The organism is Roseivirga sp. UBA1976 (assembly GCF_002336325.1).
In the GTDB taxonomy this organism is placed as follows: Bacteria; Bacteroidota; Bacteroidia; order Cytophagales; family Cyclobacteriaceae; genus Roseivirga; species Roseivirga thermotolerans.
Genome location: NZ_DDDQ01000009.1, coordinates 1 through 57,671 on the forward strand (window position 1 = coordinate 1; position 57,671 = coordinate 57,671).

A 57,671-nucleotide genomic window follows, 5' to 3' on the forward strand; every position below is an offset into this window, starting at 1 on the left:
TTGGTATTTGCCTCTTTCTCCCCTTTTTATAGGTCGCAGTAAAACTATGGCCTAATAACTCAAAGTTTACAGGCCTGCGGATGCCGCTCTTTGCCCGATTGATAGGCAGATCTAACTTGTTCTTTAAGAACAGGTAGACCTCATTTCCTATCTTTCTTGCTTCCGCCTTTGAATCAGCATAAACACTGAAATCATCGGCATAGCGGACAAACTTCAACCCTTTGGCTTTGAGATACTTATCCAACTTATCCAACAATATGTTGGAGAGCAATGGGCTAAGCGGGCTACCTTGTGGCATTCCTTTCCTGCGTCTGTGCAGCCTTCCATTGATCTGGATAGGTGCACGCAGCCATTTTCTGGGTGGTAGCCTTAAACCAAAGGGATAAGAAAGACTTTGTTAGAGTAGGCGAAAGCACCTACTTTTCAGGACTGTACGTAGACCACAGCAATACACTCCAGCTCACCAACCCTGGCTTAAAAGCCAAAAATATGATACCCTTCTGTGAATGCTGTACACACACTCTGAATGGAAAAGTGTTTGGCACAGAATAAGAAGCCTTACACTATTTTTTTGAGAGGCATGCAGTCCACTCCACCCCAATAATTCATCCATAGAAATCCGAAACAGCCACCACTAAACCCACTTACACAACCCTTATAACTCACTGATAACCATTTACATAAAACCAAAAAAGGCAATATAAACCCTCCGTTAGCTGACCTATGAACTATGCTAAAACTACTTCAATTGTTCTGGCCACGCTTATGGTTCTCTCAGCTTGCCAAAACAACCGATCTTCAAAACCTACCTATGTAATCGCGTACTCTTCGGCCGAATCCGGCAACGGAGAAATCTATCTGACCGATGCTGCCGGTCTGGCGAAAATTAAGCTCACCGATCATCCGGAAAATGATGGCTACCCGGCCTGGTCGCCCAGTGGTGAGCAAATTGCCCTATACGCCTACCACGACAACCGAACAACCTGGTCCATACACACCATAAACGCTGATGGCAGCAATAGAAAGCGGCTCACCCATACCAAGGGCATGTGGGACAGCTCCCCTAGCTGGTCGGCAGACGGCAAACAAATAGCTTTTGCCAGAGAGTATCCTGATGAGGCCGGAAATTGGCAGGAGGAAATATGGATAATGAACTCCGATGGCAACAACCAGCGTCAGGTCATGTTGCTTGAGGGTGGCGGGCCTTATTTTACACCCGACAATAAGCTATTGTTTCACTCCAAAACCGGGCAAAGCGAAATTTGTATGGCCAATGCAGACGGAAGCGATTTAACTCAGCTAACCAGCAATAAAGCCGAAGACTGGCATCCGGAACTTTCGCCAGATGGCCAACAGATTGCGTTTATGTCGGACAGAGATGGAAATCACGAGATCTATATAATGAACATAGACGGCTCCGACCAAAGACGCATCACCCGAAACCCCGCCCGCGATTCCAGCCCCTCATGGTCGGCCGATGGTTCTAAACTTATATTTGCCAGAGAGGATGCCAGTGGCAATTATCACACCTACATGGTGAATAAAGATGGCACCATGGAAAGGAAGCTCATAGACAATGCAGGAACCCCGGTATGGCTCAAACGATAAAAACATTCGCTATATTAAGCTTAATCAGCCCCTCATTTTGGCCTTACTCTAACCAGAAAAGTAATCACAAGGAAGAAGACCTGTTTTATGGTTTAACCACATTTCAACAATCTCTTTTCGGTAACTTACTTGAATTATTTAGGGCAAATAATATGGATTCAAAGCATCTTGAGGAGATAAAAAATACTAACTATACTCTTGTTGCTCAACCTGAGAACAATTTCTTCTCGAGATAAAAAGACCTCATGTACACGTAAAAGATGGAGCGACACAACAAAAAACCACATCCTCAAAATCAACAATAACCCAAAAACCTTAGATGTAGAGGTATTTTTCAAACTTCTTGCAACTCTTGCCTAAGAACTTGGGTTTATGAGCATAGTAAACCCACCCCAACCATGAGCGCTGTAGAGTTATTCGAAAAACAAAGAGCGGCCGGCTACAACCGGTTTGTTGAAACCTGGATCCCTAATTACAGATACTTTTTGAACCTCTTACCCAAATTATTGCTTCCGCTGAAGGAGCAAAAACTACTGGTGGTAGGTTGTGGCACCGGCAACGAAATTGAGCCTTTGGTTTCGGTTCATAAGAACTGGGATATTACAGGCATAGACCCTTCTCCGGAAATGATTGATCAGGCTCGCCAGAAGTTGCAGCCCTACTCCAACGTAAAGCTCATTGAGGGAGTAGTGCAAAACCTCAAAGACACCGAACGGTATGGTGCCTCCACCCTGCTGCTGGTACTGCACTTTCTAAAAGATGATGGTAGCAAGCTGGAGCTGTTGCAGCAAATTGCTCAACAGTTGACCCCGGGAGCTCCTTTAATTCTTTTAGACATTACTGGTGACAGTCAACAAATAGAAGGAAACCTAAACGTTTTGCGTGCCATGATTCCTGAAGATGTGACTACGGAAGAAATTGAGCTGCGAATCAACCGAATTGCCAACGAACTCCACCATGTTTCCGAACCGCGGCTAAGTGAGTTACTTGTTCAGGCAGGGTTTACCTCTCCGCTACGATTCTTTCAGTCGGCTATTTACATGGGCTGGCTGACCACCAAAGCCGGATAAGCTTTCGATTATCCGGGCCTTGATTTCGTATGGTGCAAACCGAAGTTATTTAAGCAATGGCCGGTGATTTTCGAGCAAAAATGTTCCGTCTTCCTCTTTGCCCACATCAATACCCCACCGCTCCGTCATAGGCGCTTCGAGGGCCTTCTGACGATATTCATCCGGGGTCATTATGGGAATGCTATAAATAATGGGGTAATAACGCTTGCAAGTTGGGCATACCATTAGCCCCTCCAGTACTTCGCCCGTTTCATCTTCATTGTATATATCTATGTGCAAATCGCTTTTATCAATAGGACAGCACAGTTTTTTAAGCATTGATTTTTGCATGGTTGCTAATTCTTTTTTGTTGCTTTCAATTCATGGAGTAACGCTCTGTAGACACCAATTTGTCCGGCAGGATCTTCCGTATTCATAATACCGGAAATAATGGCCACACCATCGAAGGGCAGTTGAGCAAGTTTTTTGAGGTTATCGGGCCGAATGCCCCCGGACAGGAAAATAGGCAGGAAACTAATGGATCGCGCCTTTAGTACCGTTTCCGGCCTCACTATCTCACAGCTGTCTACAGAAGCGGAAGGGAATAAAGCGCAAAAGCTCACATAATCTGCCCCTTCACTTTGCGCCCACCGTATTCTTTCCACATTGTTGCCCACCGTAAATCCTACCAGACGCCCCTTTAAAGCCTCTTTTATAGCAGGCCAATCTTGCGGTATGGTATCAAAATGCACTCCGGCTGCATTGCACTGCAGCGCAAGTTCCCAGTCTTCATTCATTAAGACAGGCGTACCGTACGGCTCGGCCATGTCTACAACCTCTATGGCCAATTGTATTTTGTCGCTATGCGTAAACTCCGGGGGCCAATGGTTCCATAGCTGCAACACATCGACACCCGCCCTGAGCGCTTCTTGAAGCTTGCTGAACAGCAGGTTGCCTTGCATGGCCGGATCGGCCACTAGATAAACACCCTCCAACCGCTTCATTTCCACCCGGCTTTAAGGGCTTTGAAAAAAGCTCCCCAATAAGGGTCTTTACCCTCTACATTAAACTCAGACTGCCTTCCGTCAGCCTCTGTTATTCGATAAACTCCCTGTTGCGGAGTAAACTTTCCCACCACTGCACACGGAATACCTTCCTGCTCGAGAGCTTTAATAAGTTGCGCTTCGCAGCCGGATTTAACCGCCATGGCCATAGCTCCCGCTCCAATGGAAAGTCTCGGGTCAATCTCAAACAACCGAGCCACTGCATCTACTTCAGGCTTTAGTGGCAAAGCCTCCCCCAACAGGTCTACACCACACTTGGATGCTCCGGCCATTTCGGCTATTGCCCCCAACACTCCCCCTTCCGTTACATCGTGCATGGCATGTAGCCCTTTTTGTATTCCCAGGGTTTGAGCGGCCAACCGCGCCTCTTTGAGCACCGAAAGATTCCAAAAATTTGATTCGGCCTGCTGCTGCGCCTCCGTGCCGCAATGCCGGCTCACACTTTCAGGAAAGGCCATGGCCAAAATGGCCGTAGAGGAAAGTGCCATGCTTTTGGTGAGTATAATGCTATCGCCAGGCTGCGCACCATTGCTGCTAAGAATCTGGTCGCGGGGAGCTGTAAGAAACATAGTTCCTCCTCCTGCTATGGTTGAGTTTTGTCCTTCAATTTGCCCGGTATGCCCCCCTGTAATGGCCACCCCCATTTGCTCGCAAAGCTCATGGATATGTCGCCAATAGTCCTGAAAGGCTGATAACCCCATGGCTGTAGGCAGGTTAAGGACAAACTGAGCGAACTGCGGAGCATGGCCGGTTGTACTCATATCGTTAGCCAGCAAGTGTACAGAAAGCCAGGCCGAGGCTTTTGCCCCCATGGAGGGTATCCACGATAGCGGATCGCTGGAGGTGGCCATAGCCAAACCATTACCCAAGTCTATTATTGCGGTATCTACACCAAACTGTGGCCCTTGAATAACTCGTTGGCTAGCCGCACCGGTATAAGGAAACAGTTCCGACTTGAAAACCTGTTCATCTACCTTTCCACTCTCATCTACGAATGCCGCCATCACACATCATTGAGTTGAACATGAAGACCAAAAAAGTCGCCATAAGGCTGGTGCCACTGCTGTACCGGAAACCACTTGGGCAGCCCGGTAGCTTGCCACTTTATGCTATAATCTCTGTCGAACAATGCTTCATCAATAAGCTCTTTAAGACTGGAAGGCGTGTAGAAATGAGCCGTAACATAGTAGTTGTTTCTGCCAAAAACCTGCTGCACACGCCTCCTCACAAGCTTGGGCGTGTTGCGGTTCATCATACCAAATACGATTCCGTACTTCCCTACCCTAACGGCTTCGCGAATTACTTTCACGGGGTCCTTGTAATACTCAAATGTGGTAACGAAGGCCAGGGCATCGAAACTATGATCTTTGAAGGGCATATGGTGCGAGTCGGCCAACACCAGGTCGCCATCAAAGAGATGCACCCCTTGCCCCAGCATAAATGGTGAAATATCTCCCCCTGTGGCCTCTATACCTATTTCTTTCCACCACCGGGTAAAACGGGTGGTACCACAGCCAAACTCAAGAAGGGTTTTCACCCTTGAATCGCTTTTTATCAGGTTTTCCAGAGTTTTCTTTTGCCACACCTCTTGCCTTTTATAAGGGCCTTCGTAGTACATTTCGTAATGATCGGTGTCATCGCGATTGAAGAACCACTCCTTACGCCCCTGCCAGTTGCGCAACTCACCAGTGGCTACATCGAATTTTTGCTTTTTTTCAATATTGCTCATTGATCAACAGTATTGTTGATCGGATGAATGCCTGAAAAACAGAAGGATAATGATAATGGACATCATTACAATTCCCTACGCTGGCATTATCCAGATCANNATCAACAGAATTACCCACGAGTGAGGTTGGATGAAGAAAAATGTTCATATTTTCACTGATTTTTAGCTTGATAGATTCGTATCCGATATGTGAAAAAAATATAGAATCGTTTTCTTCAGCATAAAAAATAAACTTTCCATCAGAATTAGATGTAGTCCCTGAATTGCTTGTAACGATATTCACATTGGAAACAGGAAGTTTGGTTTGGTTATCAATGATTAAACCGTTTATTTCAAAGGATTGGGAAAATAGAGATGAAATGCAAAAAAAGATGATGTATAATTTTTTCATAATTATTCCTACGCTGGCATTATCCAGATCAGGTTAGCGGGTATAATCTCAGCCGTGCCGAATTTCCGACACAACACCCCGGTTGTAACATTAACTAATGCAAAGGTATACAGCGGTAGCAGTTTGCAAAACGCTGCTCCTCTTTTCCGGAAAATATTTTATAACAGCCACACCCGGAGAGCTACATTGTATATGGCCAAGCCTGATTATCTTTAGCTCATGACTTTTAGCCTGCAACCCTCTTTGGCCAATGAAAAAGTGCGCCTGGAACCATTACTTCCTTCCGACTTTGACGCTCTTTATGCAGTAGCCTCCGACCCGGAGCTTTGGAAACAACACCCTAACCAAAACCGATGGCAGAAGCCGGTGTTCGAAAACTTTTTTAAGGGAGCCATAGAAAGCAAAGGGGCTTTTAAAATTATAGATAGCCAAACGGGTGATGTTATTGGAAGCACCAGACTATACGATTACAATGCGAAGCAGAACAGCATACTTATAGGCTATACCTTTTTTGCTAAAAACAGGTGGGGAAAGGGATATAACCATGCCACTAAAACCCTGATGCTGGACTACTTATTTGAACATATCAGCCGGGTCGATTTTCACATTGGTGCACAAAACTTTAGATCGCAATCTTCTATTGAAAAACTGGGGGCAAAAAAGATCGATGAACTTGAGGTAGCCTATTATGGTGAAGCGCCCAAACTGAACTTTGTGTACCGAATATTGCGCAACGACTGGCTCAAATAGAGAGAGAATTAACTCCTTAAAAATAGACTCCTGCTCAACGACCCCAAGCAGCTTACAAAACCTTCATTTGTAACTTAGCGCGATTAGTGTCGTAAATCTATTTAATTTTCTATATTTAATAGAAACATAGGTGCAACATGATTACTCAAGACAACTTGCAAAGCAGTACCCTGCTGGGACCCGGAAAGTCTTCAGGACCAACCCGGGAGGTTCAGCTTAGCTTGTTCATGATTCTTGTAGTTTTTGCCGTAGACCTTATCATTCCTCTTGGAGTAGCCGTGGGTATATTGTATGTCTGTTCAATAGCAGTCATATTAAGCCAAAAGCCTAAAACACTGCTTTATTTCTCTATACTCATCTCAATACTTATTTGGTTAATCCCCCTTATTACCTTCAACAACCAAACCACATGGATGGCCTTTGCAAACCGTGGCATTTCTACGCTGGCCATATGGGTTATGTACATTATTGGAATACGGCACTCTCGGTTAAATGCACAAGTACAAAAGCACAACCGGGAACTGGCCCACAAAAACAAAGAGCTGGAACAGTTTACCTATGTGGCCTCTCACGACCTGCAAGAACCACTGCGCACCGTTACTAACTTCACTAAAATTCTGGTTGAAGACTACGGCACCAAGCTAGACGATACCGGCAAAAAAAGCCTGAAATTCATTAGCGAGTCGGCTACCAGAATGCGACAACTGGTAAAGGACTTACTGGACTACAGCCGAATAGGTCAGGAAAGGCAGCTTACCATGGTAGACTGCCATAGTCTTCTGGTTCATATTCAGAAAGATCTTTCTTCGGTACTGGAATCTACCCACACCACCCTGGTTTTGGGTGAGCTGCCCGAGGTAAGAGGTTACCAAACAGAACTTCGGCTTCTATTTCAAAACCTCATTAGCAATGCTATTAAGTTCAGAAAAAAGGAGGTAGCCCCACAAATTCAAATTACTGCAAAAGAAGACAACGGATGGGTCTTTGCCATACAAGACAATGGTATTGGTATATCTAAAAAACACCAGGAAAAGATCTTCACCATTTTTCAACGTATTCATTCCAGAGAAGCTTATGAAGGCACCGGCATTGGCCTGGCCCATTGCCGCAAGATAGCTGAGGTGCACAAGGGCAGAATCTGGGTTGAATCTGAGCCTGACCAGGGCAGCACTTTCTATTTTTATTTACCAAAACTATGACCCATGAAGCCCATACTCAACTCTATTTTGCTCATCGATGACAGCGAATCTGACAACTTCTTTCATCAGCGCGTCATCAATCAAATAGGATGCACCAACCATATAGTAGCTGTTGAAAGTGGGCAGGCCGCTTTAGACTACCTCACCTCCAAAGTAGGCGGAGAGCATCCTCAGCCCGATCTTATCTTTCTGGACATTAACATGCCCGGCATGAACGGCTGGGAGTTTATTGAGGAGTATGACAAGCTGGACCCCAAGTACAAAGGCAATGTAATTGTAGTAATGCTCACCACCTCTCTAAACCCGGACGACAAACACAGGGCGGAGGATATTGAGAACATAAAAACCTTTATGAGCAAACCTCTAACCAAAGAAATGGCGAACAACCTGCTGCTAAAACATTTTAAAGACCGGCTTTAGTAGACTTTCAGTTACCTTTACAAGGCCTAAAGCATTAATTTATGGCAGGAGCAACTGCCAAAGCCACTGTTGTATGCAAGACTCCTTATTCCGGCACATCAATAGATTTGTGGGTATTTCTCAAGAAGAGTTCGTCCAGATCTTGGGCTACTTCGATCCCATAACTACAGAAAAGAAAGAGAATTTAACCCATTCAGGCCACCTCTGCGATCACCTCTTTTTTGTAGCAAAAGGATGTGTGCATGCCTTTTTTACCGATCGCCAAGGAGTAGAAAAGACCATTATGTTTGCCATTGAAGATTGGTGGATTACTGATTTTCTGGCCTTTCACCACCAGAAGAATACAGATCTAAGCATTCAGGCTATTGAACCCAGCGAATTATGGCATATCTCTTACGCCAACTACCAACAGCTCCTCCGGGCCCATCCTTTACTGGAAGTATATTTTCGCAACGTATACGAAATTGCCTACGGAGCCTCTGTAGTTCGCACCAAATATGTTTTCGACTATTCGAAGAAGGAAATATTTAATCACTTTAGAAGAGACTTTCCTGAGTTTGTCAATAGGGTGCCTCAGTATATGGTTGCCACTTACCTGGGCCTTACTCCGGAGTATTTAAGCAAAATAAGGGCGGAGAAGCTTTCTTAAACCAGTTCAAGTTTTTTGGTTCGCAGGGCCTATACATTTGCTCAAAACAAAAGCAAATGAACAAGAGAATTCAGATTGAAGAAGTTGAGCCAAAGAGCTATGAAGGCATGTTTGCCCTGGAGAACTATATAAAAAACTGTGGAATTGCCGGCAAAATAGTTCACCTGATTAAAATGCGGGCATCGCAAATTAACGGCTGCGCATTTTGCATAGACATGCACAGCAAAGAGGCTCTTAAAGATGGTGAAACTGCCAGGAGGCTTTTTCTCTTAAATGCCTGGCAAGAAACCACACTTTTTACACCGGAAGAGCGCATTGTGTTGAAAATTACCGAAGAGGTAACCTTAATACATAAAGGAGGCCTAAGCACAGAAACCTATAATGAAGCTGTCGCCACTCTTGGCGAAAACTACCTGGCTCAGGTAATTATGACTGTTGTGGCCATTAATGGCTGGAACAGAATAGCCGTTAGCACTCACAAACCCATCAATTGAGCACTATGAAAAAGACCAGCCTACTCATACTAACTATCTTTTGTGGCCTAATCAGTTGCCAGGATCACAAAAACCGGCCCTCTAAATCTTTCAACAATGAGTTACCCACCATAGGGCTACTCATTTTTGAAGGAGTACTAATGACAGAGGTCACCGCTCCAATGGATGTTTTTTCCAAACCCGATCAAGATGGCACACCGCTGTTCAATGTCGTCACCATTGCCCAAACTCCCGAACCGATAACCACCGAAGAGGGACTAACCATAATACCCGACTATACTTTTGCCACTGCGCCCTCTCTCAACGTGCTCTTTGTGCCCAGTGCCTACGATATGTGGTCTATGGTGCGCGACCAAACACTTCTGGAGTTTATAAGAGCCAAAAATGAAGAAACCACCTACACGGTAAGCAATTGTGCGGGAGCTCAGCTCATAGGAGCATCTGGCATTGCCAATGGAAAGAAAATAGTAACCTGGATTGGCGGAGGAGAACAATTACAGAAAGACTACCCCAATCTGCTGGTTCAGAACGACAGTCTTGTAACCTATATTGAAGATGGAAAATTTTCATCTTCAAACGGCAATCTGGCCACTTACGTGTCGTCTTTAGAACTTCTGGAAAAAATGACAACGCAAGAACACCGCCATTTTGTAGAGTCCTATTTATACCTAAACCGACTGAAAATGTGGGAGTAAGCAGAATTTGATATATTCGAATTCCATGGCCAAATTAGCAGCCAACATTTGGGTAGTGTGGCAGGGTCATCTACCTGAAAGACAGTGTATTTATTTTAAAGATTTTTTGATTCTTAGGTTTTAATATCAGAATCACTTCCCTATATTTGCAGTCCGAATTTTGAAAGCATAGAGAAATGGCTAAGAAAGGCAATAGAGTTCAGGTGATATTAGAGTGCACAGAGCACAAAGAAAGCGGCATGCCAGGAACATCTAGATACATCACCACCAAGAACAGAAAGAACACAACTGAAAGATTGGAGTTGAAGAAATACAATCCAATTTTGAAGAAACATACCGTTCACAAAGAAATTAAGTAATCATGGCTAAGAAAGTAGTTGCAACCCTAAAGAAAGAAGGTGGTGTAAAATACGCCAAAGTGATCAAAGCAGTAAAATCTCCTAAAACTGGTGCATATACCTTTAAAGAAGAGATGGTTACTGAAGATATGGTTAAATCTGTTTTAGCCGATAAATAAGAAATTGCATTTATCAATTATATTAAAGTCCCGTTAAGGGACTTTTTTGTTTACCATTCTTTTCGTCATTCTGAACCTGCCTTTGTCGGCAAACAAGCTAGTTTCAGAATCTTTGTATACGGGGGGATATATTCCGAAATAATTTCGGGAACGTACTTTAGCTATATAGGCTTATTTAAGATAACTTCATCAAACCTTACTGTTATGGCACTATTCGGTTTATTTTCTAAAGAGAAAAAAGAGAAGCTCGATCAGGGACTCGAAAAGACTAAAGAAAGCTTATTTAGTAAGCTCGGTCGTGCCGTAGCCGGAAAATCTAAGGTAGACGATGAAGTACTCGATGAGCTGGAAGAAATACTAATAACCAGCGATGTTGGTGTAGAAACTACCGTAAAGATTATTGAGCGCATTGAAGAACGAGTGGCACGAGACAAGTACATGAACACTACCGAGCTCGATCGCATTTTGCGCGAAGAAATTGCCGAACTGCTAGCCGAAAATAATACCCAGGATCTTGCCGACTTCAAACTACCTGAAGGCCACAAACCACATGTTATTTTGGTGGTAGGTGTGAATGGTGTGGGTAAAACAACCACCATTGGCAAACTAGCCGCCCAGTTTAAAAGCAAAGGCAAGTCGGTAGTACTCGGAGCAGCAGACACTTTTAGAGCGGCTGCGGTAGATCAGCTAAAACTTTGGGGAGAAAGAGTTGGAGTACCCGTGGTAGCACACGGCATGAACACCGACCCTAGCGCAGTAGCCTTCGATGCGGTTAAACAAGGTGTCGACACAGGGGCAGACTTAGTTATTGTAGATACTGCCGGTAGACTTCATACCAAAGTGAACCTAATGAATGAACTCTCCAAGATTAAGAGAGTAATGCAAAAATTCATTCCGGAGGCACCTCATGAGATTCTATTGGTCCTCGATGGCTCTACCGGTCAAAATGCCTTTATTCAGGCCAAAGAATTTACCAAAGCCACCGAAGTTTCTGCTTTGGCCATTACCAAGCTCGATGGAACCGCCAAAGGCGGAGTAGTGATTGGTATCTCAGACCAATTCAAAATCCCTGTGAAGTACATCGGAGTTGGTGAAAAAGTTGAAGACCTACAAGTTTTCAATAAGGCCGAGTTTGTCGATTCTTTATTTAAGAAGTAAAAGCCTCTACGATTGACCCTTAAGCTCAGACAGTACAGATTTTATATCGTACCTGAAAAGAGCTTCCTGTAGATTTGAGCCGCCATAGAGAAAGCCATTTTTCTCATCTATAGATAGATTCCAAATTTTATCAGGACAGGCTAGCTCTGCCTTTAGGTTTCCATCCCAATCAAAAACACGAATAGTAGTAGGGTGAAACTCAGCCCATTTTTCCACAGAAGTGTCATAATAAAGTGTAAATAGGAAGTCTTTCGTGACAGCCGTACTAAAATAGTAATCTTTGTATTGTCTAGGGACGGATTCTGAGGGTGTCACAATGTCTGAATAGTTATAAAGAGTATACCTTTCAGGGTCTCGGTAAGACGTAATAAGTTGTCCATCAATGTCGAAAATATCCAGTCGATCATAGTAATTCATTGCAACTGCAAAACGAGATTGGTCAGGCTTCATAGCCAGGGCTACTCTATTAAAAGTAGCTCCATTGCCCCATCGCTGTTCATCTAGTATGTTTTTCACCTCGGGATATTCACCATAAGTCTCAATCACCCCATTTTTGAACATCACCAAAGGAGCTTGATTTGTGTTTGGGTGATAACCGGGCTGATGGGCAACTAAGTCTAATGAATCCAAGACATAGAGTGCATTCATAAAATCATTCTCCGGGTCATGATTAAGGTGTCTTTCAATCACAGTTTCGCCCCTTTCCAGACTCTCAGTAATGTTAATTAGGCTCATTCTATATCGTGGGGGATCGTTTATCCAAATCAAATAATCTCCATTTCTTTCTACAAACTGCCCCCAGTAACTGACTCCATAAAATGTATTTGGTCCTTCTCTTCCCCGCTCACCTAATACACCTAAGAACTCAAGATCAGATGCATTATAAACGGTAAAAACCACCTTATCGGCTCTTTTTTGATCTTGTTTAACCAGCAAATATGGCCCAACTATGTAAGGAGCCAATCCTAATTCCTCTTCAAGAAACTGCTCGCTGACCAAAGTCTCTTTGACGACAATGGCCTCCTCTGTATCAGTATTTTCAGGAGACCTAGAGCAGCTAAAAGCTACAATGGATAGGGAAATGAGAAGAGTCTTGAGTGTGGATTTCATAAATATGTGATTATTGCTGAATTTATTAAAACCCTGAACGTTTACGTACAAATTACTGCTCTTTATCGGTCAACTCTCGCACTAGGTAATTTATATTCTATTGAATACCAGTCATTTATATCAATGGCACTTATCTTGTTAGTTATTGTGTGGATAGAAAACATTTGTACACTAACGAACAACCTATGAGTGCTATAGCCATACAAATTCCGCAAATCTCTGGCGAGCAAGACATTGAAGTGGAAGTAAAAATCAACGGTCAGAAACGCTCTTACAACTACAGGGTAGAAGTATTCTACTGGGCCGACTGTGACAACCCAAGCGATGACAGAGTAGACTGCATCCGTCAGATTCTTTCAAAATACGATTCTGAATGGGAGCTTTATCAGATTGGTCTTCCAACCGATGAGTTAGTACCAATTACTTTCAGAAAGAAGAGAGGGTAGTTTTAAGTTCAAAATTTCATGCCTCAGTGACCGAACTTTGAAGGTGAGGCCCAAAGCTTAAAACTTATCAATTCTTCTTACCTTTGCCCTCCAAATTCATTGATATTCATGAAGGTTAAAGGGCTGAAGAAAGATAAAGTCAACATTGTTACGCTGGGTTGCTCCAAAAACCTGGTCGATTCTGAAGTAATGCTGACCCAGTTGAGGGGCAATGGTATTAAAACCACTCATGAGTCTAAAAAAGACGATGCCAATATCGTAATCATCAATACCTGTGGGTTTATAGACAATGCCAAGCAAGAGTCTATAGACACCATTTTGCGGTATGTAGATGCTAAAGAAGAAGGTTTGGTAGAAAAGGTGTATGTCACCGGATGCCTCTCTCATCGGTACAAAGACGACCTGGAGAAAGAAATTCCTCAGGTAGACGCTTTTTTCGGCACCATGGAATTGCCCGCTCTGCTAAAGAAGTTCAAGGCTGACTATAAGCACGAACTGCTTGGCGATAGAATTACCACCACCTCTAAGCACTATGCCTATCTGAAAATCGCTGAGGGCTGCGATAGGCCCTGCTCTTTTTGCGCTATACCTTTAATGCGTGGTGGGCACAAGTCCAGGCCGATAGAAGAACTCGTTACCGAAGCTAAAAACCTGGCCAAAAATGGCACCAAGGAGCTTTTGCTCATTGCCCAAGATTCTACTTATTACGGCCTTGATCTTTACAAAAAGAGAAATCTGGCAGAACTAATGCAGCGACTCTCTGATGTGGAGGGTATTGATTGGATAAGGCTTCATTATGCATTCCCGACAGGCTTCCCTATGGACGTGCTGGATGTGATGGCCGAACGCCCGAACATTTGCAATTACCTGGACATTCCTCTTCAGCATGGCTCTACCAAAATGCTCAAATTAATGCGCAGAGGCACTACCCGCGAAAAAACGGAAGCCTTGCTGGCCGAAATGCGATCCAGAGTACCAGACATTGCCATAAGAACCACCCTTATTGCAGGGCACCCGGGAGAAACCGAAGAAGACTTTGCCGACATGGTAGACTTTGTAGAAAAATCAAGGTTCGACCGGCTGGGCATGTTCACTTATTCGCACGAAGAAAACACCCATGCCTTCTCAATGACCGATGATGTGCCTGACGAAGTGAAACAAGAAAGAGCCAATCACGTTATGCAGGTTCAGGAGCAAATTTCCTATGAAATAAACCAGGCTAAAATCGGGAAAACATTTAAAGTATTGATCGATAGAAAAGAAAGCGGAAGCTTTATTGGGAGAACCGAACACGACTCTCCCGAAGTTGACAATGAGGTTTATATAGACGCTAAAAAGCATTACCTGAGAGTTGGAGATTTTGCCCAGATTAAAATAACGGATGCCACTGAATTTGACCTTTATGGCGAACCGTTGCTGTAGTTATTGCACATTTTTAGAACTTGAAGCGTACTAAGACAGTTACCTTCAACATAAACCAATAGTATGAGCACTTTAACCGAGACTGACTGTCTGCTATCAACGATAGAATTTTCGAAGACCAACAGTTTTTCATCGTTTTTTTTAGACTACATCTCCAACAAAGAAGAGCTCAAACCTTTTCATAACGGCCTACCTTCTTTAGCCAATCTTAGACAGCAAATTGAAAAGAGGAACTTCCCTGTAGAACACCGCTCGGTGGTGTCTGCAGTACTCTTCGACCAATACGCTGATACTAAGACCTCTGAAATGACGCTAGCCAACATAAAGGCACTGGAAGACCAAAGAACCTTTACTATAACCACGGGCCATCAGCTCAATATTTTCACCGGGCCTCTGTACTTTATATACAAAATTGTTACCGTTATCAATGCCTGTCAAAGGCTAAAGCAAACCTACCCTGAATACAACTTTGTACCGGTATACTGGATGGCCTCCGAAGACCATGACTTTGAGGAAATATCGCACTTCAGACTCAATGGTAAAAAACTGGAATGGAAGACCAATCAGCAGGGAGCCGTTGGCCGATTTCACCTCAAGGAAATGAACAGCATCTTTGAACAGGTAATTGGCATGCCTCAGTTTTTTGTTGAAGCCTATCAGAAAAAAAATCTTGCGGCAGCCGTAAGGCATTATGTCAATGCGCTGTTTGGAGACAAAGGGCTTGTGATTGTAGATGCCGATGACCGACAGCTCAAGCACCTCTTTAAACCGGTAATAACTGCCGACCTTTTTGATCACAGCCCCCAAAAAGAAGCTCAACACACCACCGAACAACTAGAGAAAATCGGTTACTCTACCCAGGTATTCCCCAGGGAAATCAACTTGTTTTACCTAAAGGAGAATATCAGGGCACGGATAGTGAAGGCTGAAGGTGCCTATGAAGTGTTGGGCACAGACATTCGGTTCAGTGCTGATCAACTAGAAGACGAAGTAGAGAATCACCCGGAGCGGTTTAGCCCAAATGTGCTCCTCAGGCCTCTTTATCAGGAGTTTCTCCTCCCCAACCTGGCCTATGTAGGTGGCCCCAGTGAGCTTGTATATTGGCTTCAGCTAAAAAGTGTTTTCGATCGGTTCAACACTACCTTTCCGCTCTTAATGCCACGCAACTTCGCAGCCGTAATAGACAAAAACAGCTTGCGTAAGATTGAACAAGCTCAACTCAGCTGGGAAGACTTGTTCAAAGATGAGCACAGCCTTGTCAATGAAAAGGTAAGGGAGCAGACTACTTTTCAGCTCGATCTTGCCGAGCAAAAGCAAAAACTCAATCAGCTGTTCGATGATGCCCACCGGCAGGCCATTGCTATTGACCCTACGTTAGATAAAATGGTAAAAGGTCAGCACAGGCGAGCCGAAAAGACCCTTGAAAAGGTTGAACAAAAAATACTCAAGGCCGAAAGAAGAAACCAGGAAGTTCTGGTAAACCGAATATATGCCATCAAAGAAACATTGTTTCCGGGCGGAAGCCCCCAGGAACGAAAAGACAACTTCCTGAACTTCTACATGACCGACCCGGGCTTTATTGAAAAGTGTTTTGATGCTTTTGATCCCTTCGATTATCGCTTCCACCTTATTAAAGCCAATGAATAAACAGGTTTTGCGCAGTATGTTTCTGGAAAAAAGGCTTACGCTAAGGCCTACAGAATACGCTCTGCGCAATACCCTGATGATAGAAAACTGCAAGCAGTTTTTAACGGCCCATAGCGAGCTTAAGCATGTACACATTTTCGGTTCAATGCCTACCAAATTAGAACCCGATACTGCTCCGCTGATCGACTGGCTGCTCTTGGAGCAGAAGCAGGTCTATAGCAGCAAAACTCATTGGAAGAAAAGAAGCCTGAGCCATCACCCCATAAATCATTCGGCTGACTTCCGGCCAGACTCAAGGGGAATTCCTGAACCTACGAGCAGCCAAGAAGCACAGGCTACTTTGTTCGATTTGGTTTTTGTGCCATTGATAAGTTTCGATGAATCGGGCAATAGGATTGGCTATGGAGCCGGCTTGTACGATCGCTTCTTGGCCGAACTGAGGCCTGAATGTAAAAAGGTGGGATTAGCCATAACCCCACCTTTGAACACTATTCCTTATGCCGATACTCACGACATTCCCTTAAGTGCCTGTATTAATCACCTGGGCATCTATACCTTTTGAGCCCTAACGACTTCTTTTCAACAGCTTGACACTGGCCTTTCTATTGGCGTTTACAGCCTCGAAAATATAAACTCCATCTGCCGAAGACCGCAAATCGAGCCTGATTTGAGCTCCTCTCTGATACTGTTTCACTTCATTCATGGTCACGCTTCTGCCCTGAGCATCTATGACCTGATAGCTTACCGCTCCCGAAAAAGTTCGCGGTAATACCAGATGAAACACTCCATTGGAAGGGTTAGCGTCTACCACAATTGTGGTGGCATTTTGTATCAACTCATTGTCGATAGAAGCAATTACATTTTCAATGGTATAGGTTTCTTTTTGAGTGAAACTACCATCAAAATCATTGCCTGCCAGGTCTTGTACATCTTGAGAGGACACAAAATTGATATCAATTACCCCATCGGCCGCAATATTAGAAACCGTCACGGTAAATACCCTGGTACCGGTAACTGCCAGCAGTTCGCTTATCTCAGCCGAAGGAGCACTGGAAGACAACTCCAAATCGCTTATATCCATATTCTGCACATTTTCAGTAAAGGTTAGGGTAAACGAAACGGTGTTCTGGTTGGTAACTTCAGTGCCGGGATCATTGCGGGTGAGTGATGCACCGGGGGCTGTCACATCGGTAATAGTATACGTTTGTTCCGATTCTATAGTACCGGCAAAGGCGTTGCCCGAAGTATCTTCAATATCGTTTGAAGCGGCCACTCCCAAGCCCAAGGTTCCGGAACCTCCTATATCTCTCACGGTAACCCTGAATACCTGACCGGCTGTAACCACCGCCACGTTGTCTACTACACCCGAAGCTGTTCCGGTGGTCTCAAAATCATCTGCGCTAATATTAATGACTTCTTCATCGAAGGTAACTTCAAACTCTACTGATGTACCATCTGTGGCCTCTGTGGCCGGATTGAAACGGTTGATGGAAACTATTTTTGGAGCCTGGCCATCCAGGTTTAAAGAAACTACATTTGAAAGCCCGGTTCCTTCCACTCCCTGAATACCCAGGCGCAACTGATAATCGCCACCTTCGGCAACAGTTAGTTCTGCGGAGTTGGCTCCATCAATTTCCTGTCCGTTTCGAAGCCATTGATAGCTCATTGGAAAACTGGCATTATACGATATGTTGCCGCGTAAAGTAACCGCTCGACCATTTTCGCTAACGGAGTAATTGATGTTTGCCACCACTCCTTCCACATCGTAGTACCCATAAAAACAACCGTTACCATGGGTGCTGACCATAATCATGCCTTCTACCGGACGAGCCACAATGTTTGCTACGACTACATTACCAATGCTTTGTGATGCTTGCTGTGTCCAAACCGTATTGTCACCGTCCAGTGCCTTTGTCATGTATAACCCTACAGAAGTTCCTACAAAGTAGTAGTTCCCCCCGGCACCATCGGGCATTATCTCTACAGCTCTCACAGATGGCCCGGCTCCCGAACCATCGGGATTTTCTTCCAGATTACCCGAAATAGAATGCCAGCTTTGTCCTCCGTTTTCGGTGTACCAAACACTCACCAAACCATAGTTGGAGTATGTAACAATTACCTTATCGGCATCTTGAGGGTCCACAGCTATGCCCGAAATATTGGCAAAAGGCAGACCGTTTGATATTAACTGCGCCTCAGTTTGATCGGCCAGATCTTTTGTATTGGCCACCTTATATACCCCGCCTTGTCGAGTACCGAAGTAAAGTACTCCCTCGGGCTGAAAAGACACATCGAGAGCAGATACCTGCTGAGTGGCCAGGTTGGTATTAATTATAGTAGACCACTGCCCTTCTCCCGGATTGTTTCGCACATCGTTGGTGAAAAACACTCGGCCTCTTGCTGCCACAAATACCTGGTCTTGATGCACAGGATTTACATGGTATGGATTGACGAACAGATAATCACTGTCATTGTCGGTCGGTGAAATATTGCCTACAAAATTATATTCATTGCCCTGCAGCTCATATCGAATAAGGTTTCCTCGCTGAGATGACGCAAAAATGGAGTTATAGTTAATGGCCGTAAAGGCACCATCTCCTCCAAAAACTTCTACCCAATTCTCCTTGGCATTAGAGGTGAATTTTGCCCAGGTTCCATTGTCTTGCATTCCTCCGGCCAACTGCGGATCGCCCAGATCAAACTGATGAATATCGGCATGATAAAACTGCGTGGTAATGTAGCCATTGTTCAGGCTCTTCCAGGTAATGGGATTGTTGGCACTTACATTGGCCTTATTGTTCTCGGTTAGATGCAAACCTCCATCGGTAGCCGAAATCATACGGTTCGGGTTAGAAGGAAAGAATGCATAGGCATGATTATCGGGGTGATGATTGGGATACCGCGGAAAACTGTTCGGGTTATTGTCGTTGTTGTAGCCTCCCACCTGTTTGGTTTGGGCAGTGGTACCAAAGCCATTGGTAGATCTGATTAGGTTTACCCCACCAAGGAATATAACGTTCGGGTCACTGGGGTGTACGGCAGCGTATAGATCATATCCTCCCTGCGAGCCATGCCCGGCCCCTACATCTCCGGTACTCACATTGATGTTGGCTGAAAGATCGGTCCAGAAGTTTGCCGATTCATTATAGGCAAACAGCCTGTTGCCGCTCACAAAGTACACTTTGTTTTCATCGTTAGGGTCGATGGCAATCTCAAAGCGGTCGAAGCTACTTGGGAAATTGGAAGGTGGCTGGATTTTGGTCCAGCTCAAACCATCATCAGACTTATAAAATCCATCTTCACGATTGTTACCATTAAAGCTACTGTTAGCAATGGCCGCATATACTTTTCCGGAAGAGCTTACGGCTACATCAGAAAAGTTATTTCCGGTATTGTTAGCTCCAAGCACCACTTCAAACGTTTCGAAGCCATCGGTACTGCGAATAATTTCGCTGAGCCCGGCCGCATAAATTTCTGTGCCCGAAGAGGCCGACTTATCGATGGCTAGCTGATGGATGATACTAAAGCGGTCGGTGCTGGTTACCACATCACTCTCAGAGGTACCGGCTTTTGCCGTTGCCTGAATGAGCGACCAGGTTTCTCCGCCATCGGTAGATTTATAAATGCCATTTCCCAGATAAAACGCCCCGCTAGCCGAGGCCGAATTGCCAGTGAATTCCCCGGTAGAGTAATACCACTCATTGGTTTTACCGGTTCGGGTGTCTTGTACTATACTGGTAATAGCTGGGTGCTGCTGCAAACCGCTCTTTCTGGCCCAGGTCTGCCCCTGATCAGTACTTTTCCATACCCCCCCGGCAATTCCACCGGCCACTATTATGTTTTCATCGGTAGCATCAATAACTACTGCGCGGGTTCGGCCTCCAATATTATATGGCCCCACATTGATAAAGTTCTGGCTATTCTGGGCTTTGGCTTGTTTGCCAAAAGAAAACGGACTCACACTGCTGGGGCTCGCATTTACAGCTTGGCTGAGTTTGGTTTTAGCATATTCCAGCTCTCGTTCATAAATATTTTCCGGCAACCGCCCTGTCCTGGGGTCTACGAGTTGGCCCATTTCAAACTCAAGGCGTTCAATGGGGTTTTCACTTTCGTCTTCCTCCAACCGATTCATCAATTCGGTGGGAATGGCTCCCATGCTCAACGACCGGACAGAGTAGCTGTATTTCTGTTCAACAGGCCGATTTGTAAACACCGCAACGGCCAGCAAAAACAGTCCTGCACTGCCAACCAGTAATTTCTTCCAATTCCTCTTCATTCTATTCTATAATCATATTTAAGACCAAACTCCCCTCCGGTCGGTTAATGGGAGAAAGGACATCCAGGATCACTTCACTATTATTTTTAAATCGGGCATTGGTAGGGGCAATTAGCGTTACCTTTTCTCCAATGCGTGGCTCTATGCCCGCAAAAGTGCCCCCCTGATCTACCACCTGCAGAATCTCTACAGTATAGCTAAGCCTATCGCCCACTTTTTCAGGAGTGCCTAACACTTTGCCTTTTATTCGTAGGGCGTCTTTTCTCATGCTTTCGGTTTGTGCCTGAATTACCCCGTTTTCGTTGGTTGGAAACTGACTTTTAGTACATGAAAAGGTAAGCAAGCCAATTATTACGTAAGGTAGAAATGATGATGCATAGCACCATTTTTTGAATATCATTGGTAGTAGTTTTATCTCGAAATATACACAATATTGAGAACGGACAAAAGAGAAAACCTACTCAATTTTAGCACTTAGATCTTTCTGGCGCGTACCATCTCCTTTTTACCGGGAGGCCCTTTTAAAGTCTCTACTTCCATGCCCAATCCGGCCAGATTTCGTTTAAACTGCCCTTGCGCACAATAAGTCACCAAAAAACCTCCATTGGCCATCTTATTATAGATACTTTCAAGTGGCTCAATACCCCAAAGTTCGGCTTGCTTGCTGGGAGCAAAAGCATCATAAAACACAAGGTTGAATTTCTCGTCTGTGGTAAAATCTTCCAACTTGCAGGGTTGTTTCAACAAACTAAAATTGGGAGCTAAAACCTGCTTTTCAGACCACTCCGCTTGATGAAGTCTAAGCAAGTCGGCTTTGGTAAGGCTTCCATTCAGTACTTCTGCATAATTTAAATCACTGTAAATCTCTTCTGGCAGAGGGTAAGGCTCCAAACTGGTTACATGAAAATCGTTCTGAGCGTGCTTTAGAGCATAGTCCCAAACCAGCATTACATTTAAACCCGTACCAAAACCAACTTCCAAAATATGGAAAACCTTGAAGCCCGTAGCCAACATATGTTGAATACCTTCCTTAATGAACACATGAAGGGATTCGCTCAAAGCACCATGGGTTGAATGATAGGTTTCTTTGAGTTCGGGGTTATACAAAGAATGAGACCCATCTGAGGTAACTATGAGCTTAACCGAACCACTCATGATTTATAAATCAATACGGTAGCGTAGGCAGCCACCCCTTCTTCCTTCCCCACAAAACCCAGTTTTTCGGTAGTGGTAGCTTTTATGGAAACATCCTCTTCCTCCACCCCCATAACTTCGGCAAGGCAAGCCTTCATGGCCGGGATATGAGGATTAACCTTGGGTCTTTGAAGGCAAATTGTTGAATCGATGTTAGAAATCTCGTAACCCGCCCCTCGAATAAGCTCCATTACGCGCCTAAGCAGAACTTTACTATCAATACCCTTAAACTGTGGGTCAGTGTCTGCAAAATGATATCCAATATCGCGCATATTGGCAGCCCCAAGCAGGGCATCGCATATCACATGAATTAGCACATCGGCATCGGAATGCCCCACAGCGCCATGAGTATGTGGCACTTGAATTCCGCCTAACCAAAACGCTTTGCCTTCTTCTAACCGATGTACATCGTAACCGAACCCTACCCTAATTTTCATTACTTAATTGATTTGATTTGTACCTTAAAACAGAGGCATTCTCTCGCACAAGCAAATGCTCAGCCTGCCTTTGTATATCTTCCGGCCTAACTTTTCGAATCATCTCCCTTTCCTGATTCACCAGATTGGCATCTCCCAACATTTCTGCATAAGCAAGGTTCATGGCTCTATTGAGTAGTTCCAGTTCTGAGAAGACTAAAGTCGACTCTGCTTTGTTTTTAACCTTTTCAACCTCTGCTTTTCCGAGCTCATTTTGTTTAAAATCTTCAATCAGATTCCAAATAGCCTCTTCACCCTCTTCAATGGAGTGCCCCCCATTGAGCTTACCTTCAATGACCAACAATCCCGGATCTACCGATCCGGAAACATGGGCCGATATACTGTTGAATATTCTCTTTTTCTGAAGTAGCTGCTGATATAACCTGGACGATTTACCCCTACCCAACACATCGCTCAAAAGGTCTGTGGCATGATACTGAGGATCGGTTCTACCGGGCATATGGAAGGTCATATAAAGCGCATCAACCGGAACATTTTCTTCTACTTCGAGCTGCCTGTACTCTGACTGAACAGGCTCGGGGGGAATATTGCGTTTCACCTCAGCTCCTGCAGGTATTGGCCCAAACCATTTTTCGGCCAAACGCTGAACCTCTACCAACGAAACATCTCCGGCCACAACTAAAACAGCATTGTTGGGTAGATAGTAAGTGTAAAAGAACTCTTTCACATCGGCCATGGTGGCCTGCTCTATGTGGGCAATCTCTTTGCCTATGGTAGCCCAACGGTAAGGATGTTCCTTATAAGCCAACGGACGCAATTTGAGCCAGGCATCTCCATAGGGCTGATTAAGATATCGCTGTTTGAATTCTTCTATAACTACCGACCTTTGCACCTCCAGCACCTTCGGATCGAATGACAAGCTGAGCATACGGTCTGACTCCAGCCAGAAGGCTGTTTCCAGATTAACAGCCGGCAGAGTGATATAATAGTTGGTAATGTCGTTGCTTGTAAAGGCATTATTGTCGCCACCTACACGCTGTAAGGGTTCATCAAACTGAGGCACATGACGAGACCCCCCGAACATTAAATGCTCAAACAAATGTGCAAAACCAGTTTTTTCAGGGTGCTCGTCTCTGGCTCCAACCTTATAAAGTAAATTGAATGCAGCCATAGGTGTGCTATGATCTTCATGAACGATCACCTTCAGCCCGTTGTCCAGAGTAAAACTTTCGAATGGAATCATGTCAGACAGCGAAATTAAAAATAATGCCCCTTAATTTTCGCAATCGGCCCTTTACTTTATTTTTGTTCGCTATATCACCCACCTATGAGATTTAACAAGAGCGGTTACAGCAACGAAGAACTCCTTCATCTATACAAGGAACTTATTACCCCAAGGCTAATAGAAGAGAAAATGCTCATCTTGCTAAGGCAGGGAAAAATCAGCAAATGGTTTTCCGGCATTGGGCAAGAAGCCGTATCAGTAGGTGCTGTTCAAGCCCTGAATCAAGACGAATACATTCTACCAATGCATAGAAACCTGGGGGTATTCACCGGTAGAAACGTTCCCTTCAGCCGACTTTTCGCTCAGTTTCAAGGCAAACTAAGTGGCTTTACCAAGGGTAGAGATCGTTCTTTTCATTTCGGCTCCCGAGAACACCATATTGTGGGAATGATCTCACACCTGGGGCCTCAAATGGCACTGGCCGATGGGATAGCCCTTGCCAATCGTCTGAAGGAAGACAAAAAAGCAACACTGGTCTTTACCGGTGACGGAGCCAGTTCGGAGGGCGACTTCCACGAAGCCCTCAATGTGGCAGCCGTCTGGGATCTGCCGGTCATTTTTGTAATCGAAAACAATGGCTATGGTCTTTCTACACCAAGCCATGAGCAATTTAAATTCGACAGCTTTCTCTCCAAAGGCCCGGCTTACGGAATTGAAGCTGTACAAGTAGATGGCAACAACATACTGGAGGTTCACAAAACGGTGAGTCATTGGGCCAAAGAAATTCGCAAAAACCCCAGACCTGTTATTGTTGAGGCACTCACTTTTCGTATGCGCGGCCACGAAGAAGCCAGCGGCACCAAATATGTGCCCAAAGCACTCATGGAACACTGGGCCAAGAAAGATCCGGTGGAAAACTACGAGCAGTACCTTCTTAAAGGAAAAATACTCACTCAAAAGCTTATTGATAATTACAAAGCAGAAATAAAGGCCGAAATTGACAAAGGCCTTGACACAGCCTATGCCGAAAGCCTGCCTGAGTTTAAGGAAGAAACAGAACTTAGCGATATGTTCTTCCCGCATGAAACTCGTGCAAAGGCTCCTGAAAGCAAGACGAAAACAGAAAAGCGTTTTGTAGACGCCATTTCAGATGGACTAAAACAAAGCCTGGAGCGGTTTGAAAACCTGGTGGTTATGGGGCAGGACATTGCCGAATACGGAGGCGTTTTCAAGATTACAGAGGGCTTTATTGATACTTTTGGTAAAGACCGAATTAGAAATACACCGCTATGTGAATCGGCTATAATTGGCACAGGACTGGGGTTGAGCATTAATGGCTACAAGTCGGTAGTAGAAATGCAGTTTGCAGATTTTGTAACCTGCGGATTTAACCAGATAGTGAATAACCTGGCCAAAATCCATTACCGCTGGGGGCAACAGGCCGATGTGGTGGTGAGAATGCCTACGGGTGCCGGAGTTGGGGCAGGCCCCTTCCACTCACAATCCAACGAAGCCTGGTTTTTTCATACCCCGGGGTTAAAAATAGTATACCCCTCTAACCCATACGATGCCAAAGGGCTATTGAACGCAGCCATCGAAGATCCCAACCCTTACATGTATTTTGAGCATAAGGCGTTATATCGTTCCTTGAGCCAGGAAATACCGGACGATTACTATACCCTGGAGGTAGGAAAAGCTCAGGTGGCATTAGAGGGTAACGATCTTTCCATCGTCACATATGGCATGGGAGTACATTGGGCAAAATCCTTAGCCGAAGAGCTTCCCCATATTTCAATAGAGGTCGTAGATTTGCGCACTTTATCTCCGTGGGACAAAGAAACCGTGAGTGAATCGGTAAAGAAAACAAATAAAGTTTTGGTATTGCACGAAGACACCCTGATAGGCGGAGTTGGTGCAGAAATAGCGGCTTGGATATCGGAACACCTATTTCAATGGCTCGATGCACCTGTTATGAGATTGGCTAGTCTGGACACTCCTGTACCTTTTACCAAAACACTGGAAGAAAACTTCTTGCCACAAAAAAGACTTAAAAGTAAAGTAACCGAGCTGTACGACTACTAAGACATGTTCTGGAAAAAAGATAAAAGGCGCGAATCCTCCGGTATGCAATGGACTCCACTCACAACAATGAGCCAACTAGAAACCATTGTTGAAGAGAGTCACAAACACCCGGTGCTAATTTATAAGCATAGCACGCGTTGCGGTATTTCTTCCATGGCTCTTGGCAGGTTAGAGAGAGAATGGAGCCATAATCATTCGTCAATAAAGAGTTATTACCTCGACTTAATTGCTCACCGGAACATATCTAACCAAGTATCTGCCTCATTTGGAGTGGCACATGAATCGCCCCAGGTGATACTGATAAAAAAAGGGAAGCCGGTATACCATGCTTCCCATTTATCAATTTCGGCTAACGATTTAATCAGCCATCAATAGCTGAACAAGTTAAAAAACCGTCCAACACCCCTCTACCCAAATTCTTATGCCATTAAACACCCGATAATGTCCGGGCACCCATCTATGGTGAGACCTTCTCACACTCCAATGGCCGTCTATCCAAATATCGCGTCTCAACCGGTGATCGTAGTGCCAGTAACCTGACACCCAAATATGACGGTTACTTGGTCGGTACCCTCTTCGCACGGCTATTCTCCGGCCATTACGGAAATCATAATCGTAGTAAACCCTGGTGTTTCTTACAGGAGTCGGTCGTCTGTCATATCTCCAACCACGATCTCTGTAAACCCTGCGGTCAATCACACGAACCGATCGACCATGACGATCTCTTATCTCGTCCCGATCGCGGTGACGATCGTTTCTGCGCACATCTTCTCTTCTGTCTTCTCTCCGGTCTCTATCCCTATCGTTCTGCCTTCCTCGTTGTGCGAACATCTCAGAGGCAGAAAAGAATAAAAACACTGCTGATATAATTAGTATTACTCTTTTCATAACCTTGATCTTTAGTTTAAAACTTACTTCAAGGTCCGGACCTGGTAATTAATGCATTGTGCTTATCTATTCCATTACCGTGCCAAAAAGAGCGAGGAGCTTTAAGAGGGCTATTGTCTTGTCCAGATTTCTTTAATAGGCTCACCGGCAGAACTCAACCCACTATGTACCCATTTGCTGCCATTTACCTCATAATTAAAAGTAAGCGATGCCCCCACCCTATCCGGGTTTCGCGAAAAAAACTCAATGTGTTCAGTATACTTACCATCCTTCAGGCTAATGGTCCCTCCCCCTGTTCCTGAAAACTGCTTATTTTCAGGGTTATAGGCCGCCCATTGAAAGCGGGTACCGGTTATTACTTTTATGGTCTTTCTCGCCCCCTGCGACATGGCACGCATTTCGCCCTCCTGCATTCTATCGGTAATGCGCCACGCTCCGGCCAGGTCGCTGTTACCCGTATCAATTCGGTTAAAAACCATGGTATTCGTAGCTTCCCCAACGGTATAGCTAAAAGTCACTTTATTCGCTTTCAGTTCGGCCGTCATCTCTACACGTTGCCCAATTTGGCTTTCGTCCCAGGTATTGAACTCATTGGTGTAAAACAGTTTATTGGCAATGATTTCTACCATTCCTCCCTGACTACCAATAAAACGCTTCCCTTCCTCATCGAACTCGGTGTAAAAAACATAAGGTTCTTCAATGAGCAACACAGCCCTATGCGCAAAGTGCTCACCATTTACAGTTTCTAGCTCCCAGGCACCTTCCAGTGCATTGGCCCTAAACTCACCGGTAGAAACTGAAGAGCCCGGGAAAACATGGGCAGCCCAAAAGGCAAGAAGAATTATTAAATATTTCATAGCCAAGCATTTAAGAGGAAAAGATACGTAATTTTGAAATCAATTAGAGTGGCAGAGTCAATTTTGAGGCCATGGAATGGCTTGCGAGAGGGTAATTGCTGTGCGCCAAAACCTTAGGCTTTAAATTTCTTTACCATGCTTTGCAAATTATTGAATTAGACCTATCTTTGCATCCCAATTCAGAAAGCAGAAATTAAATGGCAAACCATAAGTCAGCATTAAAGAGGATCAGATCAAACGAAGCAAAGCGTTTGAGAAACAGATATCAGAACAAAACGACTCGTACGTTTGTAAAGCGATTGAGAAATACTTCTGATAAGTCTGAAGCACAAGAGCTTTTGAAGAAAGTTATCAGCATGTTAGATAAACTTGCTAAGAAAAACATTATTCATAAAAACAAAGCTTCTAACCAAAAGTCTAAACTGACTAAACTGGTAAACAGCCTCTAAATCATAGGTTAAAGAAATTTTGAAAACCGAGTACTTACTACTCGGTTTTTTTTGTGCCCTCAATTTATTTTCACTCAAATTTTACCATATTATTTCTTTATTATTGAATAATGGAGAAACCACTGGGTATACAAAGTTGGGCAGAAGAGGATCGCCCCAGAGAAAAGCTACTGCTCAAGGGTCGCACTACGCTTTCGGATGCAGAATTGGTTGCCATACTCATTGGCTCAGGCTCTACCGAGCTCAGCGCAGTAGAATTATCGAAGAAAATACTGGCCAGTGTAAATCATGACCTTAACCATCTGGCTAAACTCTCCGTCAGTGACCTGATGCAATTCAAAGGAATAGGAGAAGCCAAAGCGATTAGCATTGTTAGCGCCCTGGAGTTGGGTCGAAGAAGAAAAACAGGCGAGCAACGAGCCAAAGTTAGAATTAAGTGCTCTGCCGATGCCTATGAGGCCATTTCGCCTGAACTACTCGACCAACCCGTAGAACAATTCTGGGTAATTATGCTAAGCAGGAGCAATCAGGTACTTAATAAGAGACCCATTAGCCTGGGAGGAGTGAGTGGTACAGTGGCAGACCCAAAAGTTATTTTCAAAAAGGCTCTGGAAGATCTTGCTAGCGGTATAATACTGGTGCATAACCACCCCAGCGGAAATCTAAAACCCAGCCGAGCCGACCTTCAGCTAACCGAAAAATTAGCTCATGCCGGCAAACTTCTTGAAATACCTGTGCTAGATCACATTATTTTTACTGACAACGGCTACTTTAGCTTTGCCGATGAAGCCCTGCTCTAGGGAACTGACCATCAAAACACTTGTGCTTCACTTTTTAAACTACCACCCTTAACTTCGCGTTCTGAAAAATACGCTAACACAGCATAGTCTCAAGCCTTATGAAAAAGAGCAACTTGTTCATTCTACTAATTGTAGCCATAGTAGCCATTACCATTTTCAACTTCCTGACCATTGGCGAGAGCTCTGCAGATTACAAAGCTCGGTTGGAGACCGAGCGAAAAGACAAAAACGGCTTTATGCTCTCCTCCTCTTCGCCCCTACTCGAAGAAGACAAGCTCAACTTTAAGGGGCTCAACTACTACCCGATTGATGAAAGCTATAAAGTAACCGCAAGAATAGAACTCACTGAAAAAAAGCAGCCCATATTTATAGAGTCCACCACAGGAGAGCAGCTCAAGTACATTCCTTTTGCCAAAGCAACCTTTAAACTTAAAGAAAGGGAGCACACAGTAATGCTCTATCAGGACTGGGAAGAACGCAACGCCAACAAGCTATCGCTCATGTTTGCCGATGAAACCAGTGCTATCGAAACCTACGGTGGCGGCCGCTATGTTGATGTGATGTATAGAAACACCAATTCGGTGGTTATAGATTTCAACACCGCTTACAATCCCTACTGCCACTTTAACCCAGAGTATAGTTGCCCTATCCCCCCGAGAGAAAACATGTTGAATGTAGCCATAGAAGCCGGTGAAAAAATTTACAAAAACGATTAAACACACGGACAGGATCAATTAATCACTAATTTTGCCCATTCTCTGAAAAAGCATTTAGCGCAAAATGAAAATATCACTCAACTGGCTCAAACAATACATAGACCTTCATCATGAAAGCCCGGAAGAAATTGCCACCCTGCTTACCGCAACCGGACTGGAAGTAGAAGGTATTGAAGAGGTTGAAAGCATTAAAGGAGGACTAAAGGGGCTGGTTGTAGGTCAGGTAACCAACTGCATACCACACCCCAATGCCGACAAGCTTAAGCTCACCCGGGTTGATGTGGGCACTGATGAGCCACTCCCCATTGTATGCGGAGCTCCTAATGTAGCAGAAGGACAAAAAGTAATTGTAGCCACCGTAGGTAGCACACTTTACCCTACTACAGGAGAGCCTTTCCAAATTAAAAAAGCCAAGATCAGAGGCGAGGTTTCTGAAGGAATGATTTGTGCCGAAGACGAAATAGGCCTGGGACAGTCTCACGATGGCATAATGGTACTCGACACCCAACTGCCCAACGGTACACCTGCTGCCGAATACCTTCAGCTAAGTTCCGACTTTGTATTTGAGATAGGACTTACCCCCAATAGAGCCGATGCAGCCTCCCACATGGGAGTTGCCAGAGACCTGAAAGCGGTACTCAAAAGGGAACTTAAATGGCCAAAGGTAAACGATCTTAAACCTGCCCCTAATTCTAAGGGAGTAGACCTCAGTGTGGAAAACACTGAAGCCTGCCCAAGGTATTCGGGCCTCACAATTGAAGGTGTCACCGTTCAGGAATCGCCCGAATGGCTACAAAAATACCTTAAGGCGATTGGTATAAACCCTACCAACAACGTGGTAGATATTACCAACTATGTCTTACATGCCATTGGCCAACCAATGCACGCCTTCGATGCGGCCGCTATTGATGGACAAAAAGTAATTGTTAAAAACCTTGAAGAAGGCACTTCTTTTACCACCCTCGATGAAAAAGAGAGAAAGCTTTTTGCAGAAGATCTAATGATTTGCAGCGAGAAGGGAGGCCTATGCATTGCCGGAGTATTTGGAGGTATAAACTCGGGAGTAACAGAAAAAACAACCACTGTTTTTCTTGAAAGTGCCTATTTTTCTGCCGACAGCATAAGAAAAACAGCGCAGAGGCACCAGCTCAAAACCGATGCTGCCTTTCGCTATGAACGTGGCACCGACCCTAATCTTACGCTCTACGCCCTCAAGTATGCGGCCCAGCTCATTTTAGAAATAGCCGGAGGCCGGGTAGTTGGCCAAATACACGATATATACCCTCAGCCAATAGAGAATTTTCTAATAGACGTTTCCTATAGCAGAATCAATCAACTTATAGGAAAAAAACTGAGCACTCGTGAGGTCGATGAAATATTGGCCGGACTGGAAATACAGCAGGAAAATAAGACTGAAGAAAACTTTACGGCTATAGTACCTCCTTACAGGGTAGATGTGCAGCGCGAAGCCGATATTGTCGAAGAAGTGTTGCGGATATATGGCTATAACAATGTGGAGTTACAACCAACTTTGAGCTCTACTTTTCTTTCGGAGTTCCCGAAAAAAGATGCTGACTCTCTTCAACAAGAAACTTCCAGGCTATTGAGTGGTGCAGGATTCAACGAGATCATGACCAACTCATTGACCAAACATCAGTATGCCGAAGCCTCCGCGAGCATTAATTCAGAAGAAGATGTTCACATATTAAACTTTTTGAGTGAGGAGCTTAACGTAATGCGCCAATCGCTGCTCTTTTCAGGCTTAGAAGTTTTGGAGCGTAACATTAAACGCAGACAAACCGACCTGAAGCTTTATGAGTTTGGCACCACTTATCATAAAAAGAACAACCAGTACACCGAGCAATCAAGGCTATGTTTGTTTATTACCGGAGCCCAAGCACAAGAGTCATGGCTAGACAAAAGTAGATTGGTTCGCTTTCACGACCTCTCGCAAGTAGTCTATCAGTTACTCAATAAGTTTGGAATTCACCAACTCGACATTGAAGAGGCCAGCTCAGATGTTTTTGCCTATGGTATAAGTCTTAGTTACAGAAAAAAACCGCTGGTGCATCTCGGCAAGGTTAATCCTAAACTGGCCAAACTTTGCGATGTGAAGCAGGAAGTTTTCTATGCCGACTTCGACTGGGAGGCTCTTCAAAAGTATTATCCATTAACGATTGACTTTGAGCCACTTTCCAAATATCCGGAAGTGAAAAGAGACTTATCATTAGTTGTTGACAAATCGATAAAATTTGAGGACATTAGGAAGCTTGCCGTAAAAAATACAGGCAAATTATTGACAGGCTTGCGCGTGTTCGATGTATATCAGGGAGACAAAATTAGGGCCAATGAAAAAGCCTATGCCATGAGTTTCTTTTTACAAGACCAGCAACAAACACTGACTGACAAAGTAATTGACAAAACCATGCAAAGGCTGATAAACGTCTTTGAAAAAGAACTAAAAGCAACAATTAGAAGATAATGAGCAACCATCCGATTGACCAGAAGCTTGCTGTTCTCGAGAAACGAGTAAACGAACTGATCAAGGCCTACCAGTCGGAAAGAGCTAAAAACACACAATTAGAGCAGGTAAACCAACAGTTAAAAGCTGAAGTTAATGGCCTTGAAGCCAAACTTGCTGATTTTCAAAATCAGTACAAAATCGCTAAAATTGTATCTAGCACAACAGTGGAGAAGGATGAAGCTGTTGAGTTGAAAAATAAATTAAACGAGTACATTAAAGAGATTGATCGTTGCATAGCTCATTTGAGCTAACTTTAAGATAAATGGATCTTCTATCAATAAAACTTAAAATAGGAGACCGCGAGTACCCAATGAAAGTGAAACCTGAAGAGGAAGCTAGGGTACGTAACGCAGGCAAATTCATCAACGAAAGACTTCGGTCTTATCGGGAAAAGTTTGGTATTGATGATAAAGAAGACCTGCTGGCTATGGTGGCCTTTGACTGTATGGTAGCTAAACTGAAAAGTGAAGAAGAGTTTACTGCAATCGATAGCACAGCAGAAAACACCATTGACAGACTGGACAGCCTCATAAAGCAAGCACTCTCTTAATACCGTCATTTCATTTCAACTCAGGTTTTATTCGGTCTCCGCATAGATTATAAATACATATGGGAGAAACGCTAACTATTTTGCTGACAGCCATCGGATCTTTGGCAGTTGGCTTTTTATTAGGTCGCTTTGTGTTGCAAAAACTCAACACAAAAGCCACACTTGAACTCGAAGAGAGGGGAAAACAAATCATTAAAGAAGCGGAGCTAACGGCCGAAAACATTAAGAAAGACAAAATCTTAGAGGCCAAAGACAAATACTTTAAACTAAAGGCAGAGTTTGAAGAAGAAGCCAACCGCAAAAAGAATCAGATAATAGCCAACGAAAATAAGCTCAAGCAACGAGAGAGTAAACTCAATCAGCAACAAGCCGAAATTAGCCGCAGAGAAGCCGAACTCGACAGCCTCAAAGAAAATGTAGAAGCGCAACTGGAAATTGTAAGAAAGCGCAAGGAAGAACTCGAAAGCAAGGTGGAAGAAAAGGTAAAAGCCTTAGAAAAAATTGCTAACCTTTCGGCCGATGAAGCAAGAGAGCAGCTTATTGAAACCTTGAAAGACGAAGCCGAGAGTAAAGCTTCGGCCCTCATTAAAGACATTATAGACGAAGCCAAACTCTCCGGTGCCAAAGAAGCCAAAAAGATTGTAATAGAATCTATTCAGCGCACAGCCACTGAGCATGCCATTGAAAACTGCGTTTCTATTTTCAACATAGAAAGTGACGAGATCAAGGGTAAAATCATTGGCCGGGAAGGCCGAAACATTCGTGCCCTCGAAGCAGCCACCGGTGTAGAAATAATAGTAGACGATACGCCCGAGGCCATTATCATCTCCGGTTTCGATCCTGTACGAAGAGAAATAGCCCGCCTGTCGTTGCACCGATTAGTGACCGATGGCAGAATTCACCCCGCCAGAATTGAGGAAGTGGTGAACAAAACCACAAAAAATATTGAGGAAGAGATAGCCGAAATTGGTGAGCGCACAGTCATAGACCTGGGCATTCATGGCCTTCATCCGGAGCTGATTAAATTAGTAGGCCGAATGAGGTTCCGATCTTCCTATGGCCAAAACCTGCTACAGCACTCCCGCGAGGTAGCCAACCTCTGTGCCACTATGGCCTCAGAGCTGGGGCTCAACCCTAAGAGAGCAAAGCGTGCCGGACTATTGCACGATATTGGCAAGGTATGGCCGGAAGAACCTGAAATGCCACATGCTATATTAGGTTTTGAGCTAGCCAAAAAGTACAAAGAGCATCCGGAAGTATGCAACGCCATTGGTGCCCACCACGATGAGATGGAAATGACCTCTCTCATTGCTCCTCTGGTTCAGGCCTGCGATGCCATATCAGGTGCAAGACCGGGAGCCAGAAGAGAAGTGATGGAGTCTTACATAAAACGACTCAAAGAACTTGAAACTCTCGCCCTCAACTTTGAAGGAGTAAATAAATGCTACGCCATTCAGGCCGGACGAGAGCTGCGTGTAATGGTTGATGCCGAGTCAGTTACCGATGCTCAGGCGGCTCAGCTTTCATTCGATATTTCTCAAAAAATTGAAAAGGAAATGCAATATCCGGGGCAAATCAAAGTCACGGTAATTCGCGAAATGCGTGCGGTAAACTACGCCAAGTAGTCTATCAAAAGCAACGCAGGCTGTTTCAGATGGCTAAATCAGAGGTAGTGTCCTACTACCCATGTCACATGCCGGTTCATGTGCCAATTTTAGCCTTTCGAAACAGCCTGTTTTTTTACAAACTAAAATATGTTCCCCTTCCGGCTTGCTCGGGTCGAGTATTCCTGATATTTTAGGAAAGGCGTGCACTTATTGGAGTCGTGATTCCATCCGTTGAATCATACAGCATTTCTCCAGTGGCAGTTTGCGTCAGGAGGTTTTTCCTCAATTTTAGATTAACCTTAAACATCTACTGTGACTAAGTCTTTTGAGGCAGTAATTGCCGCTGTGCGAATGTCTTTGACCCCTGGCAGAATCTATTCAATACTGCTTCTCCTTGTGCTCACCACCATGGTCTCTGCGCAGCAGAATTTCGACTACCTGATGAGTAAAGCGAGGGAAAACTCCAGAAACCCGGACAGCCTCTCTTACTATGGCAAAGTACTATTAGAAAAAGAAGACAGCCTTTCAAGACTAGAAGGGTACTTTGCCATAGGTTATGCCGCCTACCAGTCGGGAAGCATTAAACAGGCCGTAGCTTACTACGATTCTGCCCTCTTCTTTACTAATCGGAAAAAACTACGCACTACCTACGACAGAATTGTACGCAATCAGGCCATTGCTTACCAGCGCATGGGCGAAATTGATAAGGCCAAACAGATTTACGAGCAAATGCTGGTACTGGCAGACGATGAAAAAAGTCCTATAGGACGGGCACTAGCCCTGAATCAGCTGGGTATATTAGAACAAATGGATGGCAATTTCGAAAAAGCCTCCAAACAGTTCAACGAAGCCCTCGACCTATACAAAAAACATAGCCCTGAAGGCATGGTGAACACCATGCTCAATTTGGGAACGCTCTACGGCCGAATGGACCTTATTGATAAGTCCAACACTATACTCAAAGAAGCTGCCGCCACAGCCATGAGCTTCAAACAACCGGTATTAGCGGCCAGATGCTACAATAACATTTCTGTCAACTTCAGAAAAATTGCTCAACTCGATTCCAGCAACACCTATCTGAAAAAGTCACTCCCTATATACACCGCCACAAGAAACACTCTGGGTTTAGTAAACACCTATCAGAATATTGCTCATAACTTTTTAGAAGCTGAAAATCAAGACAGTTGCTATCACTATCTCCACCAGGCAAGAGCACTCAACGAACCTGGCGAAGACATGTTTCTATCAGGTGAGCTTGATTTTTTAGAGGCTCAGGCCGAACTGAAGTTTGGAGAAACCGCAAAAGCCATTGCACTCATTAACCAGTCAATTACCAAAGCACTTACCCAGCAAAGAATAGACGACTTACGCGATCGGTACGAATTTCTTTCCGAAGCCTATGAAAAAGATGGGCAGGACAAACTAGCCCTGCAAATTTTAAAAAAATGGAAAGCTCTGGACGACAGTCTGGAGTACTTTAAAAACATAAAGACTATCGATGAGATTACGGCAGAATACGATCTGGCTCGCAGCGAAATACTGGTAGAATCTACCAGAGTAAAAACCAACCTCACCCGAAACCTCATCATAGTAAGTGTTATTACACTCTTAGTAGTTGGCCTCGCCTATACGTACTATAGAAACTTTAGAAAAGAACGGAACGAGAAGTTGGTAAAAGAAAATGAGCTTGAACAACTCAAAGAAAAACTGAGAGACTTAACCCATCGATCGCAGCTGGCCACTCAGAGAGAATTTATAACGCTAAAAAGCAAAGCACTCCTCAAACTGGAAGAGATCAAATACATTCAGTCCGATGGGCCTTATATTGAAATCTATCTGGACGAAAAACAGAAACCGGAAGTAGACCGAAATACGCTCAAGAACATTCTTTCCGAGCTCCCCTCCAATAAATTTATTCAGGTACACCGGAGCTATATTGTAAATATAGACCACATTAAATCTATATACGCCACCAAACTGGTACTTGAAGATGGCACCGAATTGAATGTGAGTAGAAGCTTCAAAGAAGAGGTAGAATCACTATTGAACATGCCCGCCTAAAAGGACAATGGCAAGAGTTGATTAATAATGAAGAACACAAGAACAAGACTATTCCCCATCGCTCAATTCATTCTGTATCTAGGACTTTTGCTAAGCGCGGAGTCAAAGGCTCAGCAAGACTTTAATGACCTTAAGTCAGATATTTTAATGGCAAAAACGGAAAGGGCACGACTCGAAGCCATTGTTACCCTAAGTGTAACTTATAACCGGAACCAACTGGATAGCCTGTACTACTACTCCGAAGTACTCTCCGACCCCGATATTAACGACAAAGAATTTGCTGAAGCTGCTAAGGACCTGATAGAAGGAGTTGCCCTTTACCATCAGAGCAGACATGCAGAAGCCATAGACCTTTTGGAGATAAGCCGGAAGAACTTTGCCGAGCTAGGCTCCAAAAACCTTCAAATACGAAGCATGAGTTTTCTAGGGCTGGCCTACAACCGTTCGCGCGAACATGCGCAATCGGCCGATGTTTTCAGAGAAGTACTGAAACTTACCGAAAACGATAGCGAATATACCGATGCCCGAATTGCCGCCTTCGGCAACCTATCCAACGCCTACAGAGCTCTTGGTCTTTTTGCCGAAGCTATTCACTCCCTGGAAAGAGCCATTGAACTATCGGGCGATGTTCGGCCAGAAACCCAACAGATGAGCTACTTCAACCTTGGTCAGATGTTGGCCCAACTGGAATTATATGATCGCGCACTCCATGCCCTCCGACTTATTGATGTAGAAAACTTTCCCTCAGAATCTGTTCAAACTGCCGTTTACTCCAATATGGCAAGAGCCTTCAAACAGCTTAACCTTTCAGACTCTGCTCATTTCTACTATCAAAAAACCCTTAACAAAGCTCAAACAACCAACAATTGGCAGCAAGCCCTAAAACCCCAAATAGAGTTGGGTAGAATTGCTATAGAACGTCAACAATTTCCGCTGGCAGAAACATTACTTAACAACGCAGACGATTTTTACAAGCAACACCGTTTTCCTCCACCTGCTTACACCGACCTGCTACTTGCCAAAATGGAGCTCTATATAGCCAGTGGCCAGTGGCAGAAAGGCCTCCAGGCATCTAAAACCTTCGAGCAGTTCATCAATACAAATAGCATTATACACATGAGTCAGAATGGCTTTGAGCTTGTGGCGCAAATCCATGAAGGGCTTGGCGACACTGAGTTGGCGCTTCAATATCAGAAAATGTACAACGACCTGGGCCTGGCGGCCAAAGAAGCCGTTCAGACCAACCGACTGATTGAACAAAGAAACCAATTGGCCCTGCTCGATGCTAACGAGCGCCTTGAAGAAGAGAGCTCCTCTAAAGAATTTTATCAGGGGCTTACCTTTCAGGTGATTGCCCTAAGCCTGATACTTTTAACAGTACTTTCAATTGTATACAGATACTATCACCGGGTTAAAAAAGACAACGTGGTAAAATCTACCGAGCTGAGCCAGTTAAAAAGCCAGCTGGAAGAAGCGCAGAGTCAAACTCAGGAGGTAGAGTTTATAAGTCTTAAAAGCAAGGCCTTGATAAAGCTCAGTGACCTCCGCTTTGTTCGTTCCGATGGTCCATACCTGGAATTTCATTTGACCAGTAAAACCAAACCGGAAATTGACAGAAACTCTCTTAAAAGCCTCATGGAAGAACTACCCAATAATTTCATTCAGGTTCATAGAAGCTTTATTGTAAATCTAAACCAGGTAAAGTCTATCTATAAATCAAAATTGGTACTTAATGACGACACAGAGATTAGTGTGAGCCGCAGCTTTAAGGACGACATAGACGAACTGCTGCGCAACACCGCCTGACATTTAGTACTACTTTTAACGTTGTTCGTGACAACACCAAGCCAACCCCTTCTATTCACAAGGCTTTTTCAACATGTCGTTCATGACAACTAACCCGTCAGTCATGACATTTATCTGAAATTGGGCCGCTCATTCACCAAATTGAGTAACAACAATCAGTACTCCAATTAGGGTACCCACACATTCCAATGACCAACAAAATTCAGACTAAAGACAAGAAGAGAATTCTTGAGCTTCTCTCTGCCAGAGAGGTTGAGATTCTCACGCATATGGCTAAGGGCAGTTCCAGAAGCGACATAGCATCGGCCCTTTCCATTTCGGTGCTTACCTATGATGAACATAGGAAGAACATCAGAAACAAACTTGGCCTGCACTCCAGTGCCGACTGGGCTTTGGTTCTGCTCCCTTTTATGGGCTAACCATAAAAGGCAATAAAAGAAATATAGTCGGTTTAGTTGAGTCTCTTGGTTGGGGAGTACACACGGTTCTCCCCGCCATTCTTGCCCAAACCAGCATATCAACATAAGTCAAAAAAAATTATCACAACCAAAATGTTAACAAAAATGAAAAAACGACTACTCCTCGTTCTTAGTTTCGCACTGGTTTTGGGCATACCTGCCACTATGGCTTTGCCTTTACAAGACGGTGCAGCTCAGGTTCAGGAAGGCAAAAAAATGAGCTTTCAGGGAACCCTTTATGAAAATGGAACACCGGTTACCGGTGAACGTAACTTTACCTTTTTAATAGATCTTGGTGAAGGCAACAGCTGGACAGAGACCCAGAGCAATGTTCAGATTATAGAAGGTCTCTATGCTGTTACACTCGGTTCGGTAAACCCAATGCCCGAAGACCTTTTTCATGGAGTAAGTGGCCGTACGCTTACCGTTAGCATTGGCAACACCGTATTGGGAACCACAGAGCTACTTGCTCCATTCTCGCCAAAACCCATTGGCCCTACCGATGACCTCCCCAGAAGAATAAGCATAGATAACTCTACTACAGACTCAGACACCATCTTCTATTTCAATATTTCCTCAGACAACCTGAACAGAGGAACCCAAAGAGGTATTCAGGTAGATATGACCGGAGCAGGGTTCAAAACCGCCCTCAGAGGCAACGTAATCTCCCTCGAAGGAAATGAACAAGGAGGCATTGCCATAATAGGTAGCGCAATAGGCCAGGGCAACGGCAGCCACGAAGGTGTGAGAGGACAAGCCTTTGGAGCCGGACGAAACAATGCCGGAGTACTAGGGTTAGCCGGAGGTCCGGGCAATGGTGCCACAGGATATGAAGAAGGCTCTTACAACAACGGGGTCGTAGGCTATGGCCAGTCTAACCCATGGGGAAACACCGGTGTAAGTGGTTGGGCCCTAGGTAATGTTGGGGTAGACAATATTGGAGTTGCCGGTATCTCCGCTGTAGGAGGAGAAGACAATACAGAAATAGAAAACAAAGGTATTCTAGGAAGAGCCGAAGGCTATGGCATTAACAAAGCCATATGGGGCCGTGCCATGAATGGCGTAGAAAACTGGGCCGGATGGTTCGAAGGAGACGTGGCTGTGCACGGAGGAAACAACCTGAATGTATACGGTTCTAATCCGGAAGACAGTATTAAAGTACAGCTCAACTATTACGAACCAAATCACTCTGGTTCGGTGCTTACCTTTGGCCACAATAAAACCAGGCGCTCGCTCATTGGCAGCGACTCCTATCGCACAGGAGGCTTGCTACACCTATACGATTCATTAGACAGGGCCATGGCTCAGCTAAGAGCAACCGGCCGAATAGCCGAATGGGTAGCCGACCAACACCCACATGGACAGCTCTCCTTGTGGGGCAATACCAGCCAGAATTTCTACATGGGAGCAAGAGTATGGGAAGAAGGAGGATCGGACTTGCCGGTATTGCAAATGTTTGGCAAGAGAATCGAAAATCCGGATAACCCCGGCAACTTCTCTCCAATGGAAGGAGTATTCATGTCCATTCAGGACTTTGGTGACGGAAAGCAACAAGGCCTATTGCAATTAGGCAAAGAAGGAGAAGCAGCTGCCGTTATGAGCAAAGACAATCTGCAAGCCATGCTCAATATAGTAGACCACAACAGCAAAACCCGCCTTGAGGTGAACGAGCAAAATTCAGGTTCTATCAAGCTAATGAGTGCCGTTGACTCAGTAAATGTGCTCATAGACTCCAATGGAGAAAAAGCAGGTCTTATTCACCTCAACGATTCATTAGGAAGAGCCAACATGAGAATGCTCACCTACTCTGGTGGTGGTGCATACCTCGAGCAGCACGCAGGAATTTCAGAAATTGGTGAAACACGTGTTACCTACCAACTCGTTGGCAATGCCAACCCCTGGAGCAATATGATCGCCCGCAATGCCGATGGCACAGCCAAAGGCCGCGTTCAAAGTGGCTGGTTGCCAGGAGGTGGTGAAGAAATAGGGCAATTCCGAATTTCAGATGGCAGCAACAGAACACTCGCACAAATGTTTGCTAACGGAACAACTGGTGGACGACTCGCACTGGAAGGTCCAAGCTCATCAAACTTCTTTATGGGCGGAAAGGATTGGGAAAATGCCGACCTGGCTTTCTTCGCAATGCGAGGAGCGACATCAGTTAATGACGGAAACGGAGGCTCTTACTTCCCAGATCTAATTGCCCTTAATATTAATCAAAAAGATGGAGTGGACTATGGCTCGTTTGACATGAACAACTCCAGCTATTCAAGCATAAATCTAGGTGTTAAATCATGGGAAAGTGATGGGCTAAAGAAACCCATTTTCCAAATGATGAGCGACTTTGAAAAGTCCGATGGAAACGGAGGTACCTATAGGCCGTCCTTAGTAGATATGCAGGTAAATATTTCGAATGCAGGCACATATTCTGGAGACTTCAACCTAAACAGTTCAGCAGGCACAGGTATAAGAATGTATGGAGGCGCAGACTTCAATAATGATGCTTCCGATGTATATAGTCACATTGCTTTAGATGGTTTAAATAACAACCACATCTACCTTGACGGGAACGGTAATGGTGACTTTACAGGCAATATCAGTGCTGTTTCTATCAATCAAACCTCTGATGCTCGTCTCAAAACCAATGTAAGTACCCTAACCTCCGGCCTGGCCATGGTAAATAGTCTGAGAGGTGTACGCTATAACTGGAAAGATACAAGCCGACCTGAAAACAAAATTGGCTTTATCGCTCAGGAAGTGGAAAAAGTAGCCCCAGAACTGGTTATAACCAAAGAAGATGGCTTTAAGGCTGTGAACTATGGAGAAATGACCGCCCTTTTGGTTGAAGCTGTAAAAGAACTTACGGCTCAGGTAGAAGCGCTCAAAGCAGAAAATGGCCAGCTCAAAGCCGAGGCCAACAAAGTAGAGGCCTTAGAAGAGCGTTTGGCAAAAATTGAAGCCTTGCTTTTAAACACCCCTAAAACTGTTAACGCTGATCAAAAATAATCAGACATGATTAGCATGAAACGATCAAAAACAGTCAGATACCTGGCAACCATGCTGATGGTAGCCCTCTATGCCTTGCCAATGCAGGCACAAGAAGGCTCTACCGATAATGCGCGAAACAAGCGTATGACCACAGCCAGTGGAGGATGGTTTTCAGGGGGTATAAACACCAGCTTTATTTCCGTAGGGCAGAATGGTGCGAGTACCTTGCTTACCGCTACCGATGGCCAAACCCAGTACAAAGGCAACTTTGGCTTTGTGGTACCATTGGTTGAAAAAATAGAGCCCAATCAGGCACCAATAGCCATATCGGCAAGCCGATCGGTATTCTATAAACTTGGCGATGTACTGCGTCTCAATGGTTTCGACCCGGATGGAGACGCTATAAGGTTCGAGGTGACTCAAGGGCCTGAAAATGGAGAATTAACAGTATCAGGTGCTCGTGCAGGACGTTTTACGTTCACACCGGCCGGTAGCCTTTTGCCCAAAAATGGTTACAAAGACACCATTCGGTTCAAAGCTATAGAAGTTGAAGGTGAGAAACTAGAATCTGAAGTGGCCATGCTGCCCTTTACTTTCAACGTGGCCGATGAAGCACATGAAATCACGAATCTGACCGTTGCCTCTTCTTCAGAAAGTGCCAAAACCCTGGCCCTGACACTGACCGATTCACGGTTCAATGCCAACTACACCATAGACATTGGCTATATAGACCTATCGAATCCTTCGGCTCCAAAACAGGTATCCATTGTAAATTCCGGCTTTAGCCTGGAGAGTTTCACACAAGACTCCAATACACTCACCCAAACCATTAGTGTGAGCAAAACGGACCATCCTTACCTGTTTAGTGCTGAAAAAGCCATCATTACCGTTTTGGTTAAAACACGTTCCGGATTTAGTGACGATGACCTGTTTGTTTTGACCAATACAAGCAACGGCAGTGGTGGTACTATTAGCCATTTAGATTCGGATACCCGATTCTTTACTCAAAACGGAGACACAAAAAGCCTTACCAATCAAACTTCTTCCGATGGGCTATTCTTCAGTTTTGCTTCGGAGAAAGAAACTCCGGAAAACACGGCCGTTTCTATGAACTTGTTTGCCGTAGAATTAGGTGACTTTGACCTTAACAATGCCTCAATAGCTATAACTACCAACCCCAAGAAAGGCTCTATTACCGACCCTGTTTTGGTAAAGTCTTCCGCCAACCTGGCACAATGGACGGTGTTTTATAGCCCGGTAGGCGATGTGGGTTATTTAGATTCGCTGGAGTTTACAGTGACCAGTGCCGACAGAGAAGCTTCGGTTTCCGCGTTTGCCAAAGTGCAAGTGGTAGATGTAAACGACCCGCCAACACTTTCGGCCATTGCCGATCAGCAACTAAATGAAGAGGAAGCCGGAACCGTAGACCTGAACTTTGCCGATGTAGATAACGACCTTATAGTTACCGTTACTTCATCCAATGCCAACCAGGTAGCGGCCACAGTAAGCAATGGCCAGCTAACGTTAACTCCTGCCCTCAACTTTAATGGAAAGGTAAACATTACGGTACTGGTAGAAGAAGAAGGCACCAGCGAGGCATATTCAAAATTAGAAACCTTTGAAGTAGAGGTTGTGGCCGTGAACGATGCCCCAATTATGGCCTCAATTAGCGATCAGGTGATAGATGAAGACAATGTATTTACATACACGCTATCTGCCACTGATGTTGATGCTGCAGTGCCATTGTTCACTTACAAAGCAACCCCCGATATAGCCGGAGTAGCCACCGTTTCCATCAATGGGAATGTGCTAACAGTAACTCCTTCGGCCAATTACTTCGGTACTATAAACTTTAGTGTAACAGCCGATGACCGTCTGGGAACTAATACTTCTGTTTCGGCAGCAGAAACATTTAGCCTTACCATTAACCCGGTAAACGATGCTCCCGTTTCAGTAGCCACCATTCCCGCCCAAAACCTGGTAGATGTTCAGCCCGCTTATATAATGAATCTTGGGCTATACTTCGATGACGTGGAAACATCAGATGCTAACCTTACCTTCACTCATAATGCTACCGGCACTCTGTTCACGCTTTCGGTAGAGCAAAACAACCTTACCGTTACTCCAATTCAAGGGCAGAGTGGTAGTGAAGACGTAACCATTACTGTAAGTGATGGAGAGCTCTCTGTATCGCAAACCGTTACTTTCAATATTCAGGGCAATAGTAGTGACATTACAGCCGCAACTATAGATAATGTGAGCATTGATGAAGATGCCGGAGCCTACACAGTAGATTTGAGTGGTGTTTTTGCTGACACAGGCGATCCTTCCGCTCAATTCTCCTACACTATTGGAGGTCTTTCAAAGGTGAGCTCATCGTTGAATGGCACAGATTTGGTGTTGACTCCCGAGGCAAACTTCAATGGCACAGAGACCATTTTAGTAATAGCCAGTGCGAATGGGAAAACTTCATTTACCTCATTTCAGATTAATGTAAATGCCGTAAACGATGCTCCTACCCTGGGTTCTGTCAGTGCACAAAGCATTCAGGAAGATGGCCTGTTGAGCGATCTGTATATAACGTTTGAAGATATAGATACAGACGCTTCAGACCTCAGCTTCACAGCCACTTCATCTAACGAATCGCTCATTGCTTCTACAGCTATTGGCATAAGTAAAGGAAGCAATGGTATAACACTTTCTGCCCCAACCCTTGCCAATGCTTCGGGCAGTACAACCATTACCGTTACTGTTTCTGATGGTGAACTTACCGCCACTCGTCAGTTTACGGTAAACGTACTTTCTGTAAACGATGCGCCAACAGTCATTTCTACAACTATTGCGGCCGCTTTGGAAGATGCTGCTTACGAGCAAGCATTGTCCGGTTTGTTTGCCGATGTGGATGGTGATAACCTGAGCTACAGTATAGAGGGTGGTCCTGAATGGCTAAGCATTGACAACGGCTCTTTGAGCGGAACGCCAGGCAATGATGATGTGGGAAATACCTCCTTCTATATAACCGCAAGTGATGGTTCGGGCGGCAGTGTGCGACAGCAGTTTAGCATTACTGTTACCAATACCAACGATGCCCCTGTGGTGGTATCTCCTGCTGCGGATATCACTGCTACTGAAGATGTATTACTGAGCTCATTTATCAGTAGCTCAATCTTTAATGATGTAGATGGAGATAATCTAACTCTCTCGGCCACTTTTAGCGGAGCAAATTGGTTAACCTTTGATGCAACCAACAATCGCTTTACCGGAACCCCTGGCAATGATGATGTCGGTACGGTGAATATTACTATAACCGCTACAGATCCTGATGGGGCCTCTGCCTCGGACGAATTGGTACTTACGGTAGTGAATACCAATGACACTCCCACCGATTTGGCCCTTTCGGCAATAACAGTAGCCGAAAACAGCGACATAGGTACAGTAATAGGAAGTCTTTCAACTACCGATGTAGATGCCGGAGACTCATTTACTTATACTCTGGTGTCCGGATCGGGTGCAGAGCATAATGATGTCTTTGCCATTGCCAATGGCAATTTGGTAACCAATGCAGCTATTGACTTTGAAAGCTCAGCCAGTCTTAATTTAAGACTGCAAACCACCGATGCGGCCGGAGCCACTTACCAGAAGTCTTTTACTATTGTGGTGACCAATGTAAACGAAGCTCCTACCGCGCTAAGCCTGAGTAATTTAAGCTTGGCTGAAAACAGCGGAAACAATGCTGAAGTGGGTAGTTTGAGCACTACCGACCCGGACAATGGAGACAGCTTTACTTACAGCCTGGTTTCAGGTGCTGGAGACACAGACAACAGCGGCTTTGACATTAGCAATGGAAAACTGGTGTCTAAAAACAGTCTGGACTTCGAAACTAAAAGCAGCTATTCGGTAAGAGTGAAAACCACTGATGGCGGAGGCCTGTCTACTACCAGCAGCTTTACCATTACCGTAACGGATGTCAATGAAACACCAACCGACATTGGTATATCGGCCAGTTCAATTGATGAAAATGTGGATGAAGGCACCGTAGTGGGCGTACTTAGTACTACCGATGAAGATGCTAACGACAGCTTTACTTACAGTCTGGCTTCAGGAAGCAATGACAATGATGCCTTTAGCATTGACGGTAGCAATCTAATTACTGCCGCAGCAGTAGATTTCGAAACCAAAGCGAGTTATACAGTGATAGTTACCACCACTGATGGCGGTGGCAATACGCTGGATAAAACCTTGACGATTACTGTAAACAATGTGGCCGAACCTTCAATAGCCGCTATTGACGGGTTGGTATTTGCAACCACTGATATTGAAGAAACTTCTACCCTTACGTTTACCGTGGAAAACACAGGAGATACAGAAATTGAAGTTTCTTCTATTGCGCTACCAGAAGGCTTTTCTGCCGATAAAACTGCGTTTAATGTAGCCATTGGCAGTTCTGCTGATGTAATAGTAACTTTTGCCCCGGACGAAGCCAAAACCTACAGTGGCGAAATAGTAATGCAATCGACCGTAGGCGAAACACGAATCAACGTGGTGGGTGAAGGAACAATTGTTACCGGGCTTGATGACGATATGCTTAAGGCAACCCAGATTGGGTTGTATCCCAATCCGGCTCGTGATGTTGTGACCATAGACCTAACTCAGCTACCTCATATTCAACCGGACCTTGCCATTGTAGACTTAAATGGCAACAGCGTTTGGAGCAAACAAAAGGTGCAGGAATCAAAGGTAGAGTTGGATACAGGTACTTATCCGGCCGGCACTTACCTTATCAGAATATCTTCTGATAAGGGCAGTGTGGTGAAAAAGCTAATCATTGTAAAGTAAGTCAGCATGAAACAGAAGATCATTAGAACAAACTATATGTTGCTGAAGAGTCTAATGCTGGGAATCATCTTGTTAACCACCGCCTCTTGCAAAGGTGGTGGTGATGATACCCCTCAAAAGACTCCTCAAGAAATAGCACAGGAAGTAATGGAAGCTACCTGGAGCCTGGAAAATGGAGGGTCTATAACCCTGGATGGCAGCAATGTCTCTAACCGCTATGAAGGCTTTACCCTTCGTATAGGAAATAAAACCTACACCACTACCAATGCTGGAGAGCTTTTTCCTGCTACAGGTACATGGAACTGGGTGGGAACATCGGACGACCAGGTAACTACAGAAAGCGGTAAGGAAATAACCATTACCGAGCTAAGCTCTACTCGTTTTGCCTTTTCATTTAGAAAAACCGACCAAAACGTGGCAGCAGGCGTACCCGGCAATTATGTGGTTACTCTTACCAAGTAACCTGACAAAACTTAAAAGCATACGCTGTTTTTTTTAAAAAATACCTAGATCAGGGTATTGAGTACGGAAGTAATCTGTGAGACCTTTACATCGTCAGTAAAGATTCATATAGTAGTCTGATTTAGTTGAGTCTCTTGGAAATGGGAACCGCAGAAGGTGGTTCCCATTTACCCCTAACCCTGAAACCCTATGACTGAAAAAGCCATCAATACCATTTCAAAATTTGTAAGCAAGGTTTCTGATAATTTTGAGGTAATTATTCTTGTGGCCGTTATACTTTTTATTCTGCTCTAGCTCCATAAGCCACAATATCCCAACCCCACTATTGCACATCTGTCTGATTACCTTCCTCCCGCGCACACCCCCTTTTAATTATCACTCCTCTCTTTTTAGAAAGAACCATTTTATGGGGTTACAATTTAGATTGCATAGAACTAAACTTCTATCATAAACCGCGTTTTACAACACCTTAATAAGAGCCATTGATGAAGATACAAATGGTAGCAAAGCATAATTGGTGTCATAAGGAAGTAACCCTGTCATTTTAATTAGTGGTCCGGGAAAAAAATTGCATACCATAGCAACAAAAAAGGCCGGTAATTTACCGGCCTTTTCGCAATATCTATGAATAGGAATTATCCATTCAGCACTTTGGCCATGGTTTCACCAATATCTGCAGGAGATTTTACTACATGAATTCCACATTCGGCCATAATTCTCATCTTGGCTTCAGCAGTATCTTCAGCACCTCCAATAATGGCCCCGGCATGACCCATTCTTCTACCCGGAGGAGCTGTTTGGCCGGCAATAAAGCCAACTACAGGCTTTTTATTTCCGGTAGACTTAATGTACTCTGCAGCCTGGGCTTCGTAGTTTCCACCAATTTCACCAATCATAACAATGGCATCGGTTTCATCATCTTCCATCAACAGCTGCACCGCATTTTTAGTTGGTGTGCCAATAATTGGGTCGCCACCAATACCAATGGCAGTAGAAATTCCCAAACCGGCTTTAGCCAATTGATCAGCAGCCTCATAGGTTAGGGTTCCTGACTTGGAAACTAGCCCTACTCTACCCTTCTTAAACACGAAACCGGGCATAATTCCGACTTTGGCTTCTTCCGGAGTAATAACTCCCGGGCAGTTAGGACCAATAAGAGTAACATCTTTTCCTTTAAGGTATTCTTTGGCCACAACCATATCTTTTACAGGAATACCCTCAGTAATAGCAATGATTACCTTAATGCCGGCATCGGCTGCTTCCATAATGGCATCGGCCGCAAATGCCGGTGGAACAAAAATGATCGAAACATCCGCTCCTGTTTCTTTCACGGCATCGGCTACGGTATTAAAAACAGGTCTGTCTAAGTGCGATTGGCCACCTTTTCCCGGTGTTACACCACCAACCACATTCGTTCCATATTCTATCATTTGACCTGCGTGGAATGTACCTTCAGAACCGGTAAATCCCTGCACAATCACTTTTGAATCCTTATTCACTAAAACGCTCATTGCTATGGGTTTAAATTTGTGGCAAAAATAGAACATAATATCGCACGACCAAAGGGAATATTGAGTATCGAACAGTGTTCCATCAGCTCAATTGGCCGTTTGTCTGGTACATTAGATCATTAACAGATTTTAACCGAAAATTTTTATTCTTATTGAAACCATTTGAGCCTACAGAGCGTCTAATAGACAGAAGTTAATTCTGAAAGAAAGGAGCTCAATAAAGCTCATCAGAATTTAATTCCAGGAGAAGACGTTTAAAACATAGTTAGTTAGTTTTTAGTATTTTAAGGTTGAAGATGAGAAAAGCCCCAAATGGGGCTTTTTTCGTTGATGGGCCTAACCCCGACTAAACAAACAGGCCTTCACTCCATCAAATTTTTATACTATTTTCGGTCTTCACGAAAAGCACAATCACCTTGAAAGAACCACAGTTTTTTGGAGCAAAACTGTTTGGCCTGATTGCCGGGCCGCTCTTGTTTTTCCTTATCCAGTTTATTCAACCTGGCGATGCCCTGAGTGCCGAAGCATGGAAAGTGATCGGTATAGCCCTTTGGATGATTATATGGTGGATTACCGAAACCGCTCCTATACCGGTAACAGCTTTGTTGCCTATTATTCTTTTTCCATTGACCGGGGTGTTTACGGTAGATGAAGCCACTGCTCCCTATGCCAACAAAATCATCTTTCTATTTATGGGAGGCTTTATGCTTGGTTTGGGTATGGAAAGGCACAATCTGCACAAGCGAATTGCCCTAACCCTTATAAAGAAAACCGGCACTAACCCCAATGGCATCATTTTAGGCTTTATGCTTACTACAGCTTTTATATCTATGTGGATTAGCAACACAGCCACCACCGTTATGATGCTCCCCATAGCCCTATCTATCACCCAGTTGTTAGACATTGATGAAAGCGCAACCAAAGGCAAAAGGCGTTTTGCTCTGGGGCTAATGCTAGGAATTGCCTATGCAGCCAATGTGGGTGGAACTGCAACTATTATTGGAACTCCGCCCAATGTGGCCTGGGTAGGCTTTATGAACGACATGATCGGTTATGAGATAACCTTCGCGCGCTATCTTATGATTGGCCTCCCCATTTGTTGTCTAATGCTGACCATCAGCTATTTGGTTATTACCAAAGTAATGTACCCGAGTGGTCTCAAATCATTGTCCGAATCGGCCGAAGTAATTGATGAACAATTAAAAAGCCTTGGTAAAATTTCGAAACCCGAGAAATATGTAGCGGCCATATTTGTGCTTACAGCCCTTACATGGATTTTGAGAGGAAGCATTAACAACTGGTTAAACACCGATCTACTAAACGACTCGGTGATAGCGGTAACAGGTGGTACTCTTATGTTTATCACTCCCATAAAGCTTAAGGAAAACAAGTTCCTGCTCGAATGGGAATACACCCGTAAACTACCCTGGGGCATACTCTTGCTCTTTGGAGGCGGGCTCACACTGGCCAAAGCCATGGAGAAATCGGCCATAGTAGAGTTTGTGGGAGAGAGTATTGCCGGGGGAGGCGAATTAAATACCATTCTACTAATTGCCGGGCTAACGGCCTTCATGCTTTTTATGACCGAAATTATGAGCAATGTAGCTCTCACAGTCATCTTTGTTCCAGTGGTTATAGGCATATCGCAAACACTCGACATGAATCCGGTATATCTCACTCTACCGGTTACCCTTGCCGCCAGTTATGCCTTTATGATGCCTATCTCCACCCCCCCCAACGCAATTGTTTTTTCCAGCGGAATGATACGCATGAAAGAAATGATTAGGGCAGGTCTGGTGCTCAATCTTATAGCCATTGCCTTGCTTGTACTTCTTTCTCAAACACTCTTACCTCTGGTTTACTAAGATGAAAGAAGCAACCAAAATTTTCGATCGGCTAGTTCAGGAAAGAAGGTCGGTAAGAATCTACGATCAAGAAGCTCCATTCGATGATGAAGCTGTACAGAGAAGTATTGAAAGAGCCGTTCTAGCTCCAAATAGTAGCAACATGCAGCTTTGGGAGTTCTACAGGGTTGAATCAGATGAGGCCAAAAAACAGGTAGCCTGGATGTGTATGAACCAAAAGGCGGCCAAAACAGCCCGAGAATTGGTAGTGGTGGTAGCCCGCAGAGACCTTTGGCGAAAAAGGCAGAAAGCATTGGTTCAGGAAATGAAAAGAGTCTATCCCGATGCTAAGTCTAAGCAAGCACAGCGGGCTATGAACTACTACAGGAACCTCATACCCAAGTATTATTGGAGCGACTGGTTCGACCTATGGGGCTTTCTTAAAAAGTGCATTTACTTTTTTGTTGGCCTCAAGCGCCCAATGGTGCGCCATGGCAATCGAACGGATATCCGAATTTCTGTTCATAAAAGCGCTGCACTTGCAGCTCAAAACTTTATGATGAGCATGAAGGCCGAAGGTTATGATACTTGCCCGATGGAAGGAATGGACTCCCTCAGAATCAAACGCTTCCTAAGACTTCCCCGAAAGGCTGAGATTGTAATGGTTATTGGTTGCGGGCCTTCGGCAGAAGGAGGCATTTATTCTGAAAGGTTCAGAATTCCGAACGAAGAAGTCATTTTCCGGGTATAGATAGTCCTACCTTTGGGTTTAAAGCTACCCTATATCTTTTGTTATCGGAAAATATACCTCATCTTCAGAGGTAGTAGGCATTTTAGATACTGAACTATTTCACCATATTTAAATAACCAATTATTGTATTATGAATTCAAGACGCACAATTTCCCTACTGGTCATTTTTTGTTTACTAAGCACTACCTCATGTATGGAAATGCTCGAAAGAGTCTTTTTCCGATCCAATGGAGGTGGCACATACACCTTTGCCATCAATATGTCCGGAATGAAGTCTTTGCTTGCCGGCTATGGTGAAGAGCTGGATATGAAAGACCTGATGAATGAAATAAAAATGGGGGACTCCACCTTAACCCGAAAAATAGGAGGTATAGAAGGTATTAGTAACATTAAAGCCAACTTCGACACCACCAATTTTACTATTGAAATGTCGTTTGAATTTGCTAACCTCGAAGCACTTAACCAAGGCATCAGTGCCTATTATCACGATGAATCATCTCCATTGGACATAGAGCAATACACACTTTATGAACAGAAAGGGGGCGAAATAATTCGTACCAACCAGAATGTAATGTTAGATCAAATCATGAAATCCATTAAAGAAGAGGCTGGTGGTTCTGAAGAACTAGACATGGAGTTTGTAGAAATGTTTCTGTCCGATATGAAGTATACCCAAGAGATCTCGTTCGAAAACGAAATCAAAAAATTTTCTAACGATGAGTATACGCGCACAAACAGTAACACCATTACTTGGACCAAATACCTCTTTAATAAACTCGATGTTAAATCGAATATTGGGGTAAAAGTGAAAACAAAATAGAAATACACATTTAAACCCTCCCCTTAATTCAAGGGGAGGTGGTTGAAGACCCGAGAGATCACTTCTTCTTCATACTCATATCAGAATCTCGCCTGGCCTTAAATTCCGAACCTTCATTCCACTGCGGCCAGTAGGTTTCATTGGCCAATCTGTAGCCCACGTTAAAGAGTAACTTGGCATCTTGAACGATACCTTTTAAGTCCCACTCCTCCGGCTCATAGTTGTCTTGAGGCTGATGATATTTTACTGCGAGATACTCCTTGGTTTTCTCTTCAATATACTCCACACCTTTCTCCTTAGACTCATAAGAACCAGAAGCATACAATGCAGGAATACCCACTTTAGCAAAGTTGAAATGATCTGATCGGAAGAAGTAGCCTTTTCCTGGATCGGGGTCAGGAATAACGTATCTCCCTTGTTTCTCAGCAGCCGTTGTCGCATAATCATCTAGCTCCGACTGGCCATAACCTGTAATGGTCAGATCTTTCATTTCGCCATAAGCCGGCAGGCCATCAATGTTGATATTCGCTACGGTTTGGTTAGGAGGGAAAATCGGGTTTTGAGCGTAGTATGCCGAACCAAGAAGTCCCTGTTCTTCGGCCGTCACGAAAAGGAAGACCACAGATCTTTCCGGCTTTTTCTCCAGCCCGGCAAAGGCTTCGGCAATAGCCAATAGGCCAGTGGTACCGGAAGCATTGTCATGAGCCCCATTGTAAATGGAATCGCCATCGATTGGTTCGCCCACACCCAGATGATCCCAATGCGCTGAATAGATAATGTATTCGTCTGGTCTTACAGAGCCTTTTACGATACCCACTACATTTCTCGACATATCACGCTTTACTTCGTTAGTCACACTAACCGAAGCAGTTAAGCCCATAGGAATAGGTTTGAAATCTTTGGTTTTGGCTATCTCAGAATAGTCTTTGATTCCGGCAGCTTTGAACAATTCAACAGCAGTATTTCTGGTAATCCAACCTTGAATTGGGCATTTGTAGCCGGCATTCGGATCGTCAAGATTTAGTTTGGAGCCTGTCCACGAGCTTTGAACTACCAACCAAGGGTAACCAGCCGGAACAGTTTCATGAACTATCAATACACCGGCAGCGCCTTGTCTGGCAGCCTCTTCATACTTATAAGTCCATCGACCATAGTAGGTCATTTCTTCTCCTTTGAAAAAAGTGGAATCACCAGAACTAAAACCCGGATCGTTCACCAAAACCACCACAGTTTTGCCCTTTACATCCAGCCCTTCATAGTCATTCCATCCATATTCGGGAGCTACAATGCCATAACCGGCATATACCAACTCAGAGTCATCAATACCCACAACCTCGTCCGTTCTCTCGGTATAAACCACCACATCTTTCATGGTTTCGAAGGTCATGATTTGCCCCTTGCCTTTGACCACCATGGTTGGTGATTGCGTTCCGGTAATTTCTACCAAAGGCACATCCTGAAAGTAAGAGTCGCCATTACCGGGAGCCACACCCATAGCCTTTAATTCGGACTCCAGATAATGAATGGTTTTCTCCTCCCCTTCCGTAAAAGGCTTTCTACCCATAAAATCATCAGAAGCCAATACCTGCAAATGCCTGTCGATAGATAGTGTGTCCATCTGAACATCGAACCCTGCGCGTTCAGTCGATGAACCTCCACAGGAATAAATCAAGGCCAGAATAGCCAGAAGCGATATATTTTTGAATAGTCTCATAAGTCTGCTTTATGCCTTGAATTTATGGAAAATTAGTTCTCAATTAAAACTCCTACCCTCAATAGAAAACAACCAGCAATGGCATGATTTGAGAGGGATTATAATTAACTTGAAGCTATGTCTACTCCCTTAGCTGAAGATAAAGCAAAGTTGATTTCGAAGATCAATGAAATAAAGGATCAGTCTGTGATAGACGACCTCATGCGTCTACTTGCCATAAATTCCGATGATTCTATTTATCTCTTATCAGATGGGCAGCGTGCCAACATCATGGAGGCTCGGGAACAAATCAAAAAAGGGCAAGGAATAGACTCAGGGCAAGCCGACCATGAAATTGACCAATGGTTAAACGAGTAATTTGGTCGCCAAGAGCTCAAACAGAGCGTAAGGAAATTCTAGATTTTTGGTTCAAAAGAAACAAAAGCAAAACATACTCCCGAAAGCTCAATAGATTATTCAAAGAAGCAATAAACCTAATTATCGATTACCCCGAAATTGGCAAGCGAACTGATTTGGAGAATGTTCGAGCCAAAATAATTCGTGATTACATTATGTTCTATGAAATCAATGATGATGAATTATTCATTCTTTCGATTTGGGATACTCGGCAAAATCCAGAGAATCTTAAGTTGAAAATATAGTTCAACCTTTGCGCCCTTAGCGGTTAACCTTCACCACAGAGTTGGCGGAGATCGCAAAGGTCACTTCCGTCCTCAAGCTTCAAGCTTCCAACTTCGCGCTTCAAGCTAGTAGCCATACTTCTCCTTCCACATAGCTTTCAAGCGTTTACGCATTTCATCTTCGCGCGCATTACTTCCCGGATCGTAAAGTTTAGTGCCTTTTATTTCCTGAGGCAGAAACTCTTGCTGCACAAAGTTTCCCGGATAATCATGGCTGTACTTATAGCCTTGACCATAACCTTCTTCCTTCATCAGCTTCGTTGGAGCATTGCGAATAGGCATTGGAATGGACAAATCACCTGTTTTTCGAACTAAATCTTGCGCCTTATTGATCGCCATATAAGCTGCATTGCTTTTAGGCGATGAGGCCAAATAAGTCACAGCCTGAGAGAGTATAATCCGACCTTCAGGGTAGCCAATCATATTCACGGCCTGAAAGGCATTGGTTGCTATTACCAAAGCAGTAGGGTTGGCATTGCCAATATCTTCTGAAGCCAGAATCACCAGCCTTCGGGCAATGAATTTGATATCCTCACCACCTTCAATCATTCGGGCCAAATAATACACTGCAGCATTAGGGTCGCTTCCACGAATGGATTTAATAAAAGCTGAGATCACATCGTAGTGCATATCTCCGGCTTTATCATAAGTCGCTACTCGTTGCTGGGCAATGTCTTTGACCAACTCATCAGTGACCACGGCCGGATCGTCTTCAATATTCTGAACTACCAGATCTAGCAGATTGAGCAATTTGCGAGCATCTCCACCTGAAATATTAAACAGTGCCTGCGTTTCTTTCAGCTCTACTTGTCGCTTGCTGAGGATTTCATCCTTTGCCAAAGCCTGCTCTATCAAACGGAACAAGTCTTCTTTAGAAAGTGCCTTGAGCGTATACACCTGGCTTCTCGATAGCAAAGCGGAATTCACTTCAAATGACGGGTTTTCGGTAGTGGCACCAATCAGCGTAATATCTCCCTTTTCAACAGCCCCAAGCAAAGCATCTTGCTGCGACTTGTTGAAACGGTGAATTTCATCGATAAAAAGAATAGTATTCGACTGAAACTTGGCCTTTTGTATTACCTCTCTTACTTCTTTCACTCCTGAACTGATGGCACTCAGGGTAAAAAACGGAGCCTTCACCGAGTTGGCAATGATATTAGCAATGGTGGTTTTACCCACACCCGGAGGTCCCCAGAGGATCATAGATGGAATTCTGCCTGCATTAATCGCTCTTCGCAAAACTCCCTCCTTTCCTACCAGATGCTCCTGTCCAATCAGGTCATCAAGCGTTTGAGGCCTCACTCTTTCGGCAAGCGGTTTTCGGGTAAAATCCATGCGGCTAATTTAAGTTCTCTAAGCTAGAAGGAAACCTTCGTGCCTGAAAATCGACAGAATTATTTCTAAGCTCGAAACTGCCATCAAGTCGGACGACTAAGCAACATTCCGGTAACTAAGTCACGGACAGAAAGGACTTTGACCCCAACCCTTCCCGAGGCTTCGGGAGGGTAAGGCGATGAAGCTTTTCGACTTGATAAAGCTAAAGTCCCCTTTAGGGGATTTAGGGGTACTATTTCAATCCAATCGTTGGTAGAAAAAAGTAAATTTTCAGGAACATGATCACTGTTTATTCGGTTCAAGATTGTAATAGTTGTTACTTCTTCAAAGTATGCGTGCTATACCTTTGAAGAAGCTTTTCCACCCCTAATACAACCATTATGGATGTAGAAATCTTAGCCCGAATCCAGTTTGCCTTCACTGTGGCCTTTCACTACATCTATCCACCCTTGAGCATTGGCCTCGGACTGGTCATGGTCTTTATGGAAGGGCAATACCTTCGAACCAAAGACAAGACTTATGAGGTACTCACTAAATTCTGGACAAAGATTTTCGCTCTGACTTTTGGCATTGGCGTAGCCACCGGAATTGTAATGGAATTTGAGTTCGGCACCAATTGGGCCACTTATTCGCGGTTTGTAGGCGATATTTTCGGGAGTGCTTTGGCGGCCGAGGGAATCTTTGCTTTTGCTCTCGAAAGCGGTTTCTTAGGCGTTTTGCTCTTTGGTTGGAACAAGGTAAGCCCTCGGGTACATTTTATCTCCACCGTAGGAGTATGGCTGGGCAGTATGTTTTCGGCCATCTGGATTGTAGTGGCCAACAGTTGGCAACAAACACCGGCAGGTTATCATGTAGTAGGAGAAGGAATCAATGCCCGGGCGGAGGTCACCGATTTCTGGGCGATGGTTTTCAATCCCTCGAGCGTTGAAAGAATTCTCCATGTATGGATTGGTGCTTTTCTGGCCGGAGCATTTCTCATCATCTCCGTTCATGCCTATTATCTACTCAAAGGAAGGCATGTAGAGCTTTCTAAAAAAGCCATCAAAATAGCACTTGGCGTTGCTTTGATTTCTTCTTTAGCTCAACTCGTTACTGGTCACGCTTCTGCTGAAGTGGTTGCTGAACATCAGCCAGCCAAACTAGCGGCCATGGAAGGGCACTTTGACGAAAACGCTCCCGCTGACCTCTACCTATTTGGCTGGGTAGACAAGGAATCGAAAGAAGTAACAGGCTTAGCCATTCCGGGAGGGACTAGCTTTTTGACACATCAGGATTTTAATGCACCCATACGTGGTTTGGACAGCTTTCCTCAAGATGAGATTCCAACTCAGATCAATGCGGTTTTTCAATTCTATCATATCATGATTGCCATAGGAATGGGCTTAATCGGTCTAACTATTCTGGCCACATTCTATTGGTGGAAAGGCAATTTATTCGACCAAAAATGGTTTTTAAAAATATTGGTGATTTCGGTACTGCTTCCGCAAATAGCCAATCAGGTGGGTTGGTTTACAGCAGAAATGGGTAGGCAACCCTGGGTGGTTTATGGGCTTTTGAAAACCTCAGATGCACTCTCGGAAGTAGTCACGGCAAATCAGGTATTGTTCTCCCTTATCCTATTCTTTATAATTTATGCTTTGCTTTTCACCTTATTCATTTATCTATTGAATAAGAAGATTAAGCACGGCCCTGATGAATCGCCATTGATGGATCAAAGGCCAAGACAAAGAGATGTAAGCAACGCATTTAGCAACTAATATGGGAACGTTCATAGGCATAGAATACTCAACCTGGTGGTTTCTTGTGGTAGGAGCCCTGTTCTCTGGTTATGCCATTTTAGATGGCTTCGATCTGGGTGCTGGTGCCTGGCATTTGTTCTTTAAGAAGGAAGAAAGTAGAAGAATTGCCTTGAACGCTATCGGTCCAGTTTGGGATGGAAATGAGGTTTGGCTGGTGATTGGTGGCGGTGCACTCTTTGCGGGTTTCCCTGTGGTATATGCCAATATGTTTTCGGCCATGTACATTCCCTTTATGCTGTTTTTGGCCGCCCTGATTTTTCGGGCGGTGGCTATAGAGTTTAGGTCGAAAGAAGAAATGCAGTGGTGGCGAACCATGTGGGACGTGAGCTACAGTGTGAGCAGTATTTTACTAGCCTTGCTCTTGGGCATTGTTTTAGGGAACATCCTCATTGGAATTCCACTAGACGAAAACAAGCAATTCACAGGTCATTGGCTGAGCTTCCTGAACCCATATGCGATTATGGTTGGCGTCACCACACTAGCTGCATTTATGATGCATGGTGCCATTTATCTAGGCATGAAAACCAAAGGAAAGCTCTATGCTCAGATCTATCAGTTTCTGAAAAGAGCCATCATCTTTTTTATTGTCAGCTTTGCCCTGGTCACGGTTTACACCCTCATCTACATTCCACATCTAACAGACAAAATCAGCA

55 protein-coding genes and 1 riboswitch (1 of these 56 running past the window's edge) are annotated in these 57,671 nt (G+C 44.3%); of the genes, 38 read left to right on the plus strand and 17 right to left on the minus strand.

What is annotated here, in order from left to right:
* Nucleotides 1–349: reverse transcriptase domain-containing protein (locus tag B3763_RS00695; RefSeq protein WP_349676549.1), on the minus strand; the 349-nt coding region annotated here is incomplete at its 3' end.
* Here B3763_RS00695 and B3763_RS00700 point away from each other — a divergent pair.
* The 3 genes from B3763_RS00700 to B3763_RS00710 all read left to right on the plus strand — a co-directional run bounded on the left by B3763_RS00700 (nucleotide 340) and on the right by B3763_RS00710 (nucleotide 2,678).
* The gene (locus B3763_RS00700) at nucleotides 340–552 is read left to right on the plus strand and encodes a hypothetical protein (RefSeq protein WP_286742564.1); all 213 of its coding nucleotides are present in this window, start codon (nucleotides 340–342) and stop codon (nucleotides 550–552) included. The genes B3763_RS00695 and B3763_RS00700 overlap by 10 nt on opposite strands.
* A gap of 171 nt (nucleotides 553–723) precedes the next feature.
* Nucleotides 724–1,608 (plus strand): TolB family protein, encoded by an 885-nt coding sequence (locus B3763_RS00705; protein WP_286742566.1) that lies wholly within the window; start codon nucleotides 724–726, stop codon nucleotides 1,606–1,608.
* A gap of 398 nt (nucleotides 1,609–2,006) precedes the next feature.
* Nucleotides 2,007–2,678 carry a class I SAM-dependent methyltransferase gene (locus B3763_RS00710; RefSeq protein WP_286742568.1) on the plus strand — a complete coding sequence of 224 codons (672 nt, stop codon included), beginning with the start codon at nucleotides 2,007–2,009 and terminating at the stop codon, nucleotides 2,676–2,678.
* Between the two features lie 45 nt (nucleotides 2,679–2,723).
* Here B3763_RS00710 and B3763_RS00715 read toward each other — a convergent pair whose 3' ends face one another.
* From B3763_RS00715 to B3763_RS19020, 5 genes are all read right to left on the minus strand, one after another.
* Nucleotides 2,724–2,996: a Trm112 family protein gene (locus B3763_RS00715; protein ID WP_286742570.1), complete on the minus strand. Its 273-nt coding sequence runs from the start codon at nucleotides 2,994–2,996 to the stop codon at nucleotides 2,724–2,726.
* Nucleotides 2,997–3,013: 17 nt separating this feature from the next.
* Nucleotides 3,014–3,661 (minus strand): thiamine phosphate synthase, encoded by a 648-nt coding sequence (locus B3763_RS00720; RefSeq protein WP_286742572.1) that lies wholly within the window; start codon nucleotides 3,659–3,661, stop codon nucleotides 3,014–3,016.
* On the minus strand, nucleotides 3,658–4,725 hold the full coding sequence (locus B3763_RS00725) for an AIR synthase-related protein (protein ID WP_286742575.1): 1,068 nt from the start codon (nucleotides 4,723–4,725) through the stop codon (nucleotides 3,658–3,660). The genes B3763_RS00720 and B3763_RS00725 overlap by 4 nt, the downstream gene beginning before the upstream one ends.
* Complete coding sequence (locus B3763_RS00730; protein WP_189628238.1) at nucleotides 4,725–5,450, minus strand: class I SAM-dependent methyltransferase; 726 nt, start codon at nucleotides 5,448–5,450, stop codon at nucleotides 4,725–4,727. The genes B3763_RS00725 and B3763_RS00730 overlap by 1 nt, the downstream gene beginning before the upstream one ends.
* Nucleotides 5,437–5,841 carry a carboxypeptidase-like regulatory domain-containing protein gene (locus B3763_RS19020; protein WP_414707103.1) on the minus strand — a complete coding sequence of 135 codons (405 nt, stop codon included), beginning with the start codon at nucleotides 5,839–5,841 and terminating at the stop codon, nucleotides 5,437–5,439. Before B3763_RS19020 ends, B3763_RS00730 begins: the two co-directional genes overlap by 14 nt.
* Nucleotides 5,828–5,932: riboswitch (TPP riboswitch) on the minus strand. Its footprint overlaps the gene before it by 14 nt.
* Before the next feature lie 128 nt (nucleotides 5,933–6,060).
* Here B3763_RS19020 and B3763_RS00735 point away from each other — a divergent pair.
* The 9 genes from B3763_RS00735 (at nucleotide 6,061) to ftsY (ending at nucleotide 11,723) form a co-directional block, all read left to right on the plus strand.
* On the plus strand, nucleotides 6,061–6,591 hold the full coding sequence (locus B3763_RS00735; protein WP_286742578.1) for a GNAT family N-acetyltransferase: 531 nt from the start codon (nucleotides 6,061–6,063) through the stop codon (nucleotides 6,589–6,591).
* Nucleotides 6,592–6,728: 137 nt separating this feature from the next.
* Nucleotides 6,729–7,790 (plus strand): sensor histidine kinase, encoded by a 1,062-nt coding sequence (locus B3763_RS00740; protein ID WP_286742580.1) that lies wholly within the window; start codon nucleotides 6,729–6,731, stop codon nucleotides 7,788–7,790.
* A gap of 3 nt (nucleotides 7,791–7,793) precedes the next feature.
* Nucleotides 7,794–8,210 carry a response regulator gene (locus B3763_RS00745; protein ID WP_286742582.1) on the plus strand — a complete coding sequence of 139 codons (417 nt, stop codon included), beginning with the start codon at nucleotides 7,794–7,796 and terminating at the stop codon, nucleotides 8,208–8,210.
* A 73-nt stretch (nucleotides 8,211–8,283) separates the two neighbouring features.
* Nucleotides 8,284–8,859, plus strand: coding sequence for a Crp/Fnr family transcriptional regulator (locus B3763_RS00750; protein WP_286742584.1), 576 nt, complete (start codon nucleotides 8,284–8,286; stop codon nucleotides 8,857–8,859).
* Between the two features lie 56 nt (nucleotides 8,860–8,915).
* Complete coding sequence (locus tag B3763_RS00755) at nucleotides 8,916–9,353, plus strand: carboxymuconolactone decarboxylase family protein (protein ID WP_286742586.1); 438 nt, start codon at nucleotides 8,916–8,918, stop codon at nucleotides 9,351–9,353.
* Nucleotides 9,354–9,358: 5 nt separating this feature from the next.
* The gene (locus B3763_RS00760; RefSeq protein ID WP_286742588.1) at nucleotides 9,359–10,048 is read left to right on the plus strand and encodes a DJ-1/PfpI family protein; all 690 of its coding nucleotides are present in this window, start codon (nucleotides 9,359–9,361) and stop codon (nucleotides 10,046–10,048) included.
* Nucleotides 10,049–10,224: 176 nt separating this feature from the next.
* Nucleotides 10,225–10,407, plus strand: a complete 183-nt coding sequence (rpmG, locus tag B3763_RS00765) for a 50S ribosomal protein L33 (protein ID WP_189628245.1) — start codon at nucleotides 10,225–10,227, stop codon at nucleotides 10,405–10,407.
* A 2-nt stretch (nucleotides 10,408–10,409) separates the two neighbouring features.
* On the plus strand, nucleotides 10,410–10,565 hold the full coding sequence (locus tag B3763_RS00770; RefSeq protein ID WP_084375596.1) for a DUF4295 domain-containing protein: 156 nt from the start codon (nucleotides 10,410–10,412) through the stop codon (nucleotides 10,563–10,565).
* A gap of 204 nt (nucleotides 10,566–10,769) precedes the next feature.
* Complete coding sequence (gene ftsY, locus B3763_RS00775) at nucleotides 10,770–11,723, plus strand: signal recognition particle-docking protein FtsY (protein ID WP_286742594.1); 954 nt, start codon at nucleotides 10,770–10,772, stop codon at nucleotides 11,721–11,723.
* Nucleotides 11,724–11,729: 6 nt separating this feature from the next.
* On the opposite strand, the gene B3763_RS00780 is transcribed toward ftsY, so the two are convergent.
* Nucleotides 11,730–12,833, minus strand: a complete 1,104-nt coding sequence (locus B3763_RS00780; RefSeq protein WP_286742597.1) for a BF3164 family lipoprotein — start codon at nucleotides 12,831–12,833, stop codon at nucleotides 11,730–11,732.
* Between the two features lie 185 nt (nucleotides 12,834–13,018).
* Here B3763_RS00780 and B3763_RS00785 point away from each other — a divergent pair, with 185 nt between their 5' ends.
* From B3763_RS00785 to B3763_RS00800, 4 genes are all read left to right on the plus strand, one after another.
* On the plus strand, nucleotides 13,019–13,279 hold the full coding sequence (locus tag B3763_RS00785) for a hypothetical protein (protein ID WP_286742600.1): 261 nt from the start codon (nucleotides 13,019–13,021) through the stop codon (nucleotides 13,277–13,279).
* A 108-nt stretch (nucleotides 13,280–13,387) separates the two neighbouring features.
* On the plus strand, nucleotides 13,388–14,701 hold the full coding sequence (gene rimO, locus B3763_RS00790) for a 30S ribosomal protein S12 methylthiotransferase RimO (RefSeq protein WP_286742603.1): 1,314 nt from the start codon (nucleotides 13,388–13,390) through the stop codon (nucleotides 14,699–14,701).
* Nucleotides 14,702–14,764: 63 nt separating this feature from the next.
* Nucleotides 14,765–16,348 (plus strand): bacillithiol biosynthesis cysteine-adding enzyme BshC, encoded by a 1,584-nt coding sequence (bshC, locus tag B3763_RS00795; RefSeq protein ID WP_286742606.1) that lies wholly within the window; start codon nucleotides 14,765–14,767, stop codon nucleotides 16,346–16,348.
* Nucleotides 16,341–16,910, plus strand: coding sequence for a 5-formyltetrahydrofolate cyclo-ligase (locus B3763_RS00800; RefSeq protein WP_286742608.1), 570 nt, complete (start codon nucleotides 16,341–16,343; stop codon nucleotides 16,908–16,910). The genes bshC and B3763_RS00800 overlap by 8 nt, the downstream gene beginning before the upstream one ends.
* Before the next feature lie 3 nt (nucleotides 16,911–16,913).
* Here the strand turns inward: B3763_RS00800 and B3763_RS00805 are convergent, their stop codons facing one another.
* The 5 genes from B3763_RS00805 to B3763_RS00825 all read right to left on the minus strand — a co-directional run bounded on the left by B3763_RS00805 (nucleotide 16,914) and on the right by B3763_RS00825 (nucleotide 23,498).
* A complete protein-coding gene (locus tag B3763_RS00805; protein ID WP_286742611.1) occupies nucleotides 16,914–20,624 on the minus strand; it encodes a T9SS type A sorting domain-containing protein in 3,711 nt (1,236 codons plus the stop codon).
* Between the two features lies 1 nt (nucleotide 20,625).
* Complete coding sequence (locus B3763_RS00810; RefSeq protein ID WP_189628253.1) at nucleotides 20,626–21,024, minus strand: hypothetical protein; 399 nt, start codon at nucleotides 21,022–21,024, stop codon at nucleotides 20,626–20,628.
* 74 nt (nucleotides 21,025–21,098) lie between these two features.
* Nucleotides 21,099–21,779: a tRNA (5-methylaminomethyl-2-thiouridine)(34)-methyltransferase MnmD gene (gene mnmD, locus B3763_RS00815; RefSeq protein ID WP_286742615.1), complete on the minus strand. Its 681-nt coding sequence runs from the start codon at nucleotides 21,777–21,779 to the stop codon at nucleotides 21,099–21,101.
* Nucleotides 21,776–22,255: a 2-C-methyl-D-erythritol 2,4-cyclodiphosphate synthase gene (ispF, locus tag B3763_RS00820; protein ID WP_286742618.1), complete on the minus strand. Its 480-nt coding sequence runs from the start codon at nucleotides 22,253–22,255 to the stop codon at nucleotides 21,776–21,778. Before ispF ends, mnmD begins: the two co-directional genes overlap by 4 nt.
* Nucleotides 22,245–23,498, minus strand: a complete 1,254-nt coding sequence (locus tag B3763_RS00825; RefSeq protein WP_286742619.1) for a M16 family metallopeptidase — start codon at nucleotides 23,496–23,498, stop codon at nucleotides 22,245–22,247. The genes ispF and B3763_RS00825 overlap by 11 nt, the downstream gene beginning before the upstream one ends.
* 84 nt (nucleotides 23,499–23,582) lie before the next feature.
* Here B3763_RS00825 and B3763_RS00830 point away from each other — a divergent pair, with 84 nt between their 5' ends.
* On the plus strand, nucleotides 23,583–25,562 hold the full coding sequence (locus B3763_RS00830; protein ID WP_286742622.1) for an alpha-ketoacid dehydrogenase subunit alpha/beta: 1,980 nt from the start codon (nucleotides 23,583–23,585) through the stop codon (nucleotides 25,560–25,562).
* Nucleotides 25,563–25,628: 66 nt separating this feature from the next.
* A complete protein-coding gene (gene ytxJ / locus B3763_RS00835; protein ID WP_349676550.1) occupies nucleotides 25,629–25,937 on the plus strand; it encodes a bacillithiol system redox-active protein YtxJ in 309 nt (102 codons plus the stop codon).
* 9 nt (nucleotides 25,938–25,946) lie between these two features.
* Here ytxJ and B3763_RS00840 read toward each other — a convergent pair whose 3' ends face one another.
* Both B3763_RS00840 and B3763_RS00845 read right to left on the minus strand, forming a co-directional pair.
* A complete protein-coding gene (locus tag B3763_RS00840) occupies nucleotides 25,947–26,450 on the minus strand; it encodes a hypothetical protein (RefSeq protein ID WP_189628258.1) in 504 nt (167 codons plus the stop codon).
* A 110-nt stretch (nucleotides 26,451–26,560) separates the two neighbouring features.
* Nucleotides 26,561–27,307, minus strand: coding sequence for a membrane or secreted protein (locus tag B3763_RS00845; RefSeq protein WP_286742626.1), 747 nt, complete (start codon nucleotides 27,305–27,307; stop codon nucleotides 26,561–26,563).
* A 197-nt stretch (nucleotides 27,308–27,504) separates the two neighbouring features.
* On the opposite strand from B3763_RS00845, the gene rpsT reads away from it, so the two are divergent.
* The 13 genes from rpsT (at nucleotide 27,505) to B3763_RS00910 (ending at nucleotide 46,564) form a co-directional block, all read left to right on the plus strand.
* Nucleotides 27,505–27,756, plus strand: coding sequence for a 30S ribosomal protein S20 (rpsT, locus tag B3763_RS00850; protein WP_189628260.1), 252 nt, complete (start codon nucleotides 27,505–27,507; stop codon nucleotides 27,754–27,756).
* A 110-nt stretch (nucleotides 27,757–27,866) separates the two neighbouring features.
* The gene (radC, locus tag B3763_RS00855; protein ID WP_189628261.1) at nucleotides 27,867–28,556 is read left to right on the plus strand and encodes a RadC family protein; all 690 of its coding nucleotides are present in this window, start codon (nucleotides 27,867–27,869) and stop codon (nucleotides 28,554–28,556) included.
* A 98-nt stretch (nucleotides 28,557–28,654) separates the two neighbouring features.
* Complete coding sequence (locus B3763_RS00860; protein ID WP_189628262.1) at nucleotides 28,655–29,272, plus strand: DUF1684 domain-containing protein; 618 nt, start codon at nucleotides 28,655–28,657, stop codon at nucleotides 29,270–29,272.
* A gap of 64 nt (nucleotides 29,273–29,336) precedes the next feature.
* A complete protein-coding gene (gene pheT / locus B3763_RS00865) occupies nucleotides 29,337–31,754 on the plus strand; it encodes a phenylalanine--tRNA ligase subunit beta (protein ID WP_286742631.1) in 2,418 nt (805 codons plus the stop codon).
* Nucleotides 31,754–32,047, plus strand: coding sequence for a hypothetical protein (locus B3763_RS00870; RefSeq protein ID WP_286742633.1), 294 nt, complete (start codon nucleotides 31,754–31,756; stop codon nucleotides 32,045–32,047). Before pheT ends, B3763_RS00870 begins: the two co-directional genes overlap by 1 nt.
* An 11-nt stretch (nucleotides 32,048–32,058) precedes the next feature.
* Nucleotides 32,059–32,346: a cell division protein ZapA gene (locus B3763_RS00875; RefSeq protein ID WP_189628264.1), complete on the plus strand. Its 288-nt coding sequence runs from the start codon at nucleotides 32,059–32,061 to the stop codon at nucleotides 32,344–32,346.
* 59 nt (nucleotides 32,347–32,405) lie between these two features.
* The gene (gene rny / locus B3763_RS00880) at nucleotides 32,406–33,971 is read left to right on the plus strand and encodes a ribonuclease Y (protein ID WP_286742638.1); all 1,566 of its coding nucleotides are present in this window, start codon (nucleotides 32,406–32,408) and stop codon (nucleotides 33,969–33,971) included.
* Nucleotides 33,972–34,265: 294 nt separating this feature from the next.
* The gene (locus B3763_RS00885; protein WP_286742641.1) at nucleotides 34,266–36,014 is read left to right on the plus strand and encodes a LytTR family transcriptional regulator DNA-binding domain-containing protein; all 1,749 of its coding nucleotides are present in this window, start codon (nucleotides 34,266–34,268) and stop codon (nucleotides 36,012–36,014) included.
* Nucleotides 36,015–36,041: 27 nt separating this feature from the next.
* Entirely contained in the window at nucleotides 36,042–37,820 is a 1,779-nt protein-coding gene (locus B3763_RS00890; RefSeq protein ID WP_286742645.1) for a LytTR family transcriptional regulator DNA-binding domain-containing protein, read from the plus strand.
* Between the two features lie 188 nt (nucleotides 37,821–38,008).
* On the plus strand, nucleotides 38,009–38,239 hold the full coding sequence (locus B3763_RS00895) for a response regulator transcription factor (RefSeq protein WP_189628268.1): 231 nt from the start codon (nucleotides 38,009–38,011) through the stop codon (nucleotides 38,237–38,239).
* 144 nt (nucleotides 38,240–38,383) lie between these two features.
* Entirely contained in the window at nucleotides 38,384–41,284 is a 2,901-nt protein-coding gene (locus B3763_RS00900) for a tail fiber domain-containing protein (RefSeq protein ID WP_286742649.1), read from the plus strand.
* 15 nt (nucleotides 41,285–41,299) lie between these two features.
* On the plus strand, nucleotides 41,300–46,102 hold the full coding sequence (locus B3763_RS00905) for a tandem-95 repeat protein (protein WP_286742651.1): 4,803 nt from the start codon (nucleotides 41,300–41,302) through the stop codon (nucleotides 46,100–46,102).
* Nucleotides 46,103–46,108: 6 nt separating this feature from the next.
* Entirely contained in the window at nucleotides 46,109–46,564 is a 456-nt protein-coding gene (locus B3763_RS00910) for a hypothetical protein (protein WP_189628271.1), read from the plus strand.
* Nucleotides 46,565–47,199: 635 nt separating this feature from the next.
* Here B3763_RS00910 and sucD read toward each other — a convergent pair.
* Nucleotides 47,200–48,075 (minus strand): succinate--CoA ligase subunit alpha, encoded by an 876-nt coding sequence (gene sucD / locus B3763_RS00915; protein WP_286742654.1) that lies wholly within the window; start codon nucleotides 48,073–48,075, stop codon nucleotides 47,200–47,202.
* A gap of 416 nt (nucleotides 48,076–48,491) precedes the next feature.
* Between sucD and B3763_RS00920 the strand changes: the two genes are divergently transcribed.
* The 3 genes from B3763_RS00920 (at nucleotide 48,492) to B3763_RS00930 (ending at nucleotide 51,490) form a co-directional block, all read left to right on the plus strand.
* A complete protein-coding gene (locus B3763_RS00920) occupies nucleotides 48,492–49,940 on the plus strand; it encodes an SLC13 family permease (RefSeq protein WP_189628273.1) in 1,449 nt (482 codons plus the stop codon).
* A 1-nt stretch (nucleotide 49,941) separates the two neighbouring features.
* On the plus strand, nucleotides 49,942–50,670 hold the full coding sequence (locus B3763_RS00925; protein ID WP_286742658.1) for a nitroreductase family protein: 729 nt from the start codon (nucleotides 49,942–49,944) through the stop codon (nucleotides 50,668–50,670).
* Between the two features lie 130 nt (nucleotides 50,671–50,800).
* A complete protein-coding gene (locus B3763_RS00930) occupies nucleotides 50,801–51,490 on the plus strand; it encodes a hypothetical protein (protein WP_286742659.1) in 690 nt (229 codons plus the stop codon).
* Between the two features lie 58 nt (nucleotides 51,491–51,548).
* Here B3763_RS00930 and B3763_RS00935 read toward each other — a convergent pair whose 3' ends face one another.
* Complete coding sequence (locus tag B3763_RS00935; protein ID WP_286742662.1) at nucleotides 51,549–53,204, minus strand: M28 family metallopeptidase; 1,656 nt, start codon at nucleotides 53,202–53,204, stop codon at nucleotides 51,549–51,551.
* Nucleotides 53,205–53,321: 117 nt separating this feature from the next.
* Between B3763_RS00935 and B3763_RS00940 the strand changes: the two genes are divergently transcribed.
* Both B3763_RS00940 and B3763_RS00945 read left to right on the plus strand, forming a co-directional pair.
* Nucleotides 53,322–53,561 (plus strand): hypothetical protein, encoded by a 240-nt coding sequence (locus B3763_RS00940; RefSeq protein WP_286742664.1) that lies wholly within the window; start codon nucleotides 53,322–53,324, stop codon nucleotides 53,559–53,561.
* Nucleotides 53,546–53,845, plus strand: a complete 300-nt coding sequence (locus B3763_RS00945) for a type II toxin-antitoxin system RelE/ParE family toxin (RefSeq protein WP_286742667.1) — start codon at nucleotides 53,546–53,548, stop codon at nucleotides 53,843–53,845. Before B3763_RS00940 ends, B3763_RS00945 begins: the two co-directional genes overlap by 16 nt.
* A gap of 105 nt (nucleotides 53,846–53,950) precedes the next feature.
* Here B3763_RS00945 and B3763_RS00950 read toward each other — a convergent pair whose 3' ends face one another.
* A complete protein-coding gene (locus B3763_RS00950) occupies nucleotides 53,951–55,219 on the minus strand; it encodes a replication-associated recombination protein A (protein ID WP_286742669.1) in 1,269 nt (422 codons plus the stop codon).
* A gap of 380 nt (nucleotides 55,220–55,599) precedes the next feature.
* Between B3763_RS00950 and B3763_RS00955 the strand changes: the two genes are divergently transcribed.
* Together B3763_RS00955 and cydB are read left to right on the plus strand one after the other, a co-directional pair.
* Nucleotides 55,600–56,976, plus strand: a complete 1,377-nt coding sequence (locus B3763_RS00955; protein WP_286742672.1) for a cytochrome ubiquinol oxidase subunit I — start codon at nucleotides 55,600–55,602, stop codon at nucleotides 56,974–56,976.
* Between the two features lies 1 nt (nucleotide 56,977).
* Nucleotides 56,978–57,671, plus strand: partial view of a cytochrome d ubiquinol oxidase subunit II gene (gene cydB / locus B3763_RS00960; RefSeq protein WP_286742675.1) — the 5' portion only. The gene runs 341 nt beyond the window's last position; only the first 694 of its 1,035 coding nucleotides appear in the window; it begins with the start codon at nucleotides 56,978–56,980; its stop codon lies beyond the right edge, outside the window.

Coding starts and splice junctions, on each gene's coding strand:
- B3763_RS00705 (WP_286742566.1), top strand. CDS start 724: ATGAACTATGCTAAAACTACTTCAATTGTTCTGGCCACGCTTATGGTT.
- B3763_RS00710 (WP_286742568.1), top strand. CDS start 2,007: ATGAGCGCTGTAGAGTTATTCGAAAAACAAAGAGCGGCCGGCTACAAC.
- B3763_RS00715 (WP_286742570.1), bottom strand. CDS start 2,996: ATGCTTAAAAAACTGTGCTGTCCTATTGATAAAAGCGATTTGCACATA.
- B3763_RS00720 (WP_286742572.1), bottom strand. CDS start 3,661: ATGAAGCGGTTGGAGGGTGTTTATCTAGTGGCCGATCCGGCCATGCAA.
- B3763_RS00725 (WP_286742575.1), bottom strand. CDS start 4,725: ATGGCGGCATTCGTAGATGAGAGTGGAAAGGTAGATGAACAGGTTTTC.
- B3763_RS00730 (WP_189628238.1), bottom strand. CDS start 5,450: ATGAGCAATATTGAAAAAAAGCAAAAATTCGATGTAGCCACTGGTGAG.
- B3763_RS00735 (WP_286742578.1), top strand. CDS start 6,061: ATGACTTTTAGCCTGCAACCCTCTTTGGCCAATGAAAAAGTGCGCCTG.
- B3763_RS00740 (WP_286742580.1), top strand. CDS start 6,729: ATGATTACTCAAGACAACTTGCAAAGCAGTACCCTGCTGGGACCCGGA.
- B3763_RS00745 (WP_286742582.1), top strand. CDS start 7,794: ATGAAGCCCATACTCAACTCTATTTTGCTCATCGATGACAGCGAATCT.
- B3763_RS00750 (WP_286742584.1), top strand. CDS start 8,284: ATGCAAGACTCCTTATTCCGGCACATCAATAGATTTGTGGGTATTTCT.
- B3763_RS00755 (WP_286742586.1), top strand. CDS start 8,916: ATGAACAAGAGAATTCAGATTGAAGAAGTTGAGCCAAAGAGCTATGAA.
- B3763_RS00760 (WP_286742588.1), top strand. CDS start 9,359: ATGAAAAAGACCAGCCTACTCATACTAACTATCTTTTGTGGCCTAATC.
- rpmG (WP_189628245.1), top strand. CDS start 10,225: ATGGCTAAGAAAGGCAATAGAGTTCAGGTGATATTAGAGTGCACAGAG.
- B3763_RS00770 (WP_084375596.1), top strand. CDS start 10,410: ATGGCTAAGAAAGTAGTTGCAACCCTAAAGAAAGAAGGTGGTGTAAAA.
- ftsY (WP_286742594.1), top strand. CDS start 10,770: ATGGCACTATTCGGTTTATTTTCTAAAGAGAAAAAAGAGAAGCTCGAT.
- B3763_RS00780 (WP_286742597.1), bottom strand. CDS start 12,833: ATGAAATCCACACTCAAGACTCTTCTCATTTCCCTATCCATTGTAGCT.
- B3763_RS00785 (WP_286742600.1), top strand. CDS start 13,019: ATGAGTGCTATAGCCATACAAATTCCGCAAATCTCTGGCGAGCAAGAC.
- rimO (WP_286742603.1), top strand. CDS start 13,388: ATGAAGGTTAAAGGGCTGAAGAAAGATAAAGTCAACATTGTTACGCTG.
- bshC (WP_286742606.1), top strand. CDS start 14,765: ATGAGCACTTTAACCGAGACTGACTGTCTGCTATCAACGATAGAATTT.
- B3763_RS00800 (WP_286742608.1), top strand. CDS start 16,341: ATGAATAAACAGGTTTTGCGCAGTATGTTTCTGGAAAAAAGGCTTACG.
- B3763_RS00805 (WP_286742611.1), bottom strand. CDS start 20,624: ATGAAGAGGAATTGGAAGAAATTACTGGTTGGCAGTGCAGGACTGTTT.
- B3763_RS00810 (WP_189628253.1), bottom strand. CDS start 21,024: ATGATATTCAAAAAATGGTGCTATGCATCATCATTTCTACCTTACGTA.
- mnmD (WP_286742615.1), bottom strand. CDS start 21,779: ATGAGTGGTTCGGTTAAGCTCATAGTTACCTCAGATGGGTCTCATTCT.
- ispF (WP_286742618.1), bottom strand. CDS start 22,255: ATGAAAATTAGGGTAGGGTTCGGTTACGATGTACATCGGTTAGAAGAA.
- B3763_RS00825 (WP_286742619.1), bottom strand. CDS start 23,498: ATGATTCCATTCGAAAGTTTTACTCTGGACAACGGGCTGAAGGTGATC.
- B3763_RS00830 (WP_286742622.1), top strand. CDS start 23,583: ATGAGATTTAACAAGAGCGGTTACAGCAACGAAGAACTCCTTCATCTA.
- ytxJ (WP_349676550.1), top strand. CDS start 25,629: ATGAGCCAACTAGAAACCATTGTTGAAGAGAGTCACAAACACCCGGTG.
- B3763_RS00840 (WP_189628258.1), bottom strand. CDS start 26,450: ATGAAAAGAGTAATACTAATTATATCAGCAGTGTTTTTATTCTTTTCT.
- B3763_RS00845 (WP_286742626.1), bottom strand. CDS start 27,307: ATGAAATATTTAATAATTCTTCTTGCCTTTTGGGCTGCCCATGTTTTC.
- rpsT (WP_189628260.1), top strand. CDS start 27,505: ATGGCAAACCATAAGTCAGCATTAAAGAGGATCAGATCAAACGAAGCA.
- radC (WP_189628261.1), top strand. CDS start 27,867: ATGGAGAAACCACTGGGTATACAAAGTTGGGCAGAAGAGGATCGCCCC.
- B3763_RS00860 (WP_189628262.1), top strand. CDS start 28,655: ATGAAAAAGAGCAACTTGTTCATTCTACTAATTGTAGCCATAGTAGCC.
- pheT (WP_286742631.1), top strand. CDS start 29,337: ATGAAAATATCACTCAACTGGCTCAAACAATACATAGACCTTCATCAT.
- B3763_RS00870 (WP_286742633.1), top strand. CDS start 31,754: ATGAGCAACCATCCGATTGACCAGAAGCTTGCTGTTCTCGAGAAACGA.
- B3763_RS00875 (WP_189628264.1), top strand. CDS start 32,059: ATGGATCTTCTATCAATAAAACTTAAAATAGGAGACCGCGAGTACCCA.
- rny (WP_286742638.1), top strand. CDS start 32,406: ATGGGAGAAACGCTAACTATTTTGCTGACAGCCATCGGATCTTTGGCA.
- B3763_RS00890 (WP_286742645.1), top strand. CDS start 36,042: ATGAAGAACACAAGAACAAGACTATTCCCCATCGCTCAATTCATTCTG.
- B3763_RS00895 (WP_189628268.1), top strand. CDS start 38,009: ATGACCAACAAAATTCAGACTAAAGACAAGAAGAGAATTCTTGAGCTT.
- B3763_RS00900 (WP_286742649.1), top strand. CDS start 38,384: ATGAAAAAACGACTACTCCTCGTTCTTAGTTTCGCACTGGTTTTGGGC.
- B3763_RS00905 (WP_286742651.1), top strand. CDS start 41,300: ATGAAACGATCAAAAACAGTCAGATACCTGGCAACCATGCTGATGGTA.
- B3763_RS00910 (WP_189628271.1), top strand. CDS start 46,109: ATGAAACAGAAGATCATTAGAACAAACTATATGTTGCTGAAGAGTCTA.
- sucD (WP_286742654.1), bottom strand. CDS start 48,075: ATGAGCGTTTTAGTGAATAAGGATTCAAAAGTGATTGTGCAGGGATTT.
- B3763_RS00925 (WP_286742658.1), top strand. CDS start 49,942: ATGAAAGAAGCAACCAAAATTTTCGATCGGCTAGTTCAGGAAAGAAGG.
- B3763_RS00930 (WP_286742659.1), top strand. CDS start 50,801: ATGAATTCAAGACGCACAATTTCCCTACTGGTCATTTTTTGTTTACTA.
- B3763_RS00935 (WP_286742662.1), bottom strand. CDS start 53,204: ATGAGACTATTCAAAAATATATCGCTTCTGGCTATTCTGGCCTTGATT.
- B3763_RS00940 (WP_286742664.1), top strand. CDS start 53,322: ATGTCTACTCCCTTAGCTGAAGATAAAGCAAAGTTGATTTCGAAGATC.
- B3763_RS00945 (WP_286742667.1), top strand. CDS start 53,546: ATGGTTAAACGAGTAATTTGGTCGCCAAGAGCTCAAACAGAGCGTAAG.
- B3763_RS00950 (WP_286742669.1), bottom strand. CDS start 55,219: ATGGATTTTACCCGAAAACCGCTTGCCGAAAGAGTGAGGCCTCAAACG.
- B3763_RS00955 (WP_286742672.1), top strand. CDS start 55,600: ATGGATGTAGAAATCTTAGCCCGAATCCAGTTTGCCTTCACTGTGGCC.